The organism is Caproicibacterium amylolyticum (assembly GCF_014467055.1).
GTDB classification, from domain to species: domain Bacteria; phylum Bacillota; class Clostridia; order Oscillospirales; family Acutalibacteraceae; genus Caproicibacterium; species Caproicibacterium amylolyticum.
On sequence record NZ_CP060696.1, the window covers coordinates 1,548,520 to 1,606,190 of the forward strand.

Consider the following 57,671-nt stretch of genomic DNA (forward strand, 5'->3'; position numbering starts at 1 on the left):
GTCGTTTTTCCGCTGCCACTTTTTCCGCAAAGCACAAGATACTCTCCCTGCGAAATTGAAAGGCTCACCTGATGCAGTGCTTCCCTGCCGGATACTGGGTAAGCAAAACTCAAATTTTCGATCTTAAATATTTCCATTGCAGTTCCTCTTTAATATGAATAAATGAAGGAAGAAATAGTAGCAGTGCATAACTTACCGCACCTGCCAGTAAAGGAACATCCGGTACCGCAGCGGCTGCCGGCGGACCGCCCAAAAAAGATGCTGTGCTTTCCTGTCCGCAGAAAATCACAAGCATGATTGTTACAAAAATTATCAGTAAAAAAATTCTGTCTGCTGCACACCAGTTATATTGAGAAAACGCCGTACGCTCTGCACAGCCGTATCCCCGGCTTTTCATCGAATCTGCCGAAAGAATCGAATTTTCCAATGCTGAAGAAGTAAGTGCAGAAAGCTCTGCCATGCTGTTTTTCAGCTTTTGCACAGTCGTTCCGGCTGTATTAAATTTGCCAATACATTTTCTGGCATTAGAAATTTTCTGTGCCGACCTTTGGTAATTTGGGATCAAGCGCAACACCATTGTAAGCACCAGCGAAACGGCAGGTACCAGGCGGCCAAACAAATAAATAAACTTATCGCTTGTCATAATGCGATTATAGCAGGCAAACCAGAGAATAACCGAAAGGAATACCGCACCGGCAACAAAGCCATAGGTCAGCGCCTCCCATGTGTATGGCCTGCTGTCCCAAAGCCTAAAAAGTACTGTATTGCCGTTCGTATTAAACAGCGGATTCAGCAGTGTAATGAAAACTGCCAATGCTGTTGCTGAGAACAGGAACTTCACACCGCGGATTCCGGTTAGCAGCACATAATAGAGCAAAGCCATACCCGCTGAAATGCATAAAAAACAGGGATGCAGCAGAAACATTGCAGACAGTACTGCAGACGTGAAAAATATAAAATTTACAGCCGGATGATAGGCTGAAAAAGGTTCATTCATCCTGACCCTCCAGTACAGATTGGGCAGTGACGGCCATCACTGCTCAATTTTTATTCATTTACTTTCCGTTTTCTAATTTTTACTACAGCAATTATGATTATAACACCTGCCGCCAGAGATGCAACCGCTATCCACACGATCATATTTGCACAAGCCAAGTTGGGAACTCCTGTAGAAGCAGCAGCCGCCTTAACAGCAAGCTTTGCAGTAGATTCTTCTGCACAAGCGAGCAGGGCAAAGCGATGCGGATTTTTCGTTTTCCACACAGCTGTGCCATTTTTCACTGTACATCTGCTGTACTGCACCCTGCCGGTGTCATCATACTGGCCAATCGCCAATTTTTTGTACTTTTCTGCACCCGCCGGCACAGGAACGGCCACCGTCAAGTTTTCAGTTGACTGTACTTCTTTTCCGGTGAGAATATCCGTTAAAGTAAGCTGATACATGCTCAGCAGTGTGTTGCTTCCAAAATCCTGCTTTGCTTTCTGCATCTGATCACTTGAAATGGTTTGAACAGACAGCTTCACATTCCATGCAGCACCCTCCAGCTGAATACCGGTGGAAGCATCTTTATGGTTCGCTTCACTCAACCGTTTCAGTTCAGCCCGCAGTACAGCATAGTTGGAAACCTTTCTTTGCTGTTCTGCAGAAAGCGAACTGTACTGCCGATAGGCTGCCAAAACTGCGTGCTCATTGGAACTTGCAGTCAAGCTGCTGATTGCAGAAATGACCGGATTTACACTTTGTGCTGCCACAACAGATTTTGACATATTCTTTGCAGTAACCGAACCGCTGTGTGTTCTCCTTTGTGCCTGCTGTACGGTACTAGTGGCATTATACTGTGCTGAAATCTGCGGTAAGCCACCGTTAGCAACAACAATCGTCTGCTTTTGCAGTCGTACAAATTCTTTTTCCGCCGCAAGCAAAATTCCATAATTCATTACGAATGTTTTTTCCTCTGCAGAAAGTGCATTGTAGCCTACCCGTGCGGCTTGAATGATTCCCGCGCTATTCTTAGAAACATGTCCAATCGCGGAAATCAGCTTTGCAACTTTGTCAGCATGCTGATATTGGCTGTAAGTGTTTTCCGCTTTGGTCAGAATTACGTAATTGTTTACCAATGCTTTTTCAAGCTGATCCAGTTTTTCATAAGCGGTACGGGCTGCCGTTATTTGTGCCAAACTGGTTCTAGTGACTGTTCCTATCTTATCAATGAGTTTGACAACACTGTCTACATGTTTTAATTGCGTGAACTTTAATTCTGCCTTTTCCAGCAATTCATAATTTGCTACAGTCTGCCGTTCTTCCTTTGAAAGTGCATTATAGGCATTCACAGCCCGCTGAATCTGTTGCTCCTTTTCCAAAGTAACGGTTCCAATCTCAGCAATCAGTTTTTGCACAGCTTCTACATTTTTCATCAATTCTGCCAGCTTTTTTTCAGCGTCAAGCAGCTTTTGATAATTGCTGACTTGTTCCTTTGCAGAGGCAGAAAGTTTATCATACGCTGTTCTTGCCGCCTTTACAGTTGCTGCCTTATCGACGGTTACGTCACCAATACTATCAATTAGGATAACCACTGCTTTGTAAGGCTGCTGTTCATCTGAAGGGATATCTCCCATGTCGTACAGTGGTTTTTGATTATTTTTATAGTACTGATATGCAACCAGTGCGTAGTACGCCTGCTCTGTTGCCATTTCGTTCACACGATCGCCTGTGGTATGCCGAAAACCACCGCCCTCCACAGCAAATGAGCAAAGATTGTCAATCAAGCTGTTCTCATTTTTCACAAACCGTTTATCTTCTGCAGGATTGATTTGCAAAGCCGTCAGTGCCACAATAACCTGTGCAACTGACTCCGCGTTATCTGTTCCCCAACTTGCAAAACCACCCTTTGTATTTTGCATTTCAGAAAGCAATGCAACCGCTTTATTGACAGCATTTTTTATGCGAACAGTAAGAGAATCTGTTGAAACCAGCCGATTCTCCATACGCAGGCTTATCTTGTTATTGTAGTACGGTGCAAGCGCCTGCAGAGCCATACCGGTCATATCCGGGTCTGCCTGACTACCGAAGAATGCCCATCCACCATCGGGAAGCTGTGCATCCAAAACCGCTTCTACCAAATTTTCACGCGTAGCCTGCATTTTGCCGGCAGTAGCCTTTGGAATCGCATAGCTATGAGAATCGAGCGCAATCAGTGCCCAGACAGGGCCATTTATTCCCTGGTGAATATCTTTATTATAATCCGAAAAGTGTTCCAAAAGATTATAACCTGCAACATTTTTGACATTATAGCCAATAGCAGTCAGTGCCAACGTAACGCGCGCATAGTCTGTACACTGGTCACTGCCGATTGTCCCATTTCCACTCTGCAGAGCATTAATTACATTGGAAACATATTTATTATAGTAAGCGGAATTTACTGCAAAGCCGGAACGTGCCAGGCCAATTACTGCCCACTCTCCGCCGACAGAACCAACTGTTGGATTTGAAACGGTATTGTACAGATAGTTTCCGGTTGCAGCATAAGCTTGTGAAACTTTATCACTGGAGGTTGTTTGCAGAGTTACCTGATAAATATCGGTGCTGTCCGCTGTTCCGTCGTTTGCCTGAAAACGAAGAATGGTGCGTCCCTGCTCTGTCGGTTTGAAACTGTATGCCTTTTCCGCCGGAACATAAGCGGCACCGTTAACACTGACTTTGTAAGTCAGCGCATCCCCATCCACATCTGTAAACACGCGGCTAAGGTCAAGTGAAAAGCCGTTGCCAAGTACAATACTCTGTGCTGACTGCGCACTTACCTGCAGCACAGGAGGATGATTCGTCGGCTGCGGAACAGCCTTGTCATTTATATTTAAAGTTACTGTAAAGCCATCCGCAGAATTTGTCTTTCCATCATTTGCTGTGAAATACAGTGTATAAGTTCCAGTCGATTTTGGCGTAAGTTGATAAATGCCGTCTTTATTAGTTTCCACTGCGGCAGGTTCTTCGCCGTTTACGCTGACATTATAAGTCAATGCATCTTCTTCCGCATCACGAAAGTGAAACACATCCGCAGATTTTAATGAAAACGATTCACCCAATTTGATGGAAGTACTTTGTGTTGCAGGATACTTTTGGTCTCAGTACGGTGCAGTGTTTTTCTTCTCTATTTTAACTGCAATCGTATATTCTTCTGCAGGGATGTCATTTGCGGAATTCATAGATGACCAACTGGGATCTCCACATTTAACTTTGATTTCTGTACCATCCTGGACCGGTATCTGGGCAGAACGTTTATATTCTGTACCATCAACGCTTACACGTACCTGAAAGTTCTTGTTTGCTGCTGTCGGTACAACTTTGACCACGCTAGTACCAGCAGGAAGCGTTAACGTATATGCTTTTGTCTTCGGTGAAAAAGCTGGAGAAAGCGTACCCACTGAAACATTCAATGCTTTGAGTGATTTATCAGTATTTCCCCAAGAACCACCGACATCTTCCCCAAACTTTTTTGTATACATCAAACATATTTCATCACCTGCCTGCAATGTTCCGGCAGCGACTGTAAAATTTCCAAAACCCGCATTTGTAAACCAATCGTTTAAAGTTCCCATCCAGCCGCTCATTCTACCGCCGTCAAATGCAGCTAATCCGTTAATTGAAGAAATATAATTACTTTCAGCTCCCTTCTGCGTAAAGCCGCTGCTTTCGATTGCTTCTTTTGCCGCACTCATCATAGTGGAATCCGCATGAATATCTACTTCTTTATCCACCAACGTACCATCCCACGAGGCTCCATCTGCTTTTGAGTACACTGTATTTTCAACAATCACGCGAACCTTACCAAGTGGAGTTTGTTGCTCTGCAGCAAACGCAGAAACCGGCAACATGCTGAAAATCATCAGCACCGCCATGCAGGATGCAATGAACCTGTTAAATCCAAATCTCTTTTTCATTCTGTTCTCCTCCTCCGATATTTACTGTACACTGCCGCCTACATCTGCCCCCAAACCTTTGCAGGTGTAGCACCAAATGATCTTATCCCCAGCCTTCAGTTTGTAGCTGGAGCAGCCATAATTCGGGAACCATCCGTTAACTTTGTACATCCAGCCAGATTGATTGCCACAGTCAAATTCGTACAGGTTGTTAATGCCTTCTATGTAATAGCTGTTATACATGGGAGTCCACGCATATTCAAGCTGAATATCTGTTAAAGTCGTTACACGTTTCAATACGTCAAAAACTGTTTCACCGTCTTTAAAATTCACACGTACAGTGGAAAGGATTGTACCGTCCGCCGGCACATACGCATTTTTTCCGGCTTTCAAGTCTTTTTTGTTGTTCAAAATCGTATCACAGCGAATTTCTATCGTACATGTCTGTGCAGTGGAAGAGGCCGCGCTTCGGTTGCTGGCAGCTGAAGCCGAACCCTTTTCCTCAACAGCCGGCTGCTGCGATTTGATACTCGGTGTTTTAGTTTCGGGAATAGTGCCGCCTTGCTTCGTTGACTTAGATTCTGCCTCAGATGTTTTTTCCGCGGTTTTCTCGTCCGGAATACCAGTGGACGTTTCCTGCTGCAGCTTACTTTCCAGAGAAGCCGTCTTTTCTTCACTGCGGCTTGCAGTTAAAGCAGTAAGCTGTGCATTCGTAAAACAAGATGGACGCTTTTCGCTGTTTACCTGCCGCAGACAAGTGATGCAAAAATCATTCAGCGCATTGACAGAAAGCTTTGATTTAGCTATTCGTTTCTGTATAATGCTGACCGCCGTTTGGCTTCCGTATGTATCATTTCCTACCTTTACACTGCCACCAAAGATGTAAAGATTCGTACTGCCGCATGGCGCACTGACAAAGAAGGTACTGTTTTGCGAGGAAACCACCGTTCCCGCCGCATTCGCCCGCAGTGGCCGTAATACATCAAAGAAAGCCTCTCCGTTTTGAATTTGCACCGTTAAACCAGAATGTTCGTCAATTTGAATTGACGCCCGGCTGTTTTGGCTGCAGATAACTTTGTTATTACCATCAGTAATTGTCAGCTGCCCACCCGTCAGCGTTTCCAGCACATCTCCGCTGCGCAGTTTGGTTCCCACTTCCAGTGCGTAGGAAACACCATCCCGCTTAATATTAGCCCCGCCGCTTTTTTGCGCTACCGTATAGGCAGCTGACTGTACGCTGCCTGGAGTACCACCAAAATCAAACCAACCCTTGATATTTCCGACAATCATGACACCGGAAAGCACGACCGCCGCAATTGCAGCAGCCATAACTGCATTCAGGACTTTTTTATTTTTATTCATGCTGTGTCCTCTCACCCGCCGAATTAAAAATACCCCAAACATACCAGCGATGTTTGGGGTACACAAAAAAAGCACTGCCAGTGGCAGTGCAAAATTACAATGCAAACAAAACCTGCCCCGAAAGGCAGATTCGCGCAAAAGTAATCCTCCCACACCGTTGGATTAACCGACCATGCAGGCAGATATCCTGGCTCAAAGCTTCAAGTCTACTTTGCAGCCTTCCCAAACGGAAGTTCCATTCAGTGGCAATGCATTTTGTAGCTTTTACAGTAGAGTATGCTGCTGAGGATTTTAACCTCATTCCCTATTAATCCGCAAAAAGCGGAACCTGCAAGGTAAATTTATTCTGTTTGAATTCGTATTATACCATGAGTGCAAACTTTACGCAAATATCCTTCCTTGTTTTTCCTATTCAAAAATCGCTTAAAATCGCTTACAGATATTTTTTGATTTCAGCGGCCAGCTGTTCAGCGGCCAGCGCATGGCATGCAATTCCCGGATGTTCGCGGGAACCCATTGTTCCCGAATCAGCAATCGGCAGGCCGAAAAGTGAAAGATTTTTGTCACCGGAATTTTTCACGTAATTCTGTACCGCTGCCTCCAGGATTTCATCAATCGAAGTTTTCAGCAGTCCGTAAATCCAGAAAATATGGGCATCTGGATTGCAGTGTCTGATCTTTTCCGCAAAATGAACGATCGCGTCGATTAAACGCTGGCGGCTCTTTTCTTCCAGAGTACCGTCCGCAGTTAATTTTTGTTCAAACAATTCGCCGGTTTTTTCGTCAAGGTACATTCCGGGCTTGCCAAATACGAATGCATCATTTGCACCCAGGCAAACGGAAACCACATCCGGCCGCCAGCTTGAAAAATCATACGGCTCAAACGCACCTAGTACTCTATTATGTTCCCCCTGCAAAACGCCACAGACCTGCTCATAATACTTGGGAATATTGCAGTTAGGATCACCATCCCAGCTGGAAAGGAATCCCCATCCGCTCTGCGAAACGATGCGGAAATCAGCATTCAGCAGCTTTGCTGTTAAAAATGCATAGTCATATTCCGCACTGAAAACCATTGAATTCCAGTTCATTTCCTTTTGAGCGCCAATCGTTCCTTCTCCGGAAGTCAAGCTGTCACCGATAAATTCAATTTTTCCATGTTTCACTTTCACCGGCAAAAATTCGCCGTTTATGCGCACCGCATGAATCTGTAAAAAACTCGCAGGATCCGCTCGCATAGGCTGAACTTCCCGCAATATTTTCACATCACGCTCTGTGCCACTGTCCATATTACGCAAAATTGGCAGCCAGTACCGGCCTTTTTGCAGCATCTGCCGACTAACCGGGGCACCATCTACCAACACACTAATCCATGGCTCAAACTGATTATAATCCGTTTCCACTTCAAGCCAGAGCTCTGTAGCTTTGACATCAATTTCTATACCGCTGCCCGACCAAAAAAGCGTTAATGGACAGCGCATTTCATTTGTTCGGCCAAATCGATGTAAATTTTCTATTTCATCAATTCGATATTCCTGCATGGTTTCTGCCTCCGTATTGATTGTATCAAGGTAAAGTGTAACGGTTTCCGGACTGCAAATCAAGATGCACACGGCACAGCAGATAAAATAAAGACTGCCGCTAGATTAGCAGCAGTCCCCGTTGTTATTGGTGCAGCAGTGCATTCTGCACAGCTGCTTTAATCACTTTACTTGAATTTGTTGCACCGCTTACTGCGTCAACCTGCAGTGACTGCTTTTCTGTAATTGACGAAATGATTTTTTCAGCTGGCTTTCCATGCTCATTGCGGTGCTCCAGCAGGTCAATTTGGTCTATTTTTTCGCTTTTCACAGTAACCTGAACCTTTGCATAGATATAGCCCGCATCATACTCTCCTATGTATGCTCCATCAGCCAATCCCACAGGGTTCAATTCCTGAAAAGTTGAAAGGGACTGAATCGATTTTTGATAAGCAGTAAAGCTGGTAATACCAAATGCAACATGGCCAATCAGGCACAGAAGCACAACTGCCGAGGCAATGCGGTGAATTTTCAGCCAGTTTTTCCCTAGTCTTTTGGTGAAAATATGGCTTAGTAAAATTGCTGCTGCACCACCAAGCATGACAAATCCAAGTACAAGCATCCAGAGTGGACGCTGAAACCGCAGCCGCCACGCAAAAACCGCATGAATCACAGCAAGCAGCAAAAAAGCAGTACCGGAAAACTTGTGTACCTGCAGTGCAAAACAATCCAACTTTTTCCACTTAAGCCGTTTGGTAATCCACTTTGCACCGCTCAGAAAAAAAGCAACTGCTGTAAGGATTCCTAAAATCATTTACTGCCTCCTGTTAGCCCCTCATACAGCAGCGTAAAACTGTACTGCAAAAAGTCCTCCCGCAAAATCTGCTTTTTCAGATATTTCTCTTTCTGTGCTGCCATACGAATAATGCCACCGATACTCGCCCAAAGCATAAAGATCGTTGGAATCGGCTGAAGCTCTGAGCGAACCGAGCCATTTGCCATGCAGGCTGTTAATTTTTCTGAAATCATCTGATTGATTTCTTCACCGGTACAATAAATCTCCCGCAAAACTGGGCACCGCTCAAAATCTTCAGGCTTAACAGAGATTTCGCCGAGAATGCTGTCAAAATACAGCGAATATTCGCGCTGGAACACTGTCATTTCATGGCAAATTGCAAAGAAAAAGCTTTTAAAGTCTGTGTTTTTCTGCAAAATATTCTGCAACCGGTTTTTCAGCATCTTCATGCTTTCAAACACGATGGTATCGTAAATTTCTTCTTTGCTTTTAAAGTAAACGTAGACCGTTGACTTGCTGTAATCCGCTTTTGCTGCAATTTCATCCATAGTAGTTTGGGACACACCTTTGCTGCTAAAGAGCTGCTGTGCAGCTTCCAAAATGTTTTGCCGGTTAAACTGCGTCAGCTTTTCACGCTTTTCTCCACGCATCTTAATCTCTCGCTTTCTAAACTCACGATATAATTATCATACTATGAGTTTAGTCATGTGTCAAGGCAATCCCGTCCAAAAAGTGAAATAGCTGATTTTTTGTTAATATGGGTAAACATAGTCATTCACAGGCTGCGCTTTCGTAACTTTAGTCACTTGCAGCTGCGGGTCCGGCGATCCCTGAAAGCTGCCTTTTATGAGAGTTCCCTCCACGGTAACCCATGATTTTTCAGGCAGTGAGGCCGCCTTTGCATACTTGCACAGCAAACCGATTGGTGACAAATCTGCTGTGCAGCAAGTCATAAGAAGTCGTGCCGGTACAAATTCGCCGGAGGAAACAAACTGCGGATCTTTGTAAACATATCCGGTCATAACAACAGTATAACCTGTATATTTGTCCAAGTTCCCTGTGAGTTCTGAAATCCAGCTGTAAAACTCCTCATTCTTTACCGTAATCCGCTTATGTGCAGAGTCCAAACCGGAAAGCTTTGTTTTTTCCTCCAGTGGTGCTGCAGAAGAAGGTGCACTTTTAGCAACTGCCGTCGCAAGGCCGGCAGATGGTGCGGTGGCTGTTTGTGCCGCTGTACTGTGCGGTAAAACAAGCAGCAAAATTGGTATGACTAAAAGCAGACAGTGTGCCATGTGGATGTGATGCTGAAAATGCTTGATTTGTGGAATACTGAAAATACCCATGCAAAATAAAATTGCTGCACCAACAATCAGAAACGGACATATCCGCGGCGAAACATAAGCAAGATACTTCCCACTAATTGCTAAGAACAGCAGCACAACACCCCCGCCAAATTCGCAAATACACTCTGTCAGTACCTGCCCACTGTAATCTCTGCCTCGCATATTATACTCCTCCTTTCAGGCAGCCAAGCAGCAGAGTCATACCAAAACACAGCACTGCCGCCGAAACTGCCAGCCGAATGATAAATCGTTTTGAGCAGGAGGAAGAAAGCATCAACAGATTTTTAACATCTATCATTGGCCCGAAAACTAGAAAAGCCAACACGGCACTGTTTGGAAACAGCGTGGAAAAGCTGCGTGCAATCACTGCATCTGAGGTGGAACAAAGCGAAAGTCCAAATGCCACCAACATTAGCAATAAAATAGAAACAGCCAATCCGTTTCCGCTGCGTCCTGCCGTAAAAGTGCCGCCGAAAGCAGCCTGAAAAACAGATGAAAACAGCGCTCCCACTAATAAATACTTCCCAACGCTGAAAAATTCGCTGCGCGCGTGCTGGAAAAACAAATCAATTTTTTGCAGTGCTTCGTTGCCCTGTCTTGCAGTGGAAAATGGACTCCTGCAAAACTGCATTTGCACTGCACCGCTGCACAATGCAGTATTTTTCAAAGGATGCAGTGCAAAAGACAAACCAACCAAAAGCGCAATAATAATGCCGCAGCAAAGTCTGGAAAGCACCATCTGCCAACTGCCGCCAAACGCATAATAGGTGGATATCAAAACTACCGGGTTTACAATCGGTGCTGCCAGAAGAAACGTAACTGCCGCCGGCAGCGGTACGCCTTTCAGCAGCAGTCCTTTGAAAAAAGGGACCGATGCGCAGTCACAAACTGGGAAGCAAAAACCCGCTGCCAATGCTAAGAGCATTCCCGTACCTGTTGACTTTGAAAACCAACGTTCCACCACGTTCTGCGGTAAAAATACCTGAACGGCAGAAGAAAACAAAACACCGACTAATAAGAACGGGATTGCCTGCAAAACGATTCCGAGGAACGAATTGATGACTGTATCAAACGGAATCTGATATTTTATGCAAACCGGTCGTGCCGCAAAATAGAGGATAATTGCGGCCAAAACAAACGCAAGTGTTAAATTTATCGGCTTACTTTCTTTTTCAAACCATTCTTCATAAAATGCGTCATAGGACTTTATCCGGCTGACTGGAATCCATGGATTAACGTTGCACAGCTGTCGTCGCACTCGCCGATACTGCGCTGAATTTTTCTCCCGATTCATTACGGCAAGGTCAGACTCAGCCAACTGTTTCAACAGCGCCTGCCCAGTGCGTCCCAGTGTTGTTTCAATGCTGTCGGCATCTGCAAGAAATATGATTTTCTGCAAAGAAAGTTTTTTTTGAATTTGTGGCTGAAAAAGCAAAGCTTTCAGTTGAGATAGTTCCGCTGTGCCGTTCCATTCCACCCAAATTTCATCCACCGGGTGTGTCTCTATAGCTTGCGCAACCTGCCGGATAACTTCTTCCAGCTGTTGCTCCAGCATCCGTTTTGGAAAGCACTTTACCCTGCAGTTTGCGTGGACACAGGAAAACTCCTCTTCCCCGGATTCAAACTGTAAAAACAGCAAATTCACTTTTTTCCAGTCTGGGAGATTTAAAAGATGATTGCAAAAAGTTGTTTTTCCGGAACCCAAAAAGCCTGTAACCACATAAACCGAAATCTCATTCATTGGCTCTCACTCCCCACAGAAAATCTCTCGGAATTTTTCCGCAGGCAGGTTTCTGCCAATAATGCATATTGCACTGCCTTCTGCTTTACAATTTTTAATTTCCAAACTCTTTGGCACATACTGCAACTCAAAAAATTTTCGCTTTCCCCGCACGATTCCTTTGGCTCGCAGCACCTGACTTGACTGAACTTCCAATTCTGCAAAACAGGCCTCCAGTTCTTTTTTTGTGAATTCATGCTTTGTATGCACGGTCACTGTCTGAAAGGCATCCTCTGCCCTACTGCCGCAAGTACAATGTTCGGGTGTACAACCATGATGGTGAGTACAGCAGTCAGTTTCGTTGCTGGCAGAAGTCCCAAGAATTTTTTCTGCGGTCAATTCTGTGAGTGGAGTTGACAGAATCCGAACATGAGGGTTCAGTGTTCGAACCAGATGCTCAGCTGAACAAATTGTTTCCGGTGACTGCGTAAGGTGGGACAAAATAACTGTATCGGCACAATGAATCTGATCCTCAAAAAATTCACCGAAATTTTCCAGATACATATGGCAGCGCTGCACATCTACAACGGTTATTTTCTGTCTGATTACCGCAAGCGAAGCAATTTTCGGACTTCGACAGCTTTTTTCAATATCAGAAAGTTCTCCTACACCGGAAGGTTCAATCAAAACGTTTTCCGGCTTCAGTTCGCAAAGCAACTCCTCCAGTGCTTTTGTAAAGTCCCCGGAAAGGCTGCAGCAAATGCAGCCGGAATTGATTTCCCGCACCTTTACACTGCCGGAGCGCAGTATTGCCGCATCAATGCTGATTTCTCCAAAATCATTTTCAATTAGTGCTGTTTTGCTGCCCGAAAAATGTTCTTTCAGCAGCTTTTGAATCAGCGTAGTTTTACCTGCACCTAAAAATCCAGAAATTAAATATAAATTTGTCATTGTTTACTCTCCATCCTTTGCATTCTTTTTTAATGCGTATGCCCGTTTTCGTTCTCTTATTATTGCAATTCTTTTTCACTGCGTGCTGTACGTATCCACATTTCAATTTTTCGCGTGGCAATTACCAAAAGCAGAACCGCAGCGGAAACAAGTGCAGTAAAGCCGCCCGGTGCAACATTTAAATAATACGAGAGAAACAACCCCATCATAATGTCAATCACGCTGAACAAAATGGAAAACAGCAGTGTCTGCCGGAAACCCCGCCCCAACTGCATCGCCGCAGCAACCGGCAGAGCAATCATAGAACTGAGCACCAGCACACCAACGATGCGGATGGACACAGAAACCGCCGCCGCAGTCAAAATGGAAAAAACATAATTAATCAATTTCACGCGAACACCGGCAATCTTTGCCGCTTCTTCATCGTACGCAATATACAGCAGCGGATGGTACAGAAAAATAAGCATCAGCACTGCTAATATACTCAGTATACAAATCATAATCATATCGGAATCGGTTACCGTCAGAATACTGCCAAACATAAAGGAATCTGCGTTGGCATGCAGCTTGCCGGAACTAATTATCGTTATTGCAGTACCAACGCTGATGGCCAGCACGATTGTCAGTATCAAATCCGTATACTTTTTAAACCAGCCGCGCAGAAACTCAATCAGCGCACCGCAGGCGGAGGTAAATAAAAACGCGCCCAAAACCGGATTTTGCCCGCAGAGCAAGCCTGCTGTAATACCTGCCAGGGAAGCGTGAGACAGGGTGTCCCCAATCATGGAGCAGCGGCGTACGACCAGAAAGATGCCAATGCACGGACACAAAATCGCAATGAACACAGAAGCAATGAACGCGTTCTGCATAAAACTGTACTGCAACATTTAAATACCCCTTTCGGCTGTTACCAGCATTTCTTCTGCATAATTTTCGGGAGTGCACATATGGCCGCGGCCCTCTGTCATGTGGAAAATTCCGGTTGAGTTTTCAACTGCAGCATTCAGATTGTGCTCTACCGATACAATGGTAATGTGATTTTCAGTATTCAATTTCTTCAGCAAACCATAAATTTCTCGCTGACTCTGAACGTCAACACCTGTAGATGGTTCATCCAGAATCAGCAGCTGCGGATTCCCCATTAGAGCACGGGCAATCCGTACCTTTTGGCTCTGCCCTCCAGAAAGGGTTGACATGCCCGCTTTCTTTTTTGCAAGCATACCGACTTTCTCCAGACAATCCACAGTTTCTTGCCTGTTGGAGATTTTCAGCAGCTTTCGGTAGGAGTCCATCATTTCAAAAACGGTGATTGGAAAATCATCATTTCCAAAATTCACTTTCTGTGGTACATAACCAATCCGATTTGCATCACAGCATACAGTTCCTGCAGTCGGCTTTAAAAAGCACAGAATCAAGCGCATCAATGTACTTTTGCCGCATCCGTTCTCTCCAACAATAGAAATATAGCTGCCAGCCGGTACTTCCAGTTCCAGGTGATTGAGTATAAATGGTGGCGAACCGGTATATGAAAAAGTTAAATTTTTTGCTTGAATCATGATAAGTCTCTCCTTTTACAAATGCAAATAGTTCCCATTTGCTATTGACAAATCTTATTGCTTGAATTATTATTATAAGTGCAAACAATATGCATTTGCAAGTATTATTTTAGGAGCTGACCCATATGTATAAAAAATTTTTCGCCGCATTGCTCAGTTTTTCTCTTGCAGCCGCCGCTTTGAGTGGCTGCAGCAATACGCAGACTTCCGCAGTGGTATCTTCTTCTCAGGCAGCAAGCCAAAGCTCTGCCGCCGAAAACAAGGTGCTGAATGTTTCTGTTACATTTGACGCAATGGCTGAATTTACAAAAGCTGTTGGCAAGGATAAAATCAATGTCTCCGTCATTATTCCAGACGGCACTGAGCCACATGATTTTGAACCAAAAGCACAGGATCTTGTTGGCTTGAGTAAAGCGGATGTTTTCGTGTACAACGGCTTTGGGATGGAAGCATGGGCAGATAAAGCAATCAAATCTGCAAACAATTCCAAGCTAATTACTGTCGAAGCCTCAAAAGGTGCAAAACCGATTCAAAACACAGATGCAGATGAAGTCAAGGAACACGGCCAGTATGACCCGCACCTATGGCTGAGCGTCAAAGGTGCCGAAACCGAAGTACGCAATATTTGTGACGCACTATCAAAAGCAGATGCACCAGACAAATCTACTTTTGAGCAGAACCGGGACAGCTACCTTGCACAACTGGAAAAACTTCGGAGTGAATATGCTGATAAATTCAAATCTGTTGCAAAAAAAAGCTTTGTCACCGGGCATGCAGCATTTGCCTACTTCTGCCGAGACTTTAACTTGCAGCAAAACAGCGTTGAAGATGTTTTTGCCGAGGGCGAACCCAGTACGCAGCAGCTTGCTGAATTAGTCTCTTACTGCAAGAAGAACAAGGTGACAACCATTTTCGCAGAAGATATGGCAAGTCCGGCTGTTTCCAAAACGCTTGCGAATGAAGTTGGTGCAAAGGTAGAAACCATCTATACCATCGAAAGCGCTGAAGATAACAAAGATTACCTGACCCGCGTAAAAGAAAACATGGATAAAATCTATGCCAGTCTGAAGTAATCTCCCTCCAATATATCTATTTTGTATACAACAACTTCCTGCAAAAATAAAGCAGCAAAAAGCGGATACGTGCGCAGTCTTTTCTGCACGCGTATCCGCTTTTTGCAATGTTATACTCTTAAAAAATCTGCCAGAGTGCCGCGAAATACGGAGGCAGTTCGGTTCCACCGCCAAAGTCATGCACTTCGCCGGTAAGCAGGTCGCGGGCGCGGCCCGCTCCTGCGTCAAAGTCAACGTGTACCGCAGTATCCCCCGCATTCACAGCCACCAACACACGGTCACCCTCACTTTTTCGCTCAAAAATACAGTATTGATTTTGTAGCACCAAGCTGCGAAAACTACCATTGCACAGTGCATCGCTTGCTCGATGAGCCTTGGCACAGGCTGCCACCCAATTTGTCAGGCTGTTCTCCTGTGGCATATCAAAGCACACACGCAATGCGGCATCCCCATCCTCTTTCCTGCCGGTAGCTCCCCACTCACTGCCATAATAAACACATGGAATGCCGGGCATTCCAGCCATCAGCACATAGATTAACGGCAGGTGTTTTTTGTTACTAAGAATGGATGCCACACGGGTTACGTCATGATTATCGACAAAAGACAGCGGGTGCATCCCGCGGTACAGCGTCCAATTTTCCGGCCCAAACTGGCGCAGCAATGAATGTACAATTTCAAACAAATTCAGGTTGTTAAAGCTGGAATACAATCCTTTGTAACATTCATAGTTGGTAACACTATGGCACATTTCTTCGTTCATTGTCTGGCGGTAATCACCGCCAAGGACCTCACCTAACAGGAAAAAGTCCGGCTTGCAACTGTCCGTAAACGTGCGCAGCTGACGTAAAAAGTTGCGGTCCAGCATATAAGCGACATCCAACCGCAGACCGTCAATCTCAAATTCATCAATCCACTTGCGGATGCAGCCAAACAGATACTCCACCACTGCTGGATTCTGCAAATTCAGCTTGACCAGCTCATAGTGCCCTTCCCAGCCCTCGTACCACAAGCCGTCCTGATAGCCGTCATTACCGTCAAAATTTATATAAAGCCAGTCTTTATAAGGAGAATCGCCGCGATTTTTCAGTACATCCTGAAAAGCCCAGAAGCCGCGGCCCACATGGTTAAACACACCATCCAGCACAACCCGGATACCCGCTTCGTGCAGTGCTTTGCAGACATCCGCGAAGTCTTCGTTTGTACCAAGCCGGAAGTCAATTTTGCTGTAATCGCGTGTATCATAGCCGTGTGCGTCACTGTCAAAAACCGGGCCAAAGTAAACTGCATTGCAGCCTAAGTTCTGAATATGGCTAATCCAGTCTTTTACTTTCTTAATGCGATGCTGCAAATTGCCATCATTTGTCCGCGGCGCACCGCAGAACCCCAGCGGATAAATCTGATAAAATACGGAATCGTATGCCCACATGGAACTTCCCTCCTATCAATAAGCAAAAATTTCTTTTATTACATTATACCATTGCACGACGACGCAGACAATAAACAGAGATAAATAAAAAAACTGTCCGGCTGTATACACACAACAGCCGGACAGTTAAGATTTTGTTTACGCAAGGCCAAGAAGCCTTGCACCATTTGCGACGAATGCACACAGCAGTAAGCCGCATCCGGTTGGCAGCGCCGCAGCCAGCGCCGTCCATTTCCAAGAACCGCTTTCTTTTCGGATTGTAAGCATCGTAGTAGCACAGGGCCAGTGCATCAGACAAAACAGTACTACACAAACGGCTGTTACCCAAGTCCATCCGTTGCTCACCAACAATGTCTGCAAAGAAGCGTAACTGCCAATGTCGGTCAGCTGCCCCATGCCCAAGTATCCCATTAAAATAATTGGCACAACGATTTCGTTAGCCGGGAAGCCAAGGATAAACGCCAGCAGGATGACGCCATCCATGCCAAAAAAATGACCGATCGGATTCAGCGCCCCCGCACAGATAGCAAGCACCGTACTATTGCCGATTTTCAAATTTGCCAGCAGCCAAAGGATTAACCCCGCAGGAGCAGCAACAGAAACTGCCCTGCCCAGAACAAAAATTGTTCTGTCCAACAGTGACCGCACCAGCACCCGGCCAATCTGCGGCTTTCGGTAAGGCGGCAGTTCCAGTGTAAAGGAAGATGGTACGCCTTTTAAGACCGTTGCAGACAAAAGCCTTGAGATAAGAAAGGTTGCAAGAATTCCAAGTACAACAGTTGCAAAAAGGATCAACGCCGCCATTGAAGTCTGCATAATTCCCGCCATACCACTGACAAAAAAGATGGAAATAATCGCTATCAGCGTCGGGAAACGTCCATTGCACGGAACAAAATTGTTTGTCAGCATCGCAATTAGCCGTTCCCGCGGCGAATCGATAATGCGGCAGCCCGTCACCCCTGCTGCGTTGCATCCAAAGCCCATGCACATGGACTTTATAAATTTGCAATCAATGATTATGAGCAGACCAGCTTTTTTATCTGAGAAATATTTTATTCTTTGCTAAACGGCTCGCATTTATATTGCTGACATTGTTTATTGTCATATAGGATTGCATTCGTAGGGCAGGCGTTAATGCATCGCATGCAGAACAGACAGTGTTTTTGGAAAATTGGGCCGTCATCCGTCATGCGAATATTGTTCATTGGGCATTGCTTAACACAAAGCCCACAGTGTGTACAATCCTGCGAAGCAGAAAAGCGCATAGCAAAAACAGGCATTCCCTTGGTGCAGCCCGACGCAATAAGATGGAATAACGGCCTTTGCCATGCTGGGACTTGTTCCAAAGAAACTTCTCCGCCTAGCCATTTTCCCAGGAGTGGTTCGATCTGTTCTTGTATGTTTCGCTTGTTTTCTGCTACCTTCTGCGGATCTGTAAATTTGAATGATGAAAAAATCATCATGTTATTGGCATACGAAAAACTTTTTGAAACAGTCAGTTTATGATTTTTTTGATCAAGCAGCCGGCTTAATCCATTAAAATTGGTCGGCAGCGGCCCTGCCTGTGTGCAGAAAGCCAAAGTGGGGATTTCCCTTTTTTGTTCAGGCAGTTCTTTCCTAATATAATTCAAAATATGTAATACAGGGTATTCATAATATTTTGGGAAACCGATGATTAAGGAATCATATTGGGTGTTTGCAAGGTCTGCGCCATCTTCAATTGAGTGAATTTCGACTGAAATGTTTCGCTTGAGCAGCGCTTTTTCAAACCTGCAGGCGATGTCTTTGGTATTCCCAGTTCCGCTAAAATAAAGAATCAATGTGCGCATATTCATTTTCTCCCTAGTCAGGCGGTCGTACAAGTACTTAGCAACTGACGACACGCAATTCCACATTATTTCCTAATGATAAATGCTGCCGTGTACTATAGCCTAATTTCTTAAATCCGGACCATAGAAAGTCAAATTTAGTAGGTGTAATGCAAATGAGATACAGTGGATTCGGCAACTTCCTAAGCGATTCAGCCGGGAGTTTTCTGTAATCCAGCAAACTCATGTACGCATCTGACCACGGTTCTATCATTGCTGCAGTGCCGGTGACCTGCAGTCCTCCCAACTTGTCAAAACCAGTGTAAGGGCCATAAATAGCAAGACATACATTGGAATTTTCCTGCAGTGCAGAGAATTTGAGACCGCCTTCTGAAAGGATCCAGAACTTACCTCTAGCATAATTGTATTCGATTGGTGTGCATCGAATAAATTCACGGCAGCCAGTTGCCAAAGCGCAGGTGTTGTGTGCCAAGACAAATTGCTCTATCTCTTTGAGAAGAGAATCGCTGTCCATGTGGCGTGCGCAAGCGTCTTTTTTCTCCCAATAAGAAGCGGCTTCCTGATAATCCATTTTATTGTGCCTCACTTTCAACCTTATTAATTTAAGTATAGCAGAAAGCAATCAAGAAAATAAGCATAATATGTATTTGTATTTGCTACCGAATGTCCAGTTGACCATTTTACCAACCATCTGGATTTTTCAAAATTGTACCCTATATGAACAGCAAGCATTCAATCCGCTGTCTAAGAAGCCGAATTTGTATTTTCATTTTTTGAGTATTCGCTTTAAGTAGTTGACATCTAACAGCAAATTCACTGTCTCAAAATTCCCTTTATAAAACACGCCCCAGTTATTGAAAACACAAGGCAATTCCTTGGCTTTTTGCAGCGTATCCATTTGAATTAGAGAGACAGGAACGTCATGCGTTTCACAATACTGTTTTATCATCTCGATGTTTTGACAGACATAAGGGCATTGCATATCATAATAAATTGTTAGCTCTTTGCTTTCGATTTTCGAGACTTTGGCATTTTGTGTGAATTTGGGTGTTGTTCCGTCAAAAGAGAGTGCAAGCAATTCATATCCATTATCCGTAGTATCAACGACCTCAAAACCGAACTTCTTTGCAAATGATTGGTCAGTTAGTCATGCTTTCTGCTTCTTTGCTCCAAGCATGCAAACACCAGATTTACCCTTTTCTTTGGCATCGGCCAAACAATACTCCATCAGCGCTTTCCCATACCCTTTTCCTTTGTAACTACCAGAAACCCATAAGCAATACAGGTAATAATAGTTGTCACCAATAATGGGGACCCAAGCAGTTTCAAGGGGAGCATATTCAATAAAGACCGTGGCTTTTGCATTTAACTTTCGAAAGACATGGCCTTCCTCTAGTCGTTCAGAAAGCCATTGCCGCTTTGCCTCAACACCTGGATGTGGCTTTCTGCTGCGGATAATGCAGCAAAGATGCTCATTGGCAAGATTTTCTGCCATTAGGTTTACAAAATCAGTATTCACATTTTCCATTCTGCCACCTCATTATCGCTTTAAATGCAAATTGGTTTATCTGCTAGTTGAATTATACAAATAATTGAATTATGCTGTCAAGGAATTCCACAAACATTTAATATGCAGCCCACATTTGCCGCCGAGTTGTTGCAATGGATTTTCTATTGTATGAAACGAATGCACGATAAGATGAAAGGCGCATCCAACCAGAAAAAGCCAGAACCGAAGCCCCATCTCTATTCCAGTAATTCTAATATTAACATCATGCAATTAAAATATCAGTCAATTAACAGTCTGCTTTTTCTCTTCTCCCAAGGTCACTAGAATAAGGGATCCTAAAATAAGTACTGATCCCAGAATTGCTGTAACAGTTATTGAATAATGAAAAACAATCGTACTGACAACGAAGCTTGTAATCGGTTCGAGCATATTTATAAATGATGACTTCCCTGCTCCCAAAATTCCGATTCCGGCATTCATCAAGATAAGTGCTGTGCAAAGCATTATACCAACCAAAACACTTAGCTCTATGTTCTCTGCTCCTGACGGCAGAACTGCAGATTTTGTAAAAATATTTGTTATCAATGCAGCTATTGCTACAAATAGATTTAAGTAAAAGGATCTTGCCATAAGAGGTACCTTTGCAACAGATGATTTATCATTGGATATCATATAAAAGCCATATGCAAACGCTGTTGCAATAGCGACGAATACACCTCTTTTGTCTCCCGAAAAGTCGCCTCCAGACAATAATATAAGTCCGACAATCGAAAGAACAATTGCTCCTACTTTTCCCTTAGTTAATTTTTCCTTGTATACAAATACCATGGTCATACACACCAGTGACGGATAAAGAAAATGTATCATAGTTGTGAATCCAACCGGAATCATTGTATAGGATGTGTTAAGCAGATAATCCGTCAAAAACAATCCCAATATTCCTGTTAGTGCCAATGACCCAAACATCTTCTTGTCAAGTTTAAAGCTTTCTCTTCTTATCAACCCTATGATTAAAGACGACAGTCCAGCCACTGAATTGCAAACTATCACCATTCCTAATGGTGTTGCTCCTGTTGTCATTACATGTTCCTGAATAGATGGATAACTGCCAAATAATATTGAAGCTAAAATTACGAATAAGTATCCCATTTTGTTTCCTCCTTGACTGCAAAAAAAGGCCAGGCAAGATTAATATCTTGTCTGGCCATAAACTCTATGTCCATCCGGGAAATCTGCAATGCAGACCACCTTGCAAGGTAATTTTCATACCGTCCGATACTTTAATAAAATACATCATTTTTTTTAATTCGTCAACCCAATGTTAAAAAATTGCAGCATTTTTCATTTATATCTCTCCACCGCTCCAATTTGATGGCGAACATGGACGAATGCAAAATAGCACTACTGCAAGGGAAATGAAACAGTGAGGAGTTTAAGCAAGGTACTGCAAAATTGGTGTGGTAAAGTAAAGTTGTAACACCCCTGACCTGCCTTCAAAAGTCATCCAGATAGAAAGTTGGTGCTCACCTTCTGGCCGATTAGACTAAAAGATGTTTCAAGTCGTGCAAATTGTGTACCGGGGCAGCGCAGGTACCACCTTTGCAAAGGTAATAAGCAGTTCCGTCTTTCGGAAACGGATATTCTCTGGTAAACGGTGCCGATTTGGCGAGCACAAGCTGGTTTTCTCTCGTTTTTATCAGTGTGGACAACAACGGCAGCTCATTTTCCTGCAAAAATTTCTTGAGTTCAGCGGAATTCTGCCCGTCAGTCGTGACACATACAAGTTCCTGAGAAGAATAAAGCTCCTGCATAAAAGCGAATAGGGCGGCACTGTGTCCAGCTGGATATTGCCGTATTTGTCCCGCAAGGTAAGCAAGTTGTTTCTCTTTGTATTCAGTCCACTTTTTTTCGCCGGTAAGTCGAGAAAGCCGGGCAAGTACCAAGGCAGCAACCGAGTTGCCAGACGGGATAGCACCATCGTAGGTTTCTTTGGGCCGGGTGATAAGCTGCTGGCTGTCATTGGCATATAAAAAGAAACCGCCTTTGCTTTCGTCAAAAAAATATTCGATCATCTGATCAGATATTTCCGTCGCCCGTTCCAAATAGTCTGCGTTAAACGTTGCATCATAGAGCTTCAGCAGTGCAAACGCAGTAAATGCATAATCATCCAGCTGCCCGGCATATGCGGCTTCCCCATCACGCCAACGGTGGAGTAAACGTCGATTTCCATCAGTCAGGTGTTCTTGGATGAAATTCCAAGCCGTTTCTGCGGCGGTTCGGTAAGCAGGTAACTGCAGCAGCCTCCATGCGTCGGCCAGCGCTGCAATCATCAGTGCGTTCCACGCCGTCAACACCTTGTCATCCTTATGCAGGCTTGTTCGTTTAAGGCGGTACTGATATAGTTTTTTACAAAGCTCTTTAATGTGCGGCGGGGTTTCCTCATACTCCGAGTTCTCAATCAGATTGGGGATACTTTTACCTTCAAAGTTTCCCGTCGTTGTAATTCCGTACCACCCACAAAAGGTGTCCCCATCTTCCGGCCCCAGTACAAGCTGAATTTCTTCAGGAGTAAACACATAATATTTGCCTTCAACACCATCGCTGTCCGCATCCTGTCCGCAATAAAAGCCACCATTCTCACCGTTCAACTCGCGCAGCACGTACCCGATTGTGCGTTCTGTGACTCGGCGATACAGTGGACGCCCGGTTCGATGGTAGGCTTCAAGATAAACACTGGACAGCAAGGCATTATCATAAAGCATTTTTTCAAAATGAGGCACCAGCCATTTTTCGTCAGTGGAGTAGCGCGAAAATCCGCCTCCGATATGGTCAAAAATCCCGCCGCGAGCCATCTGCGTCAGCGAATATTCCACCATTGTTTGGGCTTTTTTATCTTTTTCCAAACCGGCATACTCCCAAAGGAAAAGCAAATTATGCGGCGTCGGGAATTTCGGGGGATCACCGAATCCACCCCAACGTTCGTCATAAGTTTGTTCAAACCACAAACACGTCTTACGCAGTGTGTTCCTGTCAATTTCGGCAGAAAGATGTGAATTTTCTTCTGTCTTCTGCAGCATGGCAACAATTTTATCCCCGGTAACTGTCAGCCTTTCACGATTTATCTTCCATTGATACGCCACAGTATCTAACAGATTGAGCAGTCCCGTCATACCATAACGAGAGTATTTTGGTAGATAGGTCCCCGCCCAGAACGGCCTTTGTTCTGGTGTCATCAAGATTGTCAGCGGCCAACCGCCCGAACCTGTCAGTGCCTGACAGACTGACATATAAACAGCATCTACATCGGGACGCTCCTCTCGGTCCACTTTTATACTGATAAAATTTCTGTTCAAAGAGGCCGCCACTTCTGCGTCTGCAAATGACTCATGTGCCATTACATGGCACCAGTGGCAGGTGCTATAGCCAATGCTCAAGAATATGGGTTTGTCTTCTGTTTTTGCTTTTGTAAAGACTTCATCGCCCCACGGATACCAATCGACAGGGTTGTGGGCATGCTGAAGAAGATAAGGAGACTTCTCGTAAATCAGATGGTTTGAATATTCCTTAAAAGACATTACAATTACTCCCAACGTTATTTAGGTCTATCCGTAATTAAGCCCAAAATTCTCGGCACTATACTTTTAAGGTAGAATTAATCAATTTCTCAAGCTTTCTAACTTATAAAGAATTGGCACATACTGTTTCATAACTTTCCTAATTTCGGTACAATCAGGGCTGCCCACACTCGTACAACGATTATTGAATGCCCAATGAGGCAAGAAATGAATTGAATCAATTTAGACAGTGATGTTACAAAAATGCTTGACCATTACTCGTGGAATGACACCGTCGATTTTTATAAGGAAGAAAAGGCTTCTTGAAAAATCATCTTGCATAGTTTAGCACTGTACCCAACAAGCCAATTTATGATAGCCGCGCTTTTGAACTCCTGTACAGCAGGTTTCTAAAATACTGCCAACGGATACGGGAGAATGGCTTACAATTTCATCAAGCATCTTTTGTAGCCACATTAGAACATTTGTTTTATATCTTTTTTACGGTCTCATCAGGCTGTTCTTTCGCGGAATCTTCGCAATAGCGTCTTGCCATTGTTACAAGCAGCTGGTAAGCAACCTTTGTAGTTTCATTGACGGGTACATAGTACCCATCAACTGAGTCCCGCACGCTTCCATCTGCCATGGTATGTATCACTTTTGGATGAAATGGTTCCTTCTGCTTTTTCAAAGTGCATCACCTCTCACAATGGTTATGCATGAAAAATTGGTTTATTGCTTGTCCCTCCTGTCAATTTTGTTTCACTGGACTTTTCAGGTCGTTCCTGCCTCCGCCTGTTTTTGGTAAATTTAAAATCTATAAGGAAAGCACTTAATATGACGCAAACTGATTTTGGTAACAGCATAGAAATGGAATAGGCAACGATAGAGCAAATAGAAGATTGACACTGAAGCTGCAGCCTAACGAAAATGACTTGAAGTAACAGGTTTTCCAAACGTCATTGCGTGACACGCCCCGCCATAAGCAGAGGTACAACTTGAGAACCTTCTATTTTATAATTATCCAATCATTAAACCGGAACCAGTTCCACTTTTGGGGTGATTACCATGGAAAAATCCTTTACGCACGTTGGGTGTTATGTCCGAGTATCTACTGAAAATCAGCTTGAAAATTACAGCATTGGTGAGCAAACTGAGCGTTTAGGCGCATACTGCAAAGCAAAAGGATGGCATATTTATAAATTCTACCCCGACCCCGGCTTTTCAGGCGGCAATATGAACCGCCCAGCATTGCAACAAATGCTTCAGGATGTTCATGCCGGCCTTCTTGATATGATAATTGTTTACAAATTGGACCGTCTGAGCCGGTCGCAAAAGGATACGCTAACGCTTATTGAAGATGAATTCCTGGTAAATAACGTAGAATTCACATCCATGAGTGAGAACTTTGACACTTCCGCTCCACTTGGTCGGGCTATGATTGGCATTCTGTCTGTTTTCGCACAGCTGGAAAAGGACCAGATAACCGAGCGTTTCACCATGGGACGAATTGGTCGCTGCAAAGCAGGGTACTTTCATGGCGGCGGCAATGCACCGACCGGTTACAACTATGTAAATGGTAAGTTAGTCGTTGATGATTACAAAGCCGAACAAGTACGCTTGGCATATCAAATGTTTCTTGCCGGCTCCAATGTGAATGCAATTTGCAATACACTGCACGAAAAATTTGGTAGTTGGAACAATTCCACTTCTGTCTATAACGTATTGCACAATTCCCTCTACATCGGTAAAGTAAAATTCAAAGGAAAAGAATTTGATGGTGTACATACACCAATTATCAGCAAAGAAGACTTTGAACAAGTCCAGCAACTCTTTCATTCTTCAAAACGTGCAAAAAAAAAGAATGGCTATACAAAAACGCCATTCAGAGCAAATTATCTGCTTTCAAGTTTGATTTACTGTAAACATTGCGGTGCACGGTATTCAGCGAATCATGGATATTATAAATGCTACTCACGCTCCAAAAGTGAGAAGAAGTACATTGTAGACCCAAACTGCAAAAACAAAAATTATGAAATTTCTGAGTTAGATAAACTGGTTATTGATGAGATACACCGAATAAAATACGACAAAGAATATTTTGATAAAGTTTTAGGACAAAGACCGACCAATCAAAAAGCGAATGAACATAAAGCTATACAGAGTTCCCTTAATGACATTAAAATACAGATTGCACGACTTCTGGATTTATACCAGGTTGGCTCTTTGCCAATTGAAGAAATATCAGACCGCATGGATAAATTACAAACAAGGAAAAACTATTTTGAAAAGGAGCTTGCATCTAGCCAAAGTGAAATTGATGCGCCTTTGAAAATGTTTATGGGAGCGCTTGCGAGTATGGATACCGTATTATTAAAGAAGGGAACACTTGAAGAAAAGCGGCTTCTGATATCCACCCTCATTAAATCCATATGGATTGATGAGGACACAATAAATATTAAATGGCGCATCTGATGCAAACTTATAAATACCATGCACATGGTAAGTGCTTGCTTTCCGCACGCATGTGCCTTTTTGAAATTGTGATCCAAGTTAAATGCCACACGCGGCAAGTACCCAAAGTCCTCCAAAAGCGTAAAGCATGGAAAGAAAATGGCCATTGGCGGCAGCATCACACTGACAACCCACGCAAGCGTACGGTAAACGCCCATTACTAACGGCCCGGTCAACCATTGTGGTGCGCCGATACTCTGCAAACCGCTTAGCATCGCATCCTGAAGTGCAAACAATCCAGTAGAAAGCAAATCAGAAGGATAATTTGCACCAGTAATCGTCAACCAGAGAACCGCTGCTAACAGCGCCAGCATAATAGGAATCCCTGTTGCACGGCTGGTCAGCAGATGGTCTAGTTTGCGATCCCGCATTGCGGCAGGGCAGTTTTCCCGTACCACGCAGCTGCGATAAATCTGCTCCGCACGCCGCACCAGCACCGCCGTGATTTCATCACGCAACGCATCCTCTGACAATCCATTCTTGCGCAGAGTGGCTTTTTCATCCTTGATTTTTCCTTGCAGTTCTCGATCTTGCAAAAGTGCCGGGCAGTACGTTCGCAAGCTCTCTAAAAAGCTCTTATCGCCGTCAAGCAGGCGAAGTGCAAGCCATCTGGCACCGGAATCTGGTCTATATTTTTCCACTTGCAGCAGAACAGAAGCAACTGCCTGCTCAACCTCCGGCGGGTAAGTTATCTGCACAGCCGGGCGTTCCGGCAAATCTGCCAATGCGGTTTCCAAAACATCCAGTCCGCCGCTGCGGGCACTTACCCCCACTACCGGCACACCGCCCAATTCCTGTGAAAGCCGCTGCAAATCAATTCGAATATGCTTTTTCTTTGCCTCGTCCATCAGATTTACGCAGACCACAACGTTCCCCGTGATTTCCAGCGTTTGCAGTACAAGATTTAAATTTCGTTCCAAACAGGTTGCATCACACACAACTACCGCCGCCTGTGCCTCACCAAAGCACAGATAATCCCGCGCAACTGTTTCTTCCGCCGAATGTGCAAACAAGGAATACGTGCCCGGTAAATCAACTAAGCTGTACGTTTTATTTTGAAAGACAAATTGCCCCTGCGCAGTTTCTACAGTTTTTCCCGGCCAGTTTCCAGTGTGCTGATGCAGACCGGTCAATTCATTAAATACAGTGCTTTTCCCCACATTTGGATTGCCTGCCAACGCAATGGTGCGTGCATTGGCAGGTATTGCTTCCGCACACATGTTTAAACCTCAGACAGCAGCACACAACCCGCATCTTCTTTTCTTAGTGCAATCACCGCTCCCCGAATTGCATATGCAGTTGGGTCACCCGACGGTGCCTGCAGCAGACAATCCACCTTTGTACCTTCAATTAACCCGATATCCTGCAAACGGCGGCGCATGGGACCGGTCGCAGTCAGTGCGGCCACTCGCCCCCCACCCCCCGGAATCAGCGCATCCAGCGGCGTTTTCTCATTCATGGCAAAGCCCTCCTTTATTGTTCTTCTTATAGTATAGCGGATTTTGTTCTTCTGGTGCATAACTTCATAATCAGCGTCTGAAGAATTTAAGATTGCGCCGGTCTCACAGTCCGTCTAAACACAAAAGCCGCCGGAAAGTCCTGCTTCCGGCGGCAAAGTAAATATTTGTTCAGTGTTCATGTTTGTTACAGTAAAGCTGCAGGTCTTTTTGAAACGTTCGCAGTGCATTCCCGCGGTGACTGACCGCATCTTTTTCCTGACTGTTCATCTGTGCAAAAGTTTTATCTCCAACCAGAAAAATCGGGTCATAGCCAAAGCCGTCTGCCCCACTGGGTGCAAACGCAATAGAACCCGGGCACTCCCCGCGAGAAGTCAAAATGTCGCCATTCGGAAAGACACAGCAGATAACACATACAAATTTTGCGAGCCGGTCTTTTCCCGGCACCTCTTTCAGTGCATCTAACAGCTTTGCAATACGGTCAGCATCTGTAGCATTTTCCCCCGCGTAGCGGGCAGAATGAATTCCGGGCTGGCCATTTAAAACATGTACGCACAGTCCGGAATCATCCGCAATAGCAGGCTTTCCAGTCACTTTACAGGCGGCACTGGCTTTCAAGTAAGCGTTTTCTTCAAAAGTTGTACCGGTTTCCTCAACTTCCGGTAAATCTGCTGTTGTCACTTCAATCTTCAGCGGTTCCAACATGCGGGAAAATTCCCGCACCTTATTTTGATTATGCGTTGCAAGAATATACTGCATTTTACTGCTCCTCCCCGTTTTCCAGTTCTTTATATTCCGCCGGGTCGCGGTCAAACAGAGCCTTAGCAAAATCATCTGCATTGAAGGGCTGCAAATCATCCAGCTGTTCACCGACGCCAATAAATTTCACCGGAATATCCAGTGCTTCCCGCACTGCCAGCACAACGCCGCCCTTTGCCGTACCATCCAATTTGGTCAGTACGATTCCGGTAATTCCGGCTGAGTTTTTAAATTCGCGCGCCTGATTCACACCATTCTGGCCAGTGGTTGCATCCAAAACCAGCAGTACTTCTTTGTCAGCGTCCGGCAGTTCACGGTCAATCACGCGGTTGATTTTTGCCAGCTCATCCATCAGATTTTTTTTGGTGTGCAGACGGCCTGCGGTATCGCAAATAACCACATCGTCCCCGCGCGCCTTGGCAGCGGAAATCGTATCAAATACGACCGCGGCCGGGTCACTGCCCTCGCTCTGTTTGATTAAATCACACTTGGCTCGGTCAGCCCAAACCTGCAACTGCTCGATTGCAGCAGCACGAAAAGTATCCGCCGCACCCAAAATTACTTTTTTCCCCTGATTCTGCAAATAGGCGGCCATTTTCCCGATTGTCGTGGTTTTACCGACGCCATTCACACCAATGACCAGAATAATGGAGGGTTTAGTGCTGACTTTCAGTTCTTCTCCACCGCTAAGCATTTCGGAAACCGTTTCCTGCAACAAGTCAAAAATAGCATTAGGGTCCTTAATGCCGCGTTCTTTTACTTTTCTGCGCAGTTCATCACAAATGTGTTCGGATGTAGAAATACCGACATCACCCATTACCAGCAGTTCTTCCAATTCTTCAAAAAGTTCTTCATCAATTTTCGTAAAGGAGTGGAGCATGCGGTGTACGGAATTGCTCATTTCTTCGCGTGTCTTTTTTAAGCCGGCCTTAATTTTTGCAAACAGTCCCATGAATCGGGCCTCCTTATTTCAGCAGGATCTTATAAATCAAGTCCTTACAAATTCTGCTTTCATGATACCACAAATATACATCCAGATGCAAATCGACCGGGCAAACACCCGGTCGATTTTTAATTATATTTTGCGATTTCATCCGGATGCAGTACCAGAATTTTGCTGACACCTTCATCCTGCATAGTAACACCGTAAAGCATATCCGCTTCTTCCATGCTGCCGCGCCGATGCGTAATCACAATAAACTGCGTGTTGCGTGTCATGCGCCGCAGGTAATTGGCAAAGCGGGTCACATTTACATCATCCAGTGCAGCCTCGATTTCATCCAGCATACAAAACGGCGGCGGTGAAACTTTCATAATTGCAAAGTAGAGCGCGATGGCAACCAGTGCCTTTTCGCCACCCGAAAGGCTTTCCAAATGCGACACAATTTTGCCGGGCGGCTGTACGGTAATTTCTATGCCGGAGGATAGAATGTCATCCGGCGCCGTCAGTTCCAATCCGGCAGTACCGCCGCCAAAAAGTTCCCGGAATGTTTCGGTAAAATTCCGGCGAATGTGCGCAAAGCTCTGCTCAAACTGCTCGCGCATCTGGTGCGTCAGGTCGCCGATAAGGTGCCGCAGTTCATCTCGGCTCTTTTCCACGTCATGAATTTGTGCGGAAAGGAATTCATAGCGTTCACTTACCTCTTTGTACTCCTCGATTGCGGCAACATTGACCGAACCAAGCGCGCGGATCAAGCCTTTCAATTCATTTAGACGCCGCTGCGCCCGCTGCAAATCATCAATTTTCGCTGCTAACGGTTCCGCTTCCCGCCGGGTAAGTTCGTATTCTTCCCAAAGCTTTGTCGCAACGCTGTCATACTGCTGTTGCAAGCTGTCGCGCCGTTCCTCAAGACGTGCAAGTTCATGACCGATATTTTCTTTTTCATTGCTTTTGTCACGCTGCTGCTGGCGTAAAGCAGTATTCTGCTGTTCCAACTGCATCCGCCGCTCATTAATCTGCCCGATTTTTGCACCACTCTCTGCCGATTGGCGGCGCAGTGCCTCTGCTTCGGCACGAATGGCAGAAATTTGATTTTTCAGCTGTGCAATTCGTTCTTTTTCCTGCTGCAGCTGCGCAGTAAGGGAATCCGCATGGTCTGCGCTGCTTTGCAGACGCTCCCGTATGTCCTGCAGTGAACTGCGCAGATTTTCCAAATCCTTTTCAGCTGCCAACATTTGTAAACGCTTTTCCTGAATCTGTGTGATATAGGCGTCACTTTGCTGGTTCAAATCACTGCGGCTGTCGCTGAGCGCTTCAGACTCCGCACGCAGAGCCGCAATTTCTTCCGCAGTAGCTTCCGACTGTCGGTGCGCTGCATCCTGCGCCTGTTTCTGCTGTGCCAGGCGCTGCGCAGAGCTGTCACGCTCCGCACAAAGTGCCTGTACATCCTGCTCCACACCCGCAAGGTCCTTTAAAAGCTGCTCCCGGTCGGCAGCCATGTGAATGCGGTCTTCCTGTGCACCTGCCAGTTCTCCACGGGCGGCAGCCAGTTCCGCTTCATCACGGGACGCGTCCTGCTGGCAGCTTTTCAGTGCTGCTGCCGCTGCATCCGCCTGCTTTTGCTGTTCCTGCGCTTTCTTCTGAATACGCTCAATCTCACTGCGCCGGCTGAGCAAACCGGAATTACGTGCCAAGGAACCACCAGTCAAAGATCCGCCTGCATTTACCACCTGACCGTCAAGCGTTACAATTCGGAACCGATAGTTATATTTTCGCGCAATTTCAACCGCTGCATCCAAATCCTCGGCAACCGCAATGCGGCCCAGCAGGTTTTCCCGAATACTGCGGTAGCGTTCCTCCGAAGTACAGAGCTCACTGGCAATACCGACAAAACCGGCACAGTCTGCAAGCCCGCGTTCTTCCAGTACACGGCCGTGAATCGTATTCAGCGGCAGAAAAGTAGCACGCCCGCCGTCACGCCGCTTCAGCATCTGAATGGCACGTTTTGCATCCTGCTCGGACTCTACGACAATGTGCTGCATGGACGCACCCAGCGCGGTTTCCAACGCCACTGCATATGTATCCGGCACTGTAATCAGGCGGGAAACCGGCCCGCAGATACCTGGCAGGGTTGAGCGGCGGGCTTCCTGCATCACTGTCTTTACACTTTTGTTAAAGCCCTCCATGTTGCGCTCCAGCGCTTCCAGAAGGTCAACACGCCGAAAACTTTCTTTTGCATCCAACAACAGCCTGTCTGCTTCCTGCTTCAGCTGATCTGCTTTTTTGCGGTGATTCTGCAGCCTTAATTCAAAACCATGCTCTGTGTTGCACAGGTCACTTACATGCTTTTCCAGTTCAGCAAGCATCTGCGCACTCGCTTCTTTAGATTTTTGCAGCTGTGCAAGCAGTTCTTCCTTGGCGTGGATATTTTCGCCGACCTGTGAAACGCGCAGGCCAATTTCACCGATTGCCGAAGCAGCGGTCATTTCGGCAACTTTGTTTTCTGTGGCCTTTGTGGAAAGTTCAGAAAGTCTGCGGGACAGCACATCTGCCTTTTCGGAACTTTGATTCATGTGCGTACGCAGTTCTTCCAACTTTTGATTCAAAGCATCAATCTGCGCACGGTATTCTTCGGTCTGTGTCGCACAGGCTTCAATCTGAGCGGCTTTTCCGGCCGCTTCCGTATCCATGCGGGTACTGTCCTGTGAAGATACAGAAAGTTCGGTTTTTAAGCGTACAATCGTTTCTTCGCTATGGCGCACATCATTACAGAGCACATCCGCTTCGCCGTCTCTTTTTGCGGCGGTTTCCTCACAACTGCTGCTTTCCTGCCGCACACGGTCAATCTGCGCCGCACAATCCGTAATATTCTGAAAATTCTTTTCAGCAGCCTTGTCCAATTCATCCAGCTGCTTCTCTGCCGCTTCCTGCTGTGCGTGTGCAAGCATAATTTTATCATCATACTGATGCAGTGTTTTGGAAGACTGTTCCATTAATTGAAGCCAAACAGCAATTTCCAGCCCCTTTTTTTCTTCCGACAGTGTCAAAAAAGATTGGGCTTTCTCACTTTGCTCCTTCAGCGGGCCAACCCGCCCTTCCAATTCCGAAAGAATGTCCCGCAGGCGCACCAGATTCTCCTCTGCTGCATCCAGCTGATGCTCACTTTCAGCCTTCCGATAACGATAGCGCGAAATACCGGCGGCTTCCTCAAAAATTTCCCGGCGGTCTTCACTGCGGGCGCTGACAATCGCGTCAATTCGTCCCTGTCCAATAATAGAATAACCGTCCCGCCCAAGGCCGGTGTCCATAAACAGTTCGTTGACATCCCGCAAACGCACAGCTGCTTTATTAAGCAGATATTCACTTTCACCGCTGCGGTAATACCGCCGCGTAACCGCGACTTCATCTTTATCAAACGGAAGCCGCCTGTCGCTGTTGTCAATGTTCAGCGTAACTTCGGCAAAGCCCTGTGCCTTGCGCTGCGGTGTGCCGTTAAAAATAACGTCTTCCATTTTGGTGCAGCGAAGCGTTTTTACGCTTTGTTCGCCCAAAACCCAGCGTACCGCATCACTGATGTTGCTTTTGCCGCTGCCGTTTGGACCGACTACGGCAGTAATTCCGTTATTGAACTGCAGCACTGTTTTATCCGGAAATGTTTTAAAGCCCTGAATTTCAAGTGAGCGGATCAGCATATGTGCAAGTCTCCTTTTTCGAAGCAGGTTCGGCCGCACGCAGCAGGCGGAACGCGTCCCCTGCCGTAACAGCAACGTGCCAGCCCATCGTTTCCAGTACGGAAAGATTTGCTTTTTTCTGTCCTTTTGCCTGTGACAAATATTTTTCCGGAACCGTAAAAGTATAGTTACCCAGCGGCTTTCCGGAAAGCATCTGCTGCATGCGAGCAAGCCAGCGGCGGCTTTCGCAAAGTTCCCGAAACGCCGGATGCCAAGGGCCGGCAAGCCGCTCCTGCTCCAGTTCCGGCGAAGCGTGCAGCCCCAAGCGAATTACGCGAATATCGCGTTCTTCAAAGAATTGAAGCAGCTGTGCACAAAGGCCAACCGCTTCCTCCAGCGTTTCCGGCTGGTATTCTCCGGACTGATACCACGCCGCAAGCTGTGTATCCGGCAAAACAATCGTCGGATAAATACGCACTTCCTGCGGATGCAGTTCTGCAAAACACTGCGCCGTGCAGCGTGCGCCCGCCGGCGTGTCACCGGGCAAACCGGTCATCATCTGCAAACCGAGGTGCAGACCGCGTGCGGCAATCATTTTCGAAGCGGTGCAAACCTGCTCTGCAGTATGGCCTCGCCCGTTTTTTTTCAGTACAGCATTGTCCATACTCTGTGCGCCCAGTTCCACTGTTGTGGTACCATATGCACACAGTTCATCCAGAATTGCTTCGCTGATTGCGTCCGGACGCGTAGAAAGACGAATCCCCGCGAAACAGCCATCCTGTACATATGGATAAGCCGCCTGCAGCAGACTCCTTCGATATTCTTTGTCAATCGCAGTAAAGCTGCCGCCAAAGAACGCAATCTCTGCTTTGGCAGCAGCTTTGCCTAATGAATGAAGCGCTGTCTCCGCCGCATCACGCACCTCCTGCGGAGTTGGTGCGTGCGTTTCTCCGGTAATCAGCCGCTGGTCACAAAAACTGCACCGGTGCGGACAGCCGATATGCGGTACAAAAACCGCTATGTTTGCGTGTTTCAATAGCCCATCAGTTCCAATGCTTCGCGGGCGGCCTGCTGCTCCGCGTCTTTTTTTGTGTGGCCACCGCCTTTGCCGATGACATTGCTGTTCAAATGCACTTCTACGGTAAAATGCTTGTCGTGATCCGGGCCGGATTCTCCCGTCAGCACATAAGAAAGCTTTTCACCCGGATTGCGCTGGATAATTTCCTGCAGCTTCGTTTTGTAATCGTGAAACGGTGCCTTGCTGCGCAGGGTTTTCAGCGCAGGCAGTGTAAAACGCAGAATAAAATCGCGCGCCTGCTGAAAACCGCCGTCCAGATAAATAGCCGCAGTAATAGATTCAAACGCATCCGCAAGAATGGAAGTGCGGCTGCGCCCGCCGCCGTTCTGTTCTCCGTGGCTCAGCCGCAGAGAGTCACCGACGTTCATCTGGCGGGAAAAATCGCAGCATGCCTGCTCGCACACAAGTGCCGCCCGCGTTTTGGTTAAATGGCCCTCTGGCCAGTCCGGAAAGTTACGGTACAGATAATCCGCCACCACAAAGCCAAGCACACTGTCCCCCAAAAATTCCAAACGCTCATTGCTGCCGCCGGGTGCATGTGTTTCATTTGCAAAAGAGGAATGTGTCAAGGCATTCAGCAAAAGCTGTTTGTTTTGAAATGTATAGCCAAGCTTTTCTTCCAATGGTGCCATATCTTTCATTCTGCGGCCTCCGCTTGAGAAGCTTTTTCTTTGTAGGCGGCAACGCTCTGCGCAATTTCGCCTGCAACGTTTCCTTCCACATAGCCCTTAGTCAGACGCAGGGCGTTAAAAAATGTTTTTGCGTCCGCATTACCATGCGACTTAAACACCGGTTTGGCACAGCCCAGCAGCGGCGCCCCGCCGTATTCTTTGTAATCCATCGTTTTTTTCAGCGCACCAATGTCTTTAAGCATTACAGAAGCCGCAAGTTTGTTTTTCAAACTGCCGGTCAGAACAGATTTAAATTTGTGCAGAATCATCATGGCGGTGCCCTCAAAGGTTTTCAGCAGCACATTGCCGGAAAAGCCATCTGCAACCAACACATCGACCACACCGTCCGGCACATCGCGTGCTTCCACGTTGCCGGTAAAGTTTAAGCCGCTCTCTTTCAGCAGCGCATAAGCACCGTGCTGCAGTTCGCCGCCCTTATGCTCCTCTGTGCCGACGTTCAGCAGACCTACCCGCGGGTTCTGCACATTCATTACTTTTTTCATATAAATGGAACCCATCAAGCCAAACTGATTCAGCATTTCCGGTTTGCAGTCCACATTCGCGCCGCCGTCAATCAGCATAAAGCAGCTTTCCGCACTTGGCATAACCGGCGCAAATGCAACGCGCTTAATGCCTTTAATTCGCTTTACCAAAAAAGTTGCACCAACGGTTAAAGCGCCACTGTTGCCAGCGGAAATGAATGCATCGCCTGCGCCCTCCGCCAGTTTTTGCAGGCCCACTGCCATGGAGGAATTTTTGCCGGCACGCATAATATCCGTGCCGGCGCTGTTCATATCAATTACGTCCGGGCAGTCGCAGATTTCCATATGCTCCATGGAAATCGCATTTTCTTTGGCAGTCTGCAGAATGGCATCTTTCCGGCCGGTCAGCAAAACTTCAATGCCCAGCTCCTGCACCGCCTGCGCGCAGCCTTTCATAATTTCAAGTGGTGCGTTGTCCCCGCCAAATGCATCGACAATAATTTTCAAAATAATTACCTCCTGTAAGTATGAATATATCCCCGTAAAGTGCCGCCTATTTCCAGCTGCCTGCCGCCACAAAATCTGCCAAGTCGCGCAAAGCGCGTTCGGAAAATGCAGCGTAGCGCTCACGCTTGTCCCGAATATGTGGCTCAATCGGCGGCATCATGCCAAAATTTGCGCCTAGTGGTTGATAGTCCCCTGCTCCGCCGAACTGCACCCAGTGCGCCAACGCGCCGGTCATGGTTGTTTCAGGCAGTGTCAGCAGCGGCAAACCCTGCGCAAAGCGCAGAGCGTTTCTGCCGGCAAGCAAGCCGGAAGAAGCTGACTCCATATACCCCTCCACACCGGTCATCTGCCCGGCAAAGAAAAGACGCGGGTCCCGGCGAAGCTGAAATGTACTGTCCAACACTGCGGGGGCATTTAAAAATGTATTGCGGTGCATCACACCGTAACGCGTAAACTCCGCATGCTCCAGCCCCGGAATCAGGCCGAACACACGCTTCTGCTCGCCAAACTTTAGGTTTGTCTGAAAACCGACCAGATTGTACAGCGTACCGGCCGCGTCCTCCCGGCGCAGCTGCACCACTGCCCAAGGACGATGTCCCGTGCGCGGATCGCGCAGGCCAACCGGCTTCAGCGGACCGAAGCGCATGGTGTCCGCACCGCGCTGTGCCATCACTTCCACCGGCATGCAACCCTCGTACACCTTTGGGTCACGCACATCACAGCCATGCAGCGGCGCGCGTTCCGCATTGACAAGCTCTGTATAAAAGCGCTCATATTCTTCCTGATTCATTGGGCAGTTCAGGTAATCCTCTCCGTCCCCTTTTCCGTAGCGGGAGGCGGCAAAAATTTTACTGCGGTCAAGGCTTTCCGCGGTTACAATCGGCGCTGCGGCATCATAAAAGCGCAGACCGCCGCCACATAATTTGGCAATCTCCGCTGCCAGCGCATCGCTGGTCAGGGGGCCAGTTGCAATTACAACAATTTCCTCCGCCGGAATCTTGTCACACTCCCGCACAGTGCAGTGAATATTCGGATGGCTGTGTATTTTTTCCGTAACCATGGCGGAAAATTTCGTACGGTCTACCGCTAGTGCACCGCCCGCCGGAACGCGAGTCTGCAAAGCACACGGCACCAGCAGAGAACCCATGCGGTGCATTTCTTCTTTCAGCAGTCCGGCGGCACTGTCCGTTCGTTCCGCTTTAAGCGAATTGGAACAGATCAGCTCCGCAAAATCAGGGTTTTTGTGCGCCGGCGTATACTTTTCCGGCTTCATTTCGATTAAATCGACTTCACCGCCGTTTTCTGCAATTTGCCAGGCCGCTTCACAGCCCGCCAGCCCTGCACCAATGACCGTAATGCGCATAGTTCCTCCTGCCCGCAAACTCAATTTTCTTCGTCCGCTTTGTCTTCTCCAACGCGCTCATAGCCGCACTCCGGTGTTACACAGTAAAACTTCGGGTTTTTACCCTTTTTGCGCAGCAGCGTTTTGCCACACTTCGGGCAAAGCTCCTGTGTCGGTTCATCCCATGAGACAAAGTCGCAGTTCGGGTAGTTTTCACAGCCATAAAAAACGCGTCCCTTTTTGGTATGCTTAATCACAACGTCGCCGCCGCATTTGGGGCACTTGGCGCCGTTTTTCTCAACGTATTTCTTAATATTTTTGCACTCCGGATAACCGGGGCAGGCAATAAATTTGCCGTAGCGCCCCATTTTAACGACCATGCGGCGGCCGCACTTTTCGCAGATAATATCGGTTTCGTCCTCTTTCAGCTGGATTTTTACATCCTTCATCTGCTCTTTGGCAACTTTCAGCGTTTCCGCAAAGTCATCGTAAAAATCATGTACCGCCTGAACCCATTCGACCTTACCATTCTGTACTTCATCCAGCTCATTTTCCACCTGTGCTGTAAACTTCACATTTACAACCTTTGGAAAGCGTTCTTTCATCAGCTTGGTCATAACTTCGCCAAGTTCCGTCGGTTTCAGTGCCTTCGCCTCGCGCACCACATATTCACGATTTAAAATTGTACCGATTGTCGCAGCGTAAGTGCTTGGGCGGCCAATTCCATTTTCTTCCAATGCTTTAATCAGGCTAGCTTCTGTAAAGCGCGCCGGCGGCTGGGTAAAGTGCTGATTGCCCGCAATCTCTTTGCACTTTAAAGGCATGTCTTTCTCAAGTGGAGGCAGTGTACCGCCTGTACTTTCATCTGCCTCATCCTTTTTTTCCTCGTACAGCACTGTAAAGCCATCAAATGTAATGGTATAGCCGCTGGCTTTAAACAAATATTTATCCGCGGAAATTTCCGCCTGCGTGGTTGCCTGCAGGCAGTTGCTCATTTGGCAGGCAATGAAGCGTTCCCAAATCAGCTTGTACAACTTATACTGGTCGCCAGTCAGGCTTTCCTTAATCTGTTCCGGGTCAATACTGGGTGTGGAGGGACGAATAGCCTCATGACCATCCTGTGCGTTCGCCTTCGTTTTAAAATGGCGGGGGGTATCAGGCAGATATTTCTTTCCCCAGCGTCCTTCAATGTACTCCGCTGCAGCAGCAATGGCATCTTCACTCAGGCGCAAAGAATCAGTACGCATATAGGTAATCAAACCAACAGCACCCATTCCCTCAATTTCAATGCCTTCATACAGTTCCTGTGCGGCTTTCATCGTACGGCGTGCGGTAAAACCAAGCCGACGGCTTGCTTCCTGCTGAAGTGTAGAAGTAATGAACGGCGGTGCCGGGCTCTTGCGGCGGGTGCCTTTCTTCACTTTTGTTACAACATAATCTGCTTCTTTGAGATCCGCAAGAATTTTGTCAGCTTCTTCCTGATTGCTGATTTTCAGTTTGCCTTCCTCGGTACCGTAAAGGCTTGCAGTAAACTGCTTACGGAACGTACCCTTTGCAGGTACGAACTTGGCATCTACAGACCAATATTCTTCCGGCTTGAAGGCTTTGATTTCTTCCTCGCGGTCAACGATTATCCGCACAGCCACGCTCTGCACACGGCCGCCGGAAAGCCCGCGGCGAATCTTTTGGGAAAGGAACGGACTGAGCTTGTAGCCAACCAGACGGTCAAGGATACGGCGTGCCTGCTGTGCGTTCACCAAATCCATGTCAATCGTGCGTGGATTCTGCATGCCGGTTTCAATACCGGTTTTTGTAATCTCATTAAATGTAACACGGTTTGTATCGTTTACATCCAAACCCAAAATGTACGCAAGATGCCAGGAAATCGCCTCTCCCTCACGATCAGGGTCAGTTGCCAGCAGAATGCTGTCACTTTTTTCTGCCTTTTCCTTTAATTTATCCACCAGTTCTTCTTTGCCCTTGATAATGGCATACTGCGGCTTAAAATTATCGCTGACCTTCACACTCAGCCGGTTTTCCGGCAAATCACGCACATGACCCATTGAAGCGACCACATCATAGCCGCTGCCCAAATATTTTTTAATGGTTTTCGCCTTAGCAGGCGACTCCACAATTACTAGCTTTGACAAAAGAACACCTCGTTTCACGGTAATACAGATCCACAGAAAAGGGCATCTGCTCGGTCTAACAATTTATTGTACCCAAACTGGCATGAAAAAGCAATCTTTATATTTACAAAATGGCTTCTTAAATGTAAATAATTTCAGATTCTTTTTAGAGCAGTGCCCGTTTTCATCTGTTTTATACGAAATACACCAAAGTGCATTGTTTTCTTTTTTGAATATTAAATCAGTGCATATCGCTGCCCAGCGCAGGCTTGTACCACGCCACGCAGTTCTAACTCTGTGGCAGCCGCCAAAAGCTTTGCAGGCTGCAGACCTGCTGCCGCACACAATTCATCGATTGGCTTCGGTTCAGCAGTTAAGGCTGCATACAGTTTTGCCGCTGATGGTGACAATCCCTTCGGCATAGAAAGCGGCTGAACCTGTTTGCACTCTGCCCCGGGTACTGCCGTTTCCACATTGATACCGGGCTCCTCCGGCAGATTCAATTCATATTTGCTTTCATAATAATGCAGCACATCCAACGCACAGGTTGCGGGCGGGCAGCCATCCCGCAAAAGTTGATTGGTTCCCTTGGATACCGTGCTCTGCACGTTGCCCGGCACCGCAAACACATCTCTGCCCTGATCGGCGGCGCAGTTTGCCGTTATCAGAGAACCGCTTTTCCCGGCGGCTTCTACAACAACAGTCGCATCGCAAAGGCCGGAAATAATTCGGTTGCGAATTGGAAAGTTGGAGGCCATCGCCTGCGTACCCGGCGGGTACTCGGAAATCAGCGCGCCATCCAATGTAACCGCCTGCCGCAGCTGCGCATTTGCAAGCAGATAATCCGCGTCAATGCCGCAGCCAAGTACACAGACACTTTTCCCTCCGGCCTCTACAGCACCGCGGTGCGCCTGCGTGTCGATTCCCAGAGCACCGCCGCTGACGACCACAGCGCCTGCTTTGGCCAGTTCATAGCCCATGGTGTGTGCAACTGAACAACCGCTCCGAGTTGCCTTGCGGGTCCCCACGATGGAAACGGAAAGCAGTGTATCTACCGACGGCAGTGTTCCTTTAATATACAGAACGCACGGATAATTATGAATTTCGCGCAAACACTGTGGGTATTCTTTCATATCCGGTGTTATTATGCGCTGACCCAACTTTTCAGCGTATTCAAGCTGTGCCTGCGCCTGTTCCAGTGAAAAGTTCTGCATTCGCAGAATTTCCCGCTCCGTAAAATAGCCCTCCAGTCGCCAGCCCTCTGTTCCCGCACGGTAAAAATCTTCAATCGACGGGTAGGACTCAAAAATCCGCTGATGTTTGGAAGCACCAATGCCCAAACTGTGCTGCAGCCAAATCCACCACGCGCGCTCATCCATTTTTGTCACCGTTCCCACGCACCATTTCCCACATCAAAATTGCAGCACTGGCAGAAGCGTTCAATGACTCGGCCCTGCCCTGCATTGGGATTGTCACTCTGCCGCTGCAGGCGTCAATCGTTTCCTGCTGCAGCCCGTTGCCTTCGTTGCCGACCGCGAGAATGGTTGGCACATCAAACGTCGTTTCCGTAATTTTTGCTGCACTTGCATCCGGAACAGCCGCCAGCGTACGCCAGTCTGCACGCTGCAACTGCGGCAGTGCTTCTGCCAGTGACGGCAGGCGCACCAGTGACAGACGGAACGCCGCACCCATTTCCCCACGAAGTGCTTTCGGTGAAAATGGGTCACAACATTCGCCGCACAGCAGAATCGTTTCAATTCCAAGCGCTTCTGCTGTGCGCAGCACCGTACCGAGATTTGACGGGTCCTGCAGCTGCTCCAACGCCAAACAGCAGCCTTTAGCAGACTGCTGTAAAAATTGCTGTGCAGTTATGCGGGCAGTCTGTGGAATTTCACAGACGCAGAAAATTTCCTGGCTATTTTTTGTATCCGCAAGGATTTCAGCAACAGACGGCTCCAACAGATACTCTTCTTCCAAAACGTGCAGACGGATTTTCTGCAGGTAGGCCGTATACTTTTGCGCTGAATTCTGCGTGTAAAACAGGGAGAGAATCCGAATTCCGCTGGAAGCAGCATCCGCGCACAGGCGAGCGCCCTCGCACAAAAAGGCATTCTGCTGTTTTCTGGCAGGCGCACGGCGCAATTCCGTCGCAGCGCGCACCGTTTCATTCCTCCTGCTGGTAATATGTTCCATGATTAGTCTCCTTTGCTGCTTTAACAGATAAAAAATATGCGCCCGGAACAAAACCGGGCGCAAAAACAGCTTATTAGAGTGCCGCTTTGGCCTGTTCAACAAGGCCCTTAAATGCTGTTTCATCGCTGATTGCGATTTCAGAAAGCATTTTGCGGTTCAGCGTGATGCCAGCCTTCTTCAGGCCGTTCATAAATACGGAATAGGAAACGCCATTTGCACGGCAGCCAGCGGAAATACGGGTAATCCACAGGCGGCGGAAATCGCGCTTACGAGCTTTACGGCCAGCAAAAGCATAGTTTCCGGACTTCATAACAGCCTGTTTGGCCATCTTAAAGTGACGGCTCTTGCTGCCCCAATAGCCCTTTGCGAGCTTCAGAATCTTCTTTCTTCTTTTACGCGTAGCGAGTGCGCCTTTAACTCTTGCCATTTTATTTTACCTCCAAATAATGGGAATATTTAAACAAATGCACGAACGGTATTCTTATTTGTAAGGAATCATGCGCTTTACATGTGCCACATTGGTCTTATCTGCAACGCAGGTGCCGCGCATGTTACGTTTAAACTTGGCGCTTTTGCCGTGACCGTTGAGCAGATGGCTCATGTTTGCATGTGCGCGGATAACTTTGCCGTTCTTAGAGAGTTTGAAGCGCTTCTTCGCGCCGGAATGCGTTTTGATCTTAGGCATAATAAGGATCCTCCTTGGTTTTCTTGGGGTTTTCCCCGCTTACTCAGCAGACTTCTGTGTCGGCTCGGCAGACTAGCCGGCGGTTTTTGCTGCCGCCTTAGGAGCTGGCTTGCATGCAAGGAACATCAGCATATTGCGTCCTTCCAGCTTGGCGGACTTTTCCACACTGGCGTACTCCGTCAGCGATTCAGCAAATTTCTGCATGATCGTATATCCCTGCTCCGGATGACCCATTTCTCGGCCGCGGAAGCGGATGGAAGCTTTAACTTTATTGCCCTCTTTTAGAAAACGAATCGCGTGGTTGCGCTTTGTTTCAAAGTCATGCGTATCGATATTAAGTGAAAGCCGCACTTCCTTGATCTCTACAACGTGCTGGTTCTTTCTTGCTTCCTTTTCGCGTTTTGCCTGTTCAAAGCGGAACTTGCCGTAATCAATCACCTTGCATACAGGCGGTTTTGCCTGCGGGGCGATTTTAACAAGATCCAAATCCTTTGAAAAGGCCAGTTCACGAGCTTCAGCAGATGACATGATGCCGAGCTGGCTGCCGTCCGGTCCAATGACGCGAACCTCGCGGTCACGGATATCTTCATTGATCTGCAGTTCCTTGTTGCTAATGGTTAAGCACCTCCGTAAATGGTCTGTCGGTTTTCATAAAGCACAAAGCGCGGGCAGAATACTCCGCCCGCGCACAACACAACAATCCCCAAAAGGTACAGGACCCGTATTGACCCGCGGCGGACGGCTCCGCTCAGGTGTGGGCACATCTGCCCCGCTTTGTTTTGACTAAGCTATTATAACACAATTAAGGCTGTTGTCAAGCCTGTTTTTTAGAAATATTTTCCGTTGGTTCTGTGTTTGTAAATGATGTGACCCAAGGAAGAAGGCAAGGCGATCGAGAGGGCTTTTCCATGCCAGAGTACGCATAGCCTTGTTGTTGCTCCATGATAAATGAGTTTCTAGCTTTTGATTAAGTTCATACACACTGGAAAATTTCTCCCAGTCGTAGAAATAGCGCTGGTCGTTACGATGGCTACGTTCCACTTTACCGTTATGCCACGGAGTGCGAGGTGGGATCAGCCTGTGTGCAATCCCTTTGTCTGCCAGAGCCTTTTCAAACGGACTTTTTCCGTCCGGCTAATGAATTTGTAAGTGAACTCAGTGCCATTGTCTGTCTGGATAGTTTGAATCGGGAAGGGGAACACCTTTAATAACCGACCGAGAAAGTCTGCGGAATTCTCGGGGGTATGCTCTTCATAGCCGAACACATACCGCAGCCGTGTGCATTCATCAATCGCTGTCCACTGGTACAGCCGTTTTCCGTCCCGTTTAGCGGCGCCTTTCAGGCAGCAATATGGAACCTCTTTCACATCTATTTGTACTTTTTCACCGGGCGTTGTCAATTCCGGATACCGCCGTGCCGCCGTCGAGGGACGTTTCCATTTCTTCCCCCAGCCTAAGCCCATACGGGTGGCGGCATGATACATACCACCAAAGCTCCGTGTGTAGCCATGCCCTTTCAGCAGTTCAGCATAGACTCCATCCCAGCCATACCGTGCGTATGCTTTGACGAACGCTTGCCGTATGGCTGCCTCTTCTGCCTCTGAATGTTGTCTGGGATGACTGTTCGGTCTGTGTGAACGCTCCTGCAATGACTGCCATGTCCCGTCGTACCGCTTGCTCCACCGCTTAACACTTGACAGGCTGACTCCGTATTTCCTGGCAGCCTCACTCTTGCCGTGCTTCTCCGCGTAGTCAACTACGCCTTGACGTACTCGTGCTTCCTGTGCTAATCTCTTCATGGGAAGTTTCTGTCCTCTCCTGTTGAATGGTTTGTGGTGAACTCATTCTAACATATGGAGGGCTTTGACTTCCTCTTTTTTGGGTCACATCATTTTAACCTATACAGTTTTTTAGAAATATTTTCCGTTGGTTAAGCAATTCAAAAATTCGAATTAAAGTGCGGCACAGATTGTTCGTCCGGCAGCAAAAGCATACAGGCAGCATTCCTTTACCGGCAGACCAGTACACTGGGTCAGTGCTTCCCGGTACAGCTGCAGCTGCGCGCCATACCGTTCCAACAGCTTTGATTCGTCGGCATCCCGGTCGGTTTTATAGTCCAGCAGCACCAGCGCACCGTTCTCCTCAAAGGCACAGTCCACCGCGCCCTGCACAACAATCGGTTCTCGAGCCATTTCCGGTGGCAGAGCCGCATCCAAGTGTGCTGCCGGCACTTCAATGGTAAAACGGTACTCCCGCAGGACATGCGGACTCTTCAGAATGCGCGTTGCAAGCGGTGACGCAAAAAATTTTTGTACTGCATCTAAATTCACCGCAGCAGCCTGCTCTTTTGTTAAAAAAGCCTCCTGCTGCAGACGGGAAAGTTCCGCTGCGGGGTCAGATGCAGCTTTTGCATAATCGGCGTACTGCATATAGCTGTGCAAAGCTGTACCGCGTTCGGCCGAGGTCAATCCGCCTTTGCCCAGAAAAGCCGGACGGCTCTGCGCCGCATATTTTTTCTCAAACGGTGCCGCCGCGACATCACTGGCAGCGGTTTTTGCGCGGACCCGACCAAGCTGTGCATACGGATAAATAAATCCTGTTTCCCGCTTCAGTTGTGCAAGCAAAGCTTCATCCGGCAGTACCGCGGCCGCTTGCGGCTGTTCTGTTTCTTCCGGCGCGGTTTCCGCAGAAGCTTTGCTGCGAATAATTTGGAAAGTACATTTCTCGCTGCAGGGCAGCACCCGCAGATGTTCCGCACAAGCGACCTGCCGCAGCCTGCCCGCATCCGGATGGCGCAGTGCACACAGCATTAACCAGTCCGCTGTGCTGGAAGCCCGGCGCACCAAAAACGCAGGCAGACGTTCCTCAGGCTCCAGTTTTGCCGCCAAAGAGGCTAGCTTTGCCTCTGCATTGGACACAGAGCAAAGCATCAGCAATTTTTCCTTTGCACGTGTCAAAGCAACGTACAAAACGCGAAGTTCCTCACTCATCTCGTCGCGCTCCTGCTCCAGTGCAGCCGCCTCCCGCGGAAGCGTTGTGTAGCGGCAGCCAGTAGTCTCGTCACGCAGCTTCACGCCCAGCCCCAGCTTTGGGTGGAGCCGTACATCCCCAACGTCCCGGTGAAAGCGCCGCCCGCAGCCTGCTAGAATCACAACCGGAAATTCCAGTCCTTTGCTGCGGTGGATACTCATAATGCGCACCACATCCGCTGTTTCCCTGCCCGAAGCCGCCGCGCCAAGGTCGCCACCTTCTTCCTGTAGCCGGTCAACAAAGCGAATGAAACCGGAAAGTCCACCCCAGCCCGCCGCTTCATACTTTCTAGCGTATTCCAGTAGCAAATGCAGGTTTGCAAGTCGGGTTTCGCCGTTGTCCATGGCAAGTACCAAGTCCTGATACCCACTGTTCTGCAGCAGAAAATCAATAAAGCGGTTAGCCGGCATTGCTGCAGCCTGTGTACGATAATCACGCAGGTCGTTCAAGAACTCTTTGCAGCGGTCATTCCCGCTTTGAGCCGCTTTCTGTACTGCAATGTAAAGTGGATGCTTCCGGTCCGCAATCCGCAGGTTGGCAAGTTCATCCGGTGTAAAACCGTAAACCGGACTGACCAATACGGCGAGCAGTGGAATATCCTGTAATGGATTGTCAATCGTGCGCAGAAACGAAAGAATCGTGCGGACTTCTAAAGTACCGAAAAATCCGCCGCCGGGGTCAGCCCACGCTGGGATTCCCAGTGCACCCAGCAAACGCGCATAAAGCGGCGCATACTGGTTTGCACTGCGCAGCAGAATGCAGACATCACTGAACCTGCCGCCGCGCTCCCGCCCTTTGTCAAAAACACTGCCGTTCTGCAAAAAGTCCAGCACAGATTCGGCAATGCGGCGACACTCCAGCTCTGCCATTTCCGTGTCGCCTTCCTCTGTCTGGCGCTCCAAAATATCCAGCTCCGCGTCCGGCGTATTGCTGTCCGGATACTGTGCGCCGCAGTAAAGCGCGTCACGGTCGGTATAATCCAGCCCGCCTGCACCCTCACTCATCAGCTGACGAAACAGAAAATTGATTGTTTCAGTCACGCCCGCACGGCTGCGAAAATTCTTGCCCAATGTGATACAGGCCGGGTACTGTGGATTTTTACGGTCATACTCCACAGAAGCATTTCTGCGTGCAAGGAACAAGCCGGCTTCCGCCTGCCGAAAGCCATATATACTCTGCTTAACGTCGCCAACCATAAATAGATTTTTTTCTTCACGGGAAACCGCGCGGAAAAGTAAGTCCTGCAGTTCGTTGGTATCCTGATATTCATCTATTAAAATTTCATCGTACCGCTGTGCAGTTTCCACTGCTGTCTGCGTCCGCCGCCATCCCTCCGGTGTTTCTGCAACCAGCAAGTGCAGCGCCCAGTGTTCAAGATCACCAAAATCCGCAAGCTTTTTCTCTGCTTTTGCGGCATCCAGTTCCCTGCCGAATTTTTCGACGATAGCAAACAGCTTTTCGACCATCGGCGCAAGCCGCGCAAAATCTTCCGCACATTCCTGCGCGCTGTATCCAAATAATTTCTGCAGCTGCTGCACCGCTGCCTTTACTTCCTTGCGGTTCGCATCGGCGGCGATTTTCAGCGAGTCTTCTTTGTAGCCGCGCACGGAAGCCATGCGGCCAAACGAAATTGTGGAAAGCAGTTCGCAGGCTGTGTTCCAGTCTGCCTGCGGCAAAGCCTGCTGTACCTCCACTAATGCAGCCAAATCCTGTACGAATACCGAGCCACACTTTTCTGAAAGTGTGGCGTCCTCCTGCAGCAAATTCAGTGTCTGCTTCGTTGTCTGCGCGCAGTAATGCAGCGCTTCCTCTGCGTAAATGCGCACGGCCCTACCCCACGGCGTTTCATCCGGTGCATCTGCCAGATACATAGCGGCTTTTTCCCGCAGCCACCGCTGTGGAAACGGATGGCTTCGCACAAAATCATAAAGCACCTGCACCATATGCACCAGCGGGCGGTCATCCCGTCCGGCGGAAAAGCAGTCCAGCAGTTCCAGAAAATCAGCGTCATTCGCCTCGTAAAAGCTGTCCAGCACATGGGAAAACGTCTGCGCACGCAGCACTTCCATTTCCCCCGGGTCAGCAATGCGGAAATCCGCAGGCACACCGAGCTGACTGAAGTGTTCACGTACTAATTCGCTGCAAAAGCTGTCTACTGTGCCGATGTGTGCACGGGAAAGCAGAATTTTCTGGCGCTGTAGAAATGTACTTTCCGGTGTGCTTCGCAATTCCTGCGAAAGCCGCCGGTCAATGCGGTCACGCATTTCGGAAGCCGCCGCCTTTGTAAAGGTCACCACCAATAGGCGGTCCGCATCAATCGGTGCATCTTCATTCAAAATCAGCCCGGCCATGCGTTCAACCAGCACAGCGGTTTTGCCGGAACCGGCTGCCGCAGAAACCAGCAGCGGACCGCCGCGGGCGGAAATTGCGTCCTGCTGTTCGGGCGTCCATTGTGTACTCATTCCGCTTTTCCCTCCTTACTGATGATCTGCAGCGCTTCCTCCGGCTTCGGCGGGTTCATTTCCCGCACCGGGTCATCCTGTTCCCGGCCGCATACGGGCGCGTAGGGGCACCACGCACAGGCATCATAGCCTTTGCCGACCAGCGGTTTCGCCTGTACCTGACCGCTATGCAGCTGTTCTGCCATTTCCTGTACTTTTTCCTGCACATATGCGAGAATTGACTCCAGTTCCGACCCGGAAACAGCACAGCCTTTGCCCTCCGGCATACCGTTTTTCAGCTTGACCGGCAGATACTGCCCCGCCGCGTTTTTTTCCATTGCCTCAACGATGGCAGGGTCGTCCCGCAGCAGTCCGCTCATGCACAGCTCCGCGGCCTGCTTCTGCATTTGCTTTTCCTGCGGCGTGCCACGCTCCACCGGTGCCGCCGGAACTGCCGCCGGCATATACAGCACCCCCGCTGGTGCGGGAATTCCGTACCGCTCCCCGCCGTTTTCGTACAGTGCCGCAAGATACAGCAGCATCTGCATATTCATGCCGTACAAAATATCGGATACTTTAAATTTCTTCTTGCCGGTTTTGTAGTCCACCACGCGCAGCCAAGTGTGGCCATCCGCCTGCCAAATGTCCACGCGGTCCACCTTGCCGACCAATTCTACACTGCCACCGTCTGCAAGCGGCAGATGCAGCCCCGGTACACCGTCAGGCCCAATTGGCAGTTCAAAGTCAACCGGCTGAAAACTGCTCTGGCACAGTTCCGCAGCAATGTGCGCCGTTACCACCGCGGCAGCAGATGCTACCCGCCCCAGCAGAAATTGAAAGCGCGGCTCTTTTTTTTCGGCAACGCCCAGATTTTCTTCTACATAAGTGTTTAACAGTTTTAAAATTAAATCATGCAGTTCTTCCGGCTGCATCGCGTTCAGCTTTTCTGCCCCAGTTTCCCGAAACAGATGCTCCAGCAAATAATGCATCAGGCTGCCATACTCCATAGGGTCCAGTTCTGCTGCACGGCGCTCCTTTGCCTGCAAACCATATTTACAAAAATACTGGAACGGACACAATGCATAGACTTCTGCCTGCGAAGCAGAAATGTGCATATCCTTATGGAACAGTTCCTTTGCACAGTCCGCATCCGCAAAGTGCTGCGGTGAACGGTCTGCCGCGCGTTCCAGTGCGGAAAGGCGCGGTACATCAGCTTCTCCGGAAAATAGCCTCCGCAAGGCAGCTTCCTCTGGTGTTGCGTGTTTCCAGGAACGGGCCAGCTGTGCAAACGCTGCTTTCCGGCTGCAGGCAAACCAACCTTGCGGAAGTGTTGCGGCGGTTTCTACCCGCACATTGCTTAAAACCTCCTGCACCTGCGTAATCATGGAGGAGGGCAGCTTTGCAGTGCCGTCCGTCCCCGCTGCAGGCCATGAAAGATACAAACGTTGTGACGGTGCACTGACCGCCGCATATGCCAGAAAACGTTCCTGTACGTCTACGCCCTCCAGTGTGTCGTTAAGTGGCAGGCCGCCGCGAATCAGCGAAAGGCGCTCCGCGAAGCTGAGTATGCCGGCGGTACCCGGCGTTTTTGGGAAATCATCCTTTGCGGCATCCAACACAAAAACGACCTTGGGTGCTTCCATGCGGATGCGGTTCGCCGCACCGACAGTCACTTCGTCCACTCCCTGCGGAATGCCTGCCATCTGGCTGTCCGCAAGCACAATCCGAAGCAGTTCTTCAAAGCGGTTCCGCGTAACCGGCTGTTCGCCCAAAACCAGCGCGCACTGGTCCAGCACCTGCATCAGCAAGTCCCATAGTCGCAGGGTATCATCCGCCAGCGCAGGCTGACCCGCCTTTTCCAGTGAAGCCGCCAGGGCTTTTAAGTGCTGCGGCACTTGTGCATCCTGCAGCAGCTGGTAAACTGCCTTGGCAAGGGTTAATCCATCCGCATCCATCGCCGCGGCTGCAAATTTTTCAAGCGGTGCGGTCAGCGTTTTGCGTGCTTCCTCCAGCTGTGCAAGCCGGTGCTTGGCGTCCGGTGAAAACTCGCCTGCAAAACCGTCCGGATTGGCGGTAAATGGAGTGTGCCAGCTTCTTCCGCTGATTTTCCACACAAAACAGTAGTTTTCCAGTGCGGCAGTCATATCCGGTGAAAGCCCGGTCAGCTCCGTTTTCACATAAGTAAAAACCGTTTCACTGTCAAATCCGGTACGCACCACCGCAAAAGCAGAAAGCACAAAACGCATCAGCGGTTCATGCGTAATATCCCGTGCTTCATCCATAAAGTACGGAATTTCGTAAGTATCCAGAGCGGTATCCAAAATTCCACGGTAGCTGTCAATGTCGCGCGCCATTACCGCAATGTCACGCGCACGGCAGAAGCCATTCGCCAGCAGATGCCGAATGGCCGCAGCCGCGTAAGCCGCTTCCTCATAAGGGTCAGCGGCTTCATAGAGAAAAATATTCTCTGCTTTCACACCAGTGGATTTTATTTCTGTACGGTAAATATTTTCTTCCAGTGTTTTTAAGTCTTCCGCGTCAAAGCGCGCACCGTCCGGCAGTTTTTCCGGCGATGCTACCCGCACATCTTCTTCTTTTGCTGCACGCATTAATCCGGCAGCGGTCTGCTTCACGATTGAAAAGACACCCATGCCCTGCTCCGGGTCGGCAAGTTCATCCGCACACAGAGCCACTGTCACTTCGGCAGCCTGCCGCAGCATGGGACGCAGAAGGCCATACTGCTGCTTGGTAAAGCTTTGAAACCCATCTATGTACACCAAGGAATCCGCAAAGAAATCGTGCACGGAAAGACAGGCGGCAGCGCGGGTCAGGTCATCCTGCGGGTCAAGCCAACTTTGCGCTACCAGTGCTTCGTAGCAGTCCAAAATGCGTGCAAGTTCCGTCAATTTTTGTCCCAGCAGTGGCATCTCTGCTGCACGAGCAGCTGTTCGCAGTTCTTCCGGCCCGATACCACAGGATTTAAACTCCGTGTTCGCATCCAGCAGCATATGTACCAGTTCTGTACCCTGTGCACTGCGGCGGTAAAACTGCAGGGTATCCTTGATTTGCTCCAACGCCTGACTCATCAGGATTGCCCGACCACCGTCATCCAACCGGCGTCCTGCGCCGCCGCCATAGCGCCGGGTCAGCGCATCACACAAACGGGAAAAGCTGTACACCTGCACACACTGTGCGTCCTTTGGCCCCAGCAGACGCAACATGGCGCGTTCGTTTTCAAAAGAAGCCTGCTCCGGTACCAACAGCACTAAATTTTCCTGTCCGTCCGCCGCAAGCTGCCGCAGACGCTCCCGCAGGGTCCAGGTTTTTCCGCTTCCGGCTCTGCCAAACAAAAGATGAAGCATTTCTGTTTCCTCCCGTCATAAATCCACAAAAGCAGCGGCCGGTACACCTTTGCACCGCCGCTGCTTTTGTAGCAGTTGATTTAAAAGATTATTTTCTGTTGCTTTCCGAGCGTTCTACGCTGCATTTTTTAGCCAATTTTCCAGCATTTCATAAAGCTCTACTGTTTTAAATTTAATTTGATATTGGCAGCCGGTCAGCTGCTCCTCCGGCTTTGTCAGCACATCATCCAGCTTTTTTTCCGGTTCTGCCGAAGGCAGGCACAGCGCCGGAAACAACACACACCACCAGTTGTGCCCCTGCCCTTTGCCGATCACTACTCGCAGAGCACGATAAGTACCGGCAGGAAGTGTCACATTGCTGTACTGCCGCGTTGGGAACCATGTATTTTCAAGGGAAACGCACACGCTGTCCTGACAGGCATTTCGGCGAAGCTCGTCCACTGCCTGCTGCTGCAAATCCTTTAGGTGCTTTGCCGCCTGTGCTTCCGCTTCATCCCGCGTGGCCGCACCGGTAAACCACACGCTGCTGTCCTTTAGAATACGGTCACGAACTTTCAGCTTTAAAGCCTGATCTGCGGTGGAATCGCTGTTTGCCAGCACATGCAGCCTCAGTACCCGGCTGGGGATATCTTCACTTGCGGCAATCACGCCGGTGCAGCTAAACGCCAGCGACAAAATCAATCCGATTGCCACCGCACGTTCCCATATTTTCCATTTCATCTGTAAGTACCTCCATTTGATTTCTGACTGGAGTATGGGAACAAAATGGAAAATATATACAATTTTTAGACTTTTTATCAGCCGCCAAAAACATCTTTTTGCAGCTGCGCATTTTTTTTACGGCGACGGGTTGTTTCTTCCTCATCAATAGACAGTGTGCCCTCTGCATCATCAATTTTTAAAATGGTGCCTTCTTTTGCCCCCTGCGGCAGTTCAGAAGTTTCAATACCGAAGAATCTGCCGTCCTTATCCTCACAAATTGCAAGAGTGCCCTCAAAGCGGTCGATACTCACTGTTTTCATGCGGTTTCTGTCCTTTCCATTTTCAGTTATTCATCACCGGCTGCTTTACCGGTTTCTGCCTGCTCAGCAGGTGCTTTCGCGTTCATACTGCGCTCCAGCCACTGCTGATAAGTAATCAATACCTGCCGCGGCTTGCTGCCTTCATGCGGGCCGACAATGCCCAACTGCTCCATCTGGTCCACAATACGGCCGGCACGCGCATAGCCCAAACGCAGGCGGCGCTGCAGCAGTGAAGTAGAAGCCTGACCAGCCTCCACAACACATTTGACTGCTTCCTCCAGCATGGGGTCGGTATCCGCCTCCGCGGCAGGAGCACTGTCCTTTTTGTCGGCGACGGCGTTCTTTTCAATTTCCTCCGCAATAGCCGGGTCGTAGCCGGGCTCCTGCGACTTTTTGATAAACTCAACAATGCTTTCAATTTCGCCGTCACTGACAAACGCACCCTGCACACGCACCGGCTTTTGTGCACCGACCGGCGAAAACAGCATATCGCCGTTGCCCAAAAGCTTTTCCGCGCCGCCGGTGTCGATGATTGTGCGGCTGTCCACCTGCGAAGAAACAGACAGCGCAATTCGGCTTGGAATATTTGCTTTAATCAGGCCGGTAACAACATCAACGCTTGGACGCTGGGTGGCAATCACCAGATGCATACCGGCGGCACGCGCCATCTGTGCCAAACGGCAGATGCTGTCCTCTACTTCATTCGGTGCGGCCATCATCAAATCCGCCAGTTCTTCAATAAATATTACAATCTGCGGCATGCGGTCCATTGGCAGGCCGTCTTCCGTTACAAAGCCGTGCTGCGATGCCATCGCGTTATAGGATTTAATATCACGCACATTAAATTCCGCAAAAATTTTATAGCGTTTGAGCATTTCAGTAACCGCCCAACCTAATGCGCCGGCGGCCTTGCGCGGGTCGGTCACAACCGGAACCAAAAGCTGTGGAATGCCGTTGTAAACGGAAAGTTCAACCACCTTCGGGTCAATCATCAGGAAACGGACGTCCTCCGGCGTAGACTTGTACAGCAGGCTGACAATAAAGGAATTCAAACATACGGATTTGCCGGAACCGGTAGTACCCGCAATCAGCAAATGGGGCATTTTCCCAAGGTCAGCCACTTTCGGTGCACCGGCAATATCACGCCCAAGACAGACAGTAAGCCTGCTCTTTGCTGTAATAAAAGCGTTGGATTCCACAAGGTCGCGCATGCGGACAATGCTTTTCTGCTTGTTCGGCACCTCAATGCCAACTGCCGCTTTGCCGGGAATCGGCGCTTCGATACGAACACCGGAAGCCGCCAGATTCATCGCGATGTCATCCGCCAAATTGGTAATTTTGCTGATTTTTACGCCGGCCGCCGGCTGCAGCTCATAGCGGGTAACAGACGGGCCGCGGCTGATATCCACAATTTTAGTGGAAACGCCGAAGCTGTGCAGCACCTGCACCAGTTGCTGACCGTTAACCTGCAGCTCTTGCTGCACCGCCGCAGAATCCGGCATGGCCGCCGCCTCCAGCATGGAAACCGGCGGTGTGTGATAGCCGTCCTGTGCCTGCTGCAGACCTGTAGAAAGTTCCTTGTCCTGCACAGCAACGGTTGCTTTTCCCTGTGCCTTTTCTTCTTTCTGCACGCGCTCCATGTATTTTGCAGCTGCCTGTGCGGAACTGCCGTCTTCCTGCACCGAAGCAGGTATTGGTGCGGATTCTTCTGCATAAGGTGCTTCACGCCGCACCGATTTCTTTTCAACAATAGCGGATGGCGGCACCGCTGTACTGTGGGAAGCCTCGTTTTTTCCGCCGCCAAACATTTCTTTCAAGCGGGAACGCTTCTCTGCCCCTTTTTCTTTCGGCTGTTCTTCCGGAACCTGTACAGGAGTCTGTACCGGGTGCATCGGCATGCCTTCATCATCCAGCGGAATGTCAATTTCTCGGCTGCGGCTGCGCTGTTTCTGCTGCGCCGCCTCCATTCGGCTTTCCCGTACGGTGCCGACTACCTGTCCAACTGCCTGTGCAGGTTTTTGAATTCCTCGCCACAGGCGCACCAGCGTAGTACCAGTCAGCAGCATCAGGGAAACGAACAGCATTAGCAGCAGGACAATGCAGGCGCCCGGTTTGCCCAATCCTGCCGTGAGCGGAAGCCCCAGCAGGCCACCGACCAGCCCAGCTCCGCCGCTGTCCTTGCAGGCATTAAACAGTGCCAGCAACTGTTCCCCAAAGGTTCCGTTTGCTCCGCCGTTGGAAACACCAAATGCTGTTACCGCACCGCACAGTAAAACGATGGACGCAGCCGAAAGCGCTACTTTGGTTCCCATGGTGTCACCCTGCCGCTCAAAAGCAGTGGAAAAGGCAACATACAGCAGCAGCAACGGCCACAGCAGTGCACATACACCAAACAGTCCACGCACCAGATGATGCAGCATTAACCAAACATGTACCCCCGGAATAACAGCAACAAAAAACAAAAAGATTGCCAGCGCAAAGAGCAGAATTGCGGCAGTCTGGCGCTGCTGCCGTTCCGCTTCCGGTGTCCTGCGGTTTACCGGGTGCGGCTCAGCTCTGGTTGGGCGCTGTGCCCGTGTCGAGCGTTCCGCCGTGCGGCGACCTCCCGTCTGTTTTTGCCGCTGCGGCGGTTTTTTGGCAGCCTGCCGTTTTGCAGGCTGTGAACGTGCTGTCTTCTTCTGTGCCAATTTCGATACTCCCCGTTTATGTAATTTTTCCGCAGCAAATGCGGAAAAGTGATTGAAAATGAGTCTAAAATAATTATAGCAGAGATTTCTGCAAAAGTTTTGCAGAAAAAAGAAAGCACGGCACGCCTATTTTACTTGTGCGCCTTTTTTGCTGTCTTTGCAGACTTCCCTGCTTTTGTATCCTTTTTCTTTCGGCTGTCGATCATGTCATATAAGCAGTTCACCGCATCCGAAAGGCCGCCCAGTGAATCAATTAGCCCTTCACGCACGGCGTCTTCACCGTCCAGCACGGTACCCACATCCATCACCAGTTCCTTTGTATTCATGGCAAGCTGCATAAAACGTTCCGGTGAAATCCGGCTGTTTGATGTCACGAACTGCGTAATGCGTTCCTGCATGCGCTGAAAATAATCCATTGTCTGCGGCACCCCAAGCATCAGGCCGTTCATACGTACTGGGTGAACGGTCATGGTTGCACTGGGTACAATAAAGCTGTGCTTTGCCGCCACAGCAAGCGGAACTCCTATGCTGTGCCCCCCGCCCAGCACAAGGCTGACCGTCGGCTTTGTCATGCTTGCCACCAGCTCTGCCAGTGCAAGTCCCGCTTCCACATCCCCGCCGACAGTGTTGAGCAAAATCAAAAGTCCTTCGGTTTTGCTGTCCTCTTCGATATCGACCAACTGCGGAATTACATGTTCATACTTGGTGGTTTTACTGGAACTTGGCAAAATAGTGTGTCCTTCTATCTGACCAATAATCGTCAGGCAGTGGATGGTATGGTGCCCGCTGCCGGTTACGATTGCGCCCGCATCAGCATAATTGTCCCGCGTTTCTTCCTCTTCTTCAGCATCTTCATCCTGTGCCAGCATGGATGTATAATTTTTATACGTTTTCACGTTCTCACCCCCGTGGCATTAGTCTGCCGCAGAGGTAAAAAAATATGTATAATTTCACAGCGCCGCAGGAAGTGTATATCAGTATACCATAAAAAAAGAAAAATTGCACTGCCAGCCACAGATTTCTGAGCGTCCGTTCGCTTTTTAAAAAGGGTAGATACATGCACGCTTCCTGCAGAATTTTTTACAAAGCACGATTTTGTGCAAGAATTCAGCATTTCATACATGAAAAGTGCTTTTCTATTGCGCACCGCTTGCAGATTCCATTTGTGAACGGATTGACAAATCAACATTTTTTGTAGATAATAGATGAAAGCATATTGTAAAAAGCACAGATGCCTTTTCTGTGGCTGTTATTAACAGAACGGCAATGTGTTCTGCATAAACAAAGGGGGACTTCGTAAAATGGGACTGACCATTGCACAGAAAATCATTCAGGAGCATCTGGTTTCCGGCAAAATGACCGTTGGCAGCGACATCGGCCTGAAAATTGACCAAACACTAACACAGGACGCCACCGGCACAATGGCTTATCTGGAATTTGAAGCCATGGGTGTTAAACGTGTAAAAACCGAAAAAAGTGTTGCCTATATTGACCACAACACGCTGCAGACCGGTTTTGAAAATGCGGATGACCACCGGTTTATCCAGACTGTTGCCAAAAAGCACGGCATCTGGTTCTCCCGCCCCGGCAACGGTATCTGCCATCAGGTTCATCTCGAGCGCTTCGGCATTCCTGGCAAAACACTGATTGGCTCCGACAGCCACACCCCCACCGGCGGCGGCATCGGTATGCTGGCAATGGGTGCAGGCGGTTTGGACGTTGCTGTTGCCATGGGTGGCGGTGCTTACCATATTAATATGCCGAAAATGCTGCGTGTTAATCTGACTGGAAAGCTCCCTGCATGGGTCAGTGCAAAAGACGTGATTCTGAAAGTCCTGCAGGTGCTGACTGTTAAGGGCGGCGTTAGCAAAATTGTAGAGTACGCAGGCGAAGGTGTTGCTTCCCTGACTGTGCCGGAACGTGCCACCATTACCAATATGGGCGCAGAACTTGGTGCCACCACCAGCATCTTCCCCAGTGACGAAGTAACCCGCCAGTTCCTTGCCGCACAGGGCCGTGAAGAAGTCTGGAAGCCCCTTGTCTCTGACCCGGACGCGGTTTATGACGAAGAAATTACCGTTGACCTTTCCGCACTGGAACCAATGGCAGCCTGCCCGCACAGCCCGGACAATGTGAAAACCATCCGCGAACTGGCTGGTATGAAAATCGATCAGGTCTGCATTGGTTCCTGCACAAACTCCTCCTATCTCGACATGATGCGTGTTGCTTCTATCCTGAAAGGCAAAACGGTTTCTGACACCGTCAGCCTTGCCATTGCCCCTGGCAGTAAGCAGGTTTATAACATGCTCGCCAAAAACGGCGCGCTGGGCGATATTATCAGCGCCGGTGCGCGTGTGCTGGAGTGTGCCTGCGGCCCCTGCATCGGCATGGGACAGTCCCCGAACAGCGCCGGTATCTCTCTGCGTACCTTTAACCGCAACTTTGAGGGACGCTCCGGCACTGCTGACGGCCAGATTTATCTGGTCAGCCCGGAAACCGCTGCTGCCAGTGCACTTGCAGGTGTGCTGACTGACCCCCGCACCCTTGGCGAGGAAAACGCAATCGCCATGCCAAATTCATTCCTGATCAATGACAACATGGTCATTGCACCAGCTTCTCCGGAAGAAGCAGAAAACGTGGAAATCCTGCGCGGTCCAAACATCAAGCCGTTCCCTGTTACCACTGCGCTGGCAGATTCCGTTGCCGCAAAAGCACTGCTGAAAGTCGGCGACAACATCACAACCGACCACATCATGCCTGCAGGCGCGAAGATTCTGCCTTATCGCAGCAACATCCCTTACCTCTCCAATTTTTGTTTTACGGTGTGTGACAAGGAATTCCCCGCCCGCGCAAAAGAATACGGCAAGGGCATTATTGTCGGTGGCCAGAACTACGGACAAGGTTCCTCCCGTGAGCACGCTGCACTGGTTCCGCTTTACCTCGGCATCAAAGCGGTTTTGGTGAAAAGTTTTGCGCGTATCCACTGTGCGAATCTGGTAAATGCCGGTATTGTGCCGCTGGTTTTTGAAAATGAGGCGGATTATGACCGTATTGACCAGATGGACGACCTTTCCATGCCAAACATCCGTGCAGAACTGGAAGCCGGTCAGCCGATTACCGTTAAAGACGAAACAAAAGGCTTTACCAT

General features: G+C 48.4%; 44 protein-coding genes, 3 pseudogenes and 1 riboswitch (2 of these 48 only partly in view). Of the genes and pseudogenes, 3 read left to right on the forward strand and 44 right to left on the reverse strand.

The window, feature by feature from the left end; all coding sequences use genetic code 11:
* The 13 genes from H6X83_RS07415 to H6X83_RS07475 all read right to left on the reverse strand — a co-directional run.
* Positions 1–137 carry the 5' portion of an ABC transporter ATP-binding protein gene (locus tag H6X83_RS07415; protein WP_212505874.1) on the reverse strand. 1,543 nt of this gene lie to the left of the window's left edge, so the window shows 137 of its 1,680 coding nt (coding positions 1–137); it begins with the start codon at positions 135–137; its stop codon lies off the left edge, out of view.
* Positions 110–997, reverse strand: a complete 888-nt coding sequence (locus H6X83_RS07420; protein ID WP_212505875.1) for an energy-coupling factor transporter transmembrane component T — start codon at positions 995–997, stop codon at positions 110–112. Before H6X83_RS07420 ends, H6X83_RS07415 begins: the two co-directional genes overlap by 28 nt.
* 50 nt (positions 998–1,047) lie before the next feature.
* Positions 1,048–4,014, reverse strand: coding sequence for a prenyltransferase/squalene oxidase repeat-containing protein (locus tag H6X83_RS07425; RefSeq protein WP_212505876.1), 2,967 nt, complete (start codon positions 4,012–4,014; stop codon positions 1,048–1,050).
* 105 nt (positions 4,015–4,119) lie between these two features.
* Positions 4,120–4,935: a cadherin-like beta sandwich domain-containing protein gene (locus H6X83_RS07430; protein ID WP_212505877.1), complete on the reverse strand. Its 816-nt coding sequence runs from the start codon at positions 4,933–4,935 to the stop codon at positions 4,120–4,122.
* A gap of 21 nt (positions 4,936–4,956) precedes the next feature.
* Positions 4,957–6,276 carry a DUF4430 domain-containing protein gene (locus H6X83_RS07435; RefSeq protein WP_246419062.1) on the reverse strand — a complete coding sequence of 440 codons (1,320 nt, stop codon included), beginning with the start codon at positions 6,274–6,276 and terminating at the stop codon, positions 4,957–4,959.
* 160 nt (positions 6,277–6,436) lie between these two features.
* Positions 6,437–6,623: riboswitch (cobalamin riboswitch) on the reverse strand.
* Positions 6,624–6,709: 86 nt separating this feature from the next.
* Entirely contained in the window at positions 6,710–7,816 is a 1,107-nt protein-coding gene (locus tag H6X83_RS07440) for an SGNH/GDSL hydrolase family protein (RefSeq protein ID WP_212505878.1), read from the reverse strand.
* 124 nt (positions 7,817–7,940) lie between these two features.
* Positions 7,941–8,609, reverse strand: coding sequence for an FMN-binding protein (locus H6X83_RS07445; RefSeq protein WP_246419064.1), 669 nt, complete (start codon positions 8,607–8,609; stop codon positions 7,941–7,943).
* Positions 8,606–9,241: a TetR/AcrR family transcriptional regulator gene (locus H6X83_RS07450; protein WP_212505879.1), complete on the reverse strand. Its 636-nt coding sequence runs from the start codon at positions 9,239–9,241 to the stop codon at positions 8,606–8,608. The genes H6X83_RS07445 and H6X83_RS07450 overlap by 4 nt, the downstream gene beginning before the upstream one ends.
* A gap of 102 nt (positions 9,242–9,343) precedes the next feature.
* Positions 9,344–10,096 carry a TIGR03943 family putative permease subunit gene (locus tag H6X83_RS07455; protein WP_212505880.1) on the reverse strand — a complete coding sequence of 251 codons (753 nt, stop codon included), beginning with the start codon at positions 10,094–10,096 and terminating at the stop codon, positions 9,344–9,346.
* A 1-nt stretch (position 10,097) separates the two neighbouring features.
* Entirely contained in the window at positions 10,098–11,675 is a 1,578-nt protein-coding gene (locus H6X83_RS07460; protein ID WP_212505881.1) for a permease, read from the reverse strand.
* Positions 11,676–11,681: 6 nt separating this feature from the next.
* Entirely contained in the window at positions 11,682–12,605 is a 924-nt protein-coding gene (locus tag H6X83_RS07465) for a CobW family GTP-binding protein (protein ID WP_212505882.1), read from the reverse strand.
* 59 nt (positions 12,606–12,664) lie between these two features.
* Positions 12,665–13,492, reverse strand: coding sequence for a metal ABC transporter permease (locus H6X83_RS07470; RefSeq protein ID WP_212505883.1), 828 nt, complete (start codon positions 13,490–13,492; stop codon positions 12,665–12,667).
* Positions 13,493–14,161, reverse strand: coding sequence for a metal ABC transporter ATP-binding protein (locus tag H6X83_RS07475; RefSeq protein ID WP_212505884.1), 669 nt, complete (start codon positions 14,159–14,161; stop codon positions 13,493–13,495).
* A 125-nt stretch (positions 14,162–14,286) separates the two neighbouring features.
* Here H6X83_RS07475 and H6X83_RS07480 point away from each other — a divergent pair, with 125 nt between their 5' ends.
* Positions 14,287–15,234, forward strand: a complete 948-nt coding sequence (locus tag H6X83_RS07480) for a metal ABC transporter substrate-binding protein (RefSeq protein ID WP_212505885.1) — start codon at positions 14,287–14,289, stop codon at positions 15,232–15,234.
* A 118-nt stretch (positions 15,235–15,352) separates the two neighbouring features.
* On the opposite strand, the gene H6X83_RS07485 is transcribed toward H6X83_RS07480, so the two are convergent.
* From H6X83_RS07485 to H6X83_RS07520, 8 genes and pseudogenes are all read right to left on the reverse strand, one after another.
* Entirely contained in the window at positions 15,353–16,660 is a 1,308-nt protein-coding gene (locus tag H6X83_RS07485) for an alpha-amylase family glycosyl hydrolase (RefSeq protein WP_212505886.1), read from the reverse strand.
* Between the two features lie 138 nt (positions 16,661–16,798).
* Positions 16,799–17,653: pseudogene (locus H6X83_RS07490) on the reverse strand (nucleoside recognition domain-containing protein); the annotation flags it as partial.
* Positions 17,654–17,712: 59 nt separating this feature from the next.
* Positions 17,713–18,489: an EFR1 family ferrodoxin gene (locus H6X83_RS07495; RefSeq protein ID WP_212505888.1), complete on the reverse strand. Its 777-nt coding sequence runs from the start codon at positions 18,487–18,489 to the stop codon at positions 17,713–17,715.
* 37 nt (positions 18,490–18,526) lie between these two features.
* Positions 18,527–19,060, reverse strand: coding sequence for a pyridoxamine 5'-phosphate oxidase family protein (locus H6X83_RS07500; protein ID WP_212505889.1), 534 nt, complete (start codon positions 19,058–19,060; stop codon positions 18,527–18,529).
* Between the two features lie 195 nt (positions 19,061–19,255).
* Positions 19,256–20,017: pseudogene (locus tag H6X83_RS07505) on the reverse strand (GNAT family N-acetyltransferase).
* 264 nt (positions 20,018–20,281) lie between these two features.
* Complete coding sequence (locus tag H6X83_RS07510; RefSeq protein ID WP_212505890.1) at positions 20,282–21,148, reverse strand: DMT family transporter; 867 nt, start codon at positions 21,146–21,148, stop codon at positions 20,282–20,284.
* Positions 21,149–21,537: 389 nt separating this feature from the next.
* A complete protein-coding gene (locus H6X83_RS07515; RefSeq protein WP_212505891.1) occupies positions 21,538–23,574 on the reverse strand; it encodes a thioredoxin domain-containing protein in 2,037 nt (678 codons plus the stop codon).
* Between the two features lie 469 nt (positions 23,575–24,043).
* Positions 24,044–24,244, reverse strand: coding sequence for a BOW99_gp33 family protein (locus H6X83_RS07520; protein ID WP_212505892.1), 201 nt, complete (start codon positions 24,242–24,244; stop codon positions 24,044–24,046).
* A 377-nt stretch (positions 24,245–24,621) separates the two neighbouring features.
* Between H6X83_RS07520 and H6X83_RS07525 the strand changes: the two are divergent.
* Positions 24,622–25,614, forward strand: a pseudogene (locus H6X83_RS07525) (recombinase family protein); the annotation flags it as partial.
* 218 nt (positions 25,615–25,832) lie between these two features.
* Here H6X83_RS07525 and H6X83_RS14725 read toward each other — a convergent pair.
* The 23 genes from H6X83_RS14725 to H6X83_RS07640 all read right to left on the reverse strand — a co-directional run bounded on the left by H6X83_RS14725 (position 25,833) and on the right by H6X83_RS07640 (position 55,392).
* Positions 25,833–27,287, reverse strand: coding sequence for a FeoB small GTPase domain-containing protein (locus H6X83_RS14725; protein ID WP_343063102.1), 1,455 nt, complete (start codon positions 27,285–27,287; stop codon positions 25,833–25,835).
* A 2-nt stretch (positions 27,288–27,289) separates the two neighbouring features.
* Positions 27,290–27,526, reverse strand: coding sequence for a FeoA family protein (locus H6X83_RS07535; protein WP_212505894.1), 237 nt, complete (start codon positions 27,524–27,526; stop codon positions 27,290–27,292).
* 169 nt (positions 27,527–27,695) lie between these two features.
* Entirely contained in the window at positions 27,696–28,283 is a 588-nt protein-coding gene (locus H6X83_RS07540) for an XTP/dITP diphosphatase (protein ID WP_212505895.1), read from the reverse strand.
* Between the two features lies 1 nt (position 28,284).
* On the reverse strand, positions 28,285–29,235 hold the full coding sequence (ftsY, locus tag H6X83_RS07545) for a signal recognition particle-docking protein FtsY (RefSeq protein ID WP_212505896.1): 951 nt from the start codon (positions 29,233–29,235) through the stop codon (positions 28,285–28,287).
* 119 nt (positions 29,236–29,354) lie between these two features.
* Positions 29,355–32,915, reverse strand: coding sequence for a chromosome segregation protein SMC (gene smc / locus H6X83_RS07550; protein ID WP_212505897.1), 3,561 nt, complete (start codon positions 32,913–32,915; stop codon positions 29,355–29,357).
* Entirely contained in the window at positions 32,896–33,930 is a 1,035-nt protein-coding gene (locus tag H6X83_RS07555; RefSeq protein ID WP_212505898.1) for an elongator complex protein 3, read from the reverse strand. Before H6X83_RS07555 ends, smc begins: the two co-directional genes overlap by 20 nt.
* Complete coding sequence (gene rnc / locus H6X83_RS07560) at positions 33,927–34,613, reverse strand: ribonuclease III (RefSeq protein ID WP_212505899.1); 687 nt, start codon at positions 34,611–34,613, stop codon at positions 33,927–33,929. The genes H6X83_RS07555 and rnc overlap by 4 nt, the downstream gene beginning before the upstream one ends.
* Positions 34,610–35,632: a phosphate acyltransferase PlsX gene (gene plsX / locus H6X83_RS07565; RefSeq protein ID WP_212505900.1), complete on the reverse strand. Its 1,023-nt coding sequence runs from the start codon at positions 35,630–35,632 to the stop codon at positions 34,610–34,612. Before plsX ends, rnc begins: the two co-directional genes overlap by 4 nt.
* Positions 35,633–35,678: 46 nt before the next feature.
* A complete protein-coding gene (trmFO, locus tag H6X83_RS07570; RefSeq protein WP_212505901.1) occupies positions 35,679–36,995 on the reverse strand; it encodes a methylenetetrahydrofolate--tRNA-(uracil(54)-C(5))-methyltransferase (FADH(2)-oxidizing) TrmFO in 1,317 nt (438 codons plus the stop codon).
* 20 nt (positions 36,996–37,015) lie between these two features.
* The gene (gene topA, locus H6X83_RS07575) at positions 37,016–39,124 is read right to left on the reverse strand and encodes a type I DNA topoisomerase (RefSeq protein WP_212505902.1); all 2,109 of its coding nucleotides are present in this window, start codon (positions 39,122–39,124) and stop codon (positions 37,016–37,018) included.
* A 215-nt stretch (positions 39,125–39,339) separates the two neighbouring features.
* Positions 39,340–40,500, reverse strand: a complete 1,161-nt coding sequence (gene dprA / locus H6X83_RS07580; protein ID WP_212505903.1) for a DNA-processing protein DprA — start codon at positions 40,498–40,500, stop codon at positions 39,340–39,342.
* Positions 40,475–41,296, reverse strand: coding sequence for a TrmH family RNA methyltransferase (locus H6X83_RS07585; protein WP_212505904.1), 822 nt, complete (start codon positions 41,294–41,296; stop codon positions 40,475–40,477). Before H6X83_RS07585 ends, dprA begins: the two co-directional genes overlap by 26 nt.
* Before the next feature lie 73 nt (positions 41,297–41,369).
* The gene (gene rplT, locus H6X83_RS07590) at positions 41,370–41,723 is read right to left on the reverse strand and encodes a 50S ribosomal protein L20 (RefSeq protein ID WP_212505905.1); all 354 of its coding nucleotides are present in this window, start codon (positions 41,721–41,723) and stop codon (positions 41,370–41,372) included.
* A gap of 54 nt (positions 41,724–41,777) precedes the next feature.
* Positions 41,778–41,981, reverse strand: a complete 204-nt coding sequence (rpmI, locus tag H6X83_RS07595) for a 50S ribosomal protein L35 (protein WP_212505906.1) — start codon at positions 41,979–41,981, stop codon at positions 41,778–41,780.
* A gap of 72 nt (positions 41,982–42,053) precedes the next feature.
* Complete coding sequence (gene infC / locus H6X83_RS07600; protein ID WP_212508522.1) at positions 42,054–42,596, reverse strand: translation initiation factor IF-3; 543 nt, start codon at positions 42,594–42,596, stop codon at positions 42,054–42,056.
* Between the two features lie 168 nt (positions 42,597–42,764).
* Positions 42,765–43,022: a hypothetical protein gene (locus tag H6X83_RS14790; RefSeq protein WP_425489190.1), complete on the reverse strand. Its 258-nt coding sequence runs from the start codon at positions 43,020–43,022 to the stop codon at positions 42,765–42,767.
* A gap of 32 nt (positions 43,023–43,054) precedes the next feature.
* Positions 43,055–43,780 (reverse strand): DDE-type integrase/transposase/recombinase, encoded by a 726-nt coding sequence (locus H6X83_RS07610; protein ID WP_212505907.1) that lies wholly within the window; start codon positions 43,778–43,780, stop codon positions 43,055–43,057.
* A 153-nt stretch (positions 43,781–43,933) separates the two neighbouring features.
* Positions 43,934–47,473 carry a helicase-exonuclease AddAB subunit AddA gene (gene addA / locus H6X83_RS07615; protein WP_212505908.1) on the reverse strand — a complete coding sequence of 1,180 codons (3,540 nt, stop codon included), beginning with the start codon at positions 47,471–47,473 and terminating at the stop codon, positions 43,934–43,936.
* Positions 47,470–50,814 (reverse strand): PD-(D/E)XK nuclease family protein, encoded by a 3,345-nt coding sequence (locus H6X83_RS07620; protein WP_212505909.1) that lies wholly within the window; start codon positions 50,812–50,814, stop codon positions 47,470–47,472. Before H6X83_RS07620 ends, addA begins: the two co-directional genes overlap by 4 nt.
* 114 nt (positions 50,815–50,928) lie before the next feature.
* Entirely contained in the window at positions 50,929–51,534 is a 606-nt protein-coding gene (locus H6X83_RS07625) for a stage II sporulation protein R (protein ID WP_212505910.1), read from the reverse strand.
* Positions 51,535–51,611: 77 nt separating this feature from the next.
* The gene (locus H6X83_RS07630; protein WP_212505911.1) at positions 51,612–51,836 is read right to left on the reverse strand and encodes a DUF3006 domain-containing protein; all 225 of its coding nucleotides are present in this window, start codon (positions 51,834–51,836) and stop codon (positions 51,612–51,614) included.
* Between the two features lie 26 nt (positions 51,837–51,862).
* Positions 51,863–54,523 carry a DNA translocase FtsK gene (locus tag H6X83_RS07635; protein ID WP_246419066.1) on the reverse strand — a complete coding sequence of 887 codons (2,661 nt, stop codon included), beginning with the start codon at positions 54,521–54,523 and terminating at the stop codon, positions 51,863–51,865.
* Positions 54,524–54,654: 131 nt separating this feature from the next.
* Positions 54,655–55,392: a ClpP family protease gene (locus tag H6X83_RS07640; protein WP_212508525.1), complete on the reverse strand. Its 738-nt coding sequence runs from the start codon at positions 55,390–55,392 to the stop codon at positions 54,655–54,657.
* Between the two features lie 432 nt (positions 55,393–55,824).
* On the opposite strand from H6X83_RS07640, the gene H6X83_RS07645 reads away from it, so the two are divergent.
* A protein-coding gene (locus tag H6X83_RS07645; RefSeq protein WP_212505912.1) for an aconitate hydratase crosses the window boundary here: on the forward strand, positions 55,825–57,671 show its 5' portion. It continues 88 nt past the right edge of the window; 1,847 of the gene's 1,935 nt are visible here — the first part of the coding sequence; its start codon is at positions 55,825–55,827; the stop codon falls past the right edge of the window.

Bases quoted from the DNA above. Each gene is read 5' to 3' on its own strand.
- H6X83_RS07440 (WP_212505878.1), bottom strand. From the start codon at position 7,816: ATGCAGGAATATCGAATTGATGAAATAGAAAATTTACATCGATTTGGC.
- H6X83_RS07620 (WP_212505909.1), bottom strand. From the start codon at position 50,814: ATGCTTCATCTTTTGTTTGGCAGAGCCGGAAGCGGAAAAACCTGGACC.
- rpmI (WP_212505906.1), bottom strand. From the start codon at position 41,981: ATGCCTAAGATCAAAACGCATTCCGGCGCGAAGAAGCGCTTCAAACTC.
- trmFO (WP_212505901.1), bottom strand. From the start codon at position 36,995: ATGCGCATTACGGTCATTGGTGCAGGGCTGGCGGGCTGTGAAGCGGCC.
- H6X83_RS07435 (WP_246419062.1), bottom strand. From the start codon at position 6,276: ATGAATAAAAATAAAAAAGTCCTGAATGCAGTTATGGCTGCTGCAATT.
- H6X83_RS07455 (WP_212505880.1), bottom strand. From the start codon at position 10,096: ATGCGAGGCAGAGATTACAGTGGGCAGGTACTGACAGAGTGTATTTGC.
- H6X83_RS07625 (WP_212505910.1), bottom strand. From the start codon at position 51,534: ATGAAATGGAAAATATGGGAACGTGCGGTGGCAATCGGATTGATTTTG.
- rplT (WP_212505905.1), bottom strand. From the start codon at position 41,723: ATGGCAAGAGTTAAAGGCGCACTCGCTACGCGTAAAAGAAGAAAGAAG.
- H6X83_RS07460 (WP_212505881.1), bottom strand. From the start codon at position 11,675: ATGAATGAGATTTCGGTTTATGTGGTTACAGGCTTTTTGGGTTCCGGA.
- smc (WP_212505897.1), bottom strand. From the start codon at position 32,915: ATGCTGATCCGCTCACTTGAAATTCAGGGCTTTAAAACATTTCCGGAT.
- addA (WP_212505908.1), bottom strand. From the start codon at position 47,473: ATGAGTACACAATGGACGCCCGAACAGCAGGACGCAATTTCCGCCCGC.
- H6X83_RS07535 (WP_212505894.1), bottom strand. From the start codon at position 27,526: ATGAATGAGAAAACGCCGCTGGATGCGCTGATTCCGGGGGGTGGGGGG.
- H6X83_RS07475 (WP_212505884.1), bottom strand. From the start codon at position 14,161: ATGATTCAAGCAAAAAATTTAACTTTTTCATATACCGGTTCGCCACCA.
- H6X83_RS07585 (WP_212505904.1), bottom strand. From the start codon at position 41,296: ATGGAACATATTACCAGCAGGAGGAATGAAACGGTGCGCGCTGCGACG.
- H6X83_RS07485 (WP_212505886.1), bottom strand. From the start codon at position 16,660: ATGTGGGCATACGATTCCGTATTTTATCAGATTTATCCGCTGGGGTTC.
- rnc (WP_212505899.1), bottom strand. From the start codon at position 34,613: ATGAAAGATATGGCACCATTGGAAGAAAAGCTTGGCTATACATTTCAA.
- H6X83_RS07465 (WP_212505882.1), bottom strand. From the start codon at position 12,605: ATGACAAATTTATATTTAATTTCTGGATTTTTAGGTGCAGGTAAAACT.
- H6X83_RS07540 (WP_212505895.1), bottom strand. From the start codon at position 28,283: ATGCAGTATATTCTTGCAACGCATAATCAAAATAAGGTGCGGGAATTT.
- H6X83_RS07515 (WP_212505891.1), bottom strand. From the start codon at position 23,574: ATGTCTTTTAAGGAATATTCAAACCATCTGATTTACGAGAAGTCTCCT.
- H6X83_RS07630 (WP_212505911.1), bottom strand. From the start codon at position 51,836: ATGAAAACAGTGAGTATCGACCGCTTTGAGGGCACTCTTGCAATTTGT.
- H6X83_RS07470 (WP_212505883.1), bottom strand. From the start codon at position 13,492: ATGTTGCAGTACAGTTTTATGCAGAACGCGTTCATTGCTTCTGTGTTC.
- ftsY (WP_212505896.1), bottom strand. From the start codon at position 29,235: ATGGGACTGTTTGCAAAAATTAAGGCCGGCTTAAAAAAGACACGCGAA.
- H6X83_RS07430 (WP_212505877.1), bottom strand. From the start codon at position 4,935: ATGAAAAAGAGATTTGGATTTAACAGGTTCATTGCATCCTGCATGGCG.
- H6X83_RS14725 (WP_343063102.1), bottom strand. From the start codon at position 27,287: ATGTGTGCGGAAGCAATACCTGCCAATGCACGCACCATTGCGTTGGCA.
- H6X83_RS07500 (WP_212505889.1), bottom strand. From the start codon at position 19,060: ATGGATTATCAGGAAGCCGCTTCTTATTGGGAGAAAAAAGACGCTTGC.
- H6X83_RS07510 (WP_212505890.1), bottom strand. From the start codon at position 21,148: ATGGGATACTTATTCGTAATTTTAGCTTCAATATTATTTGGCAGTTAT.
- H6X83_RS07610 (WP_212505907.1), bottom strand. From the start codon at position 43,780: ATGAAGAGATTAGCACAGGAAGCACGAGTACGTCAAGGCGTAGTTGAC.
- H6X83_RS07495 (WP_212505888.1), bottom strand. From the start codon at position 18,489: ATGCGCACATTGATTCTTTATTTTAGCGGAACTGGGAATACCAAAGAC.
- H6X83_RS07450 (WP_212505879.1), bottom strand. From the start codon at position 9,241: ATGCGTGGAGAAAAGCGTGAAAAGCTGACGCAGTTTAACCGGCAAAAC.
- H6X83_RS07640 (WP_212508525.1), bottom strand. From the start codon at position 55,392: ATGCTGGCACAGGATGAAGATGCTGAAGAAGAGGAAGAAACGCGGGAC.
- H6X83_RS07445 (WP_246419064.1), bottom strand. From the start codon at position 8,609: ATGATTTTAGGAATCCTTACAGCAGTTGCTTTTTTTCTGAGCGGTGCA.
- H6X83_RS07480 (WP_212505885.1), top strand. From the start codon at position 14,287: ATGTATAAAAAATTTTTCGCCGCATTGCTCAGTTTTTCTCTTGCAGCC.
- H6X83_RS07420 (WP_212505875.1), bottom strand. From the start codon at position 997: ATGAATGAACCTTTTTCAGCCTATCATCCGGCTGTAAATTTTATATTT.